This is a genomic window from Fulvivirga ligni (genome assembly GCF_021389935.1).
GTDB classification, from domain to species: domain Bacteria; phylum Bacteroidota; class Bacteroidia; order Cytophagales; family Cyclobacteriaceae; genus Fulvivirga; species Fulvivirga ligni.
The window spans coordinates 818,701-876,371 of record NZ_CP089979.1; the positions used below are offsets into that span (position 1 = coordinate 818,701).

At 37.3% G+C, this 57,671-nt stretch carries 55 protein-coding genes (1 of these 55 running past the window's edge); 9 read left to right on the plus strand and 46 right to left on the minus strand.

From position 1 onward, the window contains the following. Window positions 1-1,723 carry the 3' portion of a carbohydrate-binding protein gene (locus tag LVD16_RS03625; RefSeq protein ID WP_233772225.1) on the plus strand. Its footprint begins 1,076 nt before the window's first position, so the window shows 1,723 of its 2,799 coding nt (coding positions 1,077-2,799); its start codon lies off the left edge, out of view; the stop codon is at window positions 1,721-1,723. Window positions 1,724-1,766: 43 nt separating this feature from the next. Here the strand turns inward: LVD16_RS03625 and LVD16_RS03630 are convergent, their stop codons facing one another. From LVD16_RS03630 to LVD16_RS03695, 14 genes are all read right to left on the minus strand, one after another. Then, window positions 1,767-2,249, minus strand: coding sequence for a hypothetical protein (locus LVD16_RS03630; protein ID WP_233772226.1), 483 nt, complete (start codon window positions 2,247-2,249; stop codon window positions 1,767-1,769). A gap of 24 nt (window positions 2,250-2,273) precedes the next feature. Beyond that, a complete protein-coding gene (locus LVD16_RS03635) occupies window positions 2,274-2,942 on the minus strand; it encodes a hypothetical protein (protein WP_233772227.1) in 669 nt (222 codons plus the stop codon). A 31-nt stretch (window positions 2,943-2,973) separates the two neighbouring features. Next, window positions 2,974-3,171 carry a hypothetical protein gene (locus LVD16_RS03640; protein ID WP_233772228.1) on the minus strand — a complete coding sequence of 66 codons (198 nt, stop codon included), beginning with the start codon at window positions 3,169-3,171 and terminating at the stop codon, window positions 2,974-2,976. 48 nt (window positions 3,172-3,219) lie between these two features. Continuing rightward, window positions 3,220-3,696: a hypothetical protein gene (locus tag LVD16_RS03645; RefSeq protein ID WP_233772229.1), complete on the minus strand. Its 477-nt coding sequence runs from the start codon at window positions 3,694-3,696 to the stop codon at window positions 3,220-3,222. A gap of 95 nt (window positions 3,697-3,791) precedes the next feature. Then, window positions 3,792-4,589, minus strand: a complete 798-nt coding sequence (locus tag LVD16_RS03650) for a hypothetical protein (protein WP_233772230.1) — start codon at window positions 4,587-4,589, stop codon at window positions 3,792-3,794. 20 nt (window positions 4,590-4,609) lie between these two features. Further along, window positions 4,610-5,434 (minus strand): hypothetical protein, encoded by an 825-nt coding sequence (locus tag LVD16_RS03655; RefSeq protein WP_233772231.1) that lies wholly within the window; start codon window positions 5,432-5,434, stop codon window positions 4,610-4,612. Window positions 5,435-6,117: 683 nt separating this feature from the next. Next, the gene (locus LVD16_RS03660; protein WP_233772232.1) at window positions 6,118-6,636 is read right to left on the minus strand and encodes a hypothetical protein; all 519 of its coding nucleotides are present in this window, start codon (window positions 6,634-6,636) and stop codon (window positions 6,118-6,120) included. A gap of 110 nt (window positions 6,637-6,746) precedes the next feature. Further along, window positions 6,747-7,058 carry a hypothetical protein gene (locus LVD16_RS03665; protein WP_233772233.1) on the minus strand — a complete coding sequence of 104 codons (312 nt, stop codon included), beginning with the start codon at window positions 7,056-7,058 and terminating at the stop codon, window positions 6,747-6,749. Window positions 7,059-7,183: 125 nt separating this feature from the next. After that, window positions 7,184-9,328, minus strand: a complete 2,145-nt coding sequence (locus LVD16_RS03670) for a protein-disulfide reductase DsbD family protein (RefSeq protein WP_233772234.1) — start codon at window positions 9,326-9,328, stop codon at window positions 7,184-7,186. Between the two features lie 18 nt (window positions 9,329-9,346). Further along, window positions 9,347-10,582 carry a DUF3570 domain-containing protein gene (locus tag LVD16_RS03675; RefSeq protein WP_233772235.1) on the minus strand — a complete coding sequence of 412 codons (1,236 nt, stop codon included), beginning with the start codon at window positions 10,580-10,582 and terminating at the stop codon, window positions 9,347-9,349. Next, window positions 10,573-10,767, minus strand: coding sequence for a DUF4266 domain-containing protein (locus tag LVD16_RS03680; RefSeq protein WP_305039002.1), 195 nt, complete (start codon window positions 10,765-10,767; stop codon window positions 10,573-10,575). Before LVD16_RS03680 ends, LVD16_RS03675 begins: the two co-directional genes overlap by 10 nt. 19 nt (window positions 10,768-10,786) lie before the next feature. Further along, window positions 10,787-11,833, minus strand: coding sequence for an FAD:protein FMN transferase (locus LVD16_RS03685; RefSeq protein WP_233772237.1), 1,047 nt, complete (start codon window positions 11,831-11,833; stop codon window positions 10,787-10,789). Then, window positions 11,834-12,295, minus strand: a complete 462-nt coding sequence (locus tag LVD16_RS03690) for a thioredoxin family protein (RefSeq protein ID WP_233772238.1) — start codon at window positions 12,293-12,295, stop codon at window positions 11,834-11,836. A 155-nt stretch (window positions 12,296-12,450) separates the two neighbouring features. Further along, entirely contained in the window at window positions 12,451-12,639 is a 189-nt protein-coding gene (locus LVD16_RS03695; protein WP_233772239.1) for a CPXCG motif-containing cysteine-rich protein, read from the minus strand. A gap of 61 nt (window positions 12,640-12,700) precedes the next feature. Here LVD16_RS03695 and LVD16_RS03700 point away from each other — a divergent pair, with 61 nt between their 5' ends. Then, the gene (locus tag LVD16_RS03700; RefSeq protein ID WP_233772240.1) at window positions 12,701-13,639 is read left to right on the plus strand and encodes a D-2-hydroxyacid dehydrogenase; all 939 of its coding nucleotides are present in this window, start codon (window positions 12,701-12,703) and stop codon (window positions 13,637-13,639) included. On the opposite strand, the gene LVD16_RS03705 is transcribed toward LVD16_RS03700, so the two are convergent. From LVD16_RS03705 to LVD16_RS03765, 13 genes are all read right to left on the minus strand, one after another. Beyond that, window positions 13,640-14,155, minus strand: a complete 516-nt coding sequence (locus LVD16_RS03705) for a L,D-transpeptidase family protein (RefSeq protein ID WP_233772241.1) — start codon at window positions 14,153-14,155, stop codon at window positions 13,640-13,642. It abuts the gene before it with no gap. Window positions 14,156-14,168: 13 nt separating this feature from the next. Continuing rightward, on the minus strand, window positions 14,169-15,278 hold the full coding sequence (locus LVD16_RS03710; RefSeq protein ID WP_233772242.1) for a Fic family protein: 1,110 nt from the start codon (window positions 15,276-15,278) through the stop codon (window positions 14,169-14,171). Between the two features lie 82 nt (window positions 15,279-15,360). After that, on the minus strand, window positions 15,361-15,840 hold the full coding sequence (locus LVD16_RS03715) for a nucleoside/nucleotide kinase family protein (protein WP_233772243.1): 480 nt from the start codon (window positions 15,838-15,840) through the stop codon (window positions 15,361-15,363). A 3-nt stretch (window positions 15,841-15,843) separates the two neighbouring features. After that, on the minus strand, window positions 15,844-17,595 hold the full coding sequence (locus tag LVD16_RS03720; RefSeq protein WP_233772244.1) for an AMP-dependent synthetase/ligase: 1,752 nt from the start codon (window positions 17,593-17,595) through the stop codon (window positions 15,844-15,846). Window positions 17,596-17,649: 54 nt separating this feature from the next. Further along, window positions 17,650-19,479: a tetratricopeptide repeat protein gene (locus LVD16_RS03725; protein WP_233772245.1), complete on the minus strand. Its 1,830-nt coding sequence runs from the start codon at window positions 19,477-19,479 to the stop codon at window positions 17,650-17,652. A gap of 384 nt (window positions 19,480-19,863) precedes the next feature. Further along, window positions 19,864-21,588, minus strand: coding sequence for an Ig-like domain-containing protein (locus LVD16_RS03730; RefSeq protein WP_233772246.1), 1,725 nt, complete (start codon window positions 21,586-21,588; stop codon window positions 19,864-19,866). Next, window positions 21,588-22,472, minus strand: coding sequence for a class I SAM-dependent methyltransferase (locus LVD16_RS03735; RefSeq protein WP_233772247.1), 885 nt, complete (start codon window positions 22,470-22,472; stop codon window positions 21,588-21,590). The genes LVD16_RS03730 and LVD16_RS03735 overlap by 1 nt, the downstream gene beginning before the upstream one ends. Before the next feature lie 2 nt (window positions 22,473-22,474). Further along, complete coding sequence (gene mnmG, locus LVD16_RS03740) at window positions 22,475-24,340, minus strand: tRNA uridine-5-carboxymethylaminomethyl(34) synthesis enzyme MnmG (RefSeq protein ID WP_233772248.1); 1,866 nt, start codon at window positions 24,338-24,340, stop codon at window positions 22,475-22,477. 136 nt (window positions 24,341-24,476) lie between these two features. Next, window positions 24,477-24,890 (minus strand): rRNA maturation RNase YbeY, encoded by a 414-nt coding sequence (gene ybeY / locus LVD16_RS03745; RefSeq protein WP_233772249.1) that lies wholly within the window; start codon window positions 24,888-24,890, stop codon window positions 24,477-24,479. Then, the gene (locus LVD16_RS03750; RefSeq protein ID WP_233772250.1) at window positions 24,890-25,291 is read right to left on the minus strand and encodes an ATP-binding protein; all 402 of its coding nucleotides are present in this window, start codon (window positions 25,289-25,291) and stop codon (window positions 24,890-24,892) included. Before LVD16_RS03750 ends, ybeY begins: the two co-directional genes overlap by 1 nt. 5 nt (window positions 25,292-25,296) lie before the next feature. After that, entirely contained in the window at window positions 25,297-28,590 is a 3,294-nt protein-coding gene (locus LVD16_RS03755) for a DUF4175 family protein (RefSeq protein WP_233772251.1), read from the minus strand. Window positions 28,591-28,728: 138 nt separating this feature from the next. Then, window positions 28,729-29,088, minus strand: coding sequence for a hypothetical protein (locus LVD16_RS03760; protein ID WP_233772252.1), 360 nt, complete (start codon window positions 29,086-29,088; stop codon window positions 28,729-28,731). Between the two features lie 3 nt (window positions 29,089-29,091). After that, window positions 29,092-29,433, minus strand: coding sequence for a carboxymuconolactone decarboxylase family protein (locus tag LVD16_RS03765; RefSeq protein ID WP_233772253.1), 342 nt, complete (start codon window positions 29,431-29,433; stop codon window positions 29,092-29,094). 46 nt (window positions 29,434-29,479) lie between these two features. Here LVD16_RS03765 and LVD16_RS03770 point away from each other — a divergent pair, with 46 nt between their 5' ends. Continuing rightward, window positions 29,480-30,160 (plus strand): ComF family protein, encoded by a 681-nt coding sequence (locus LVD16_RS03770; protein WP_233772254.1) that lies wholly within the window; start codon window positions 29,480-29,482, stop codon window positions 30,158-30,160. 1 nt (window position 30,161) lies between these two features. On the opposite strand, the gene LVD16_RS03775 is transcribed toward LVD16_RS03770, so the two are convergent. From LVD16_RS03775 to LVD16_RS03790, 4 genes are read right to left on the minus strand one after another with little or no spacing between them, the layout of a single operon-like run. After that, a complete protein-coding gene (locus tag LVD16_RS03775; protein WP_233772255.1) occupies window positions 30,162-31,739 on the minus strand; it encodes an ArnT family glycosyltransferase in 1,578 nt (525 codons plus the stop codon). After that, window positions 31,739-32,368 carry a lipid-A-disaccharide synthase N-terminal domain-containing protein gene (locus LVD16_RS03780; protein ID WP_233772256.1) on the minus strand — a complete coding sequence of 210 codons (630 nt, stop codon included), beginning with the start codon at window positions 32,366-32,368 and terminating at the stop codon, window positions 31,739-31,741. Before LVD16_RS03780 ends, LVD16_RS03775 begins: the two co-directional genes overlap by 1 nt. Next, the gene (locus LVD16_RS03785) at window positions 32,361-33,089 is read right to left on the minus strand and encodes a glycosyltransferase (RefSeq protein ID WP_233772257.1); all 729 of its coding nucleotides are present in this window, start codon (window positions 33,087-33,089) and stop codon (window positions 32,361-32,363) included. The genes LVD16_RS03780 and LVD16_RS03785 overlap by 8 nt, the downstream gene beginning before the upstream one ends. A gap of 2 nt (window positions 33,090-33,091) precedes the next feature. After that, complete coding sequence (locus LVD16_RS03790; RefSeq protein ID WP_233772258.1) at window positions 33,092-33,685, minus strand: HD domain-containing protein; 594 nt, start codon at window positions 33,683-33,685, stop codon at window positions 33,092-33,094. Between the two features lie 126 nt (window positions 33,686-33,811). Between LVD16_RS03790 and LVD16_RS03795 the strand changes: the two genes are divergently transcribed. The 4 genes from LVD16_RS03795 to LVD16_RS03810 all read left to right on the plus strand — a co-directional run bounded on the left by LVD16_RS03795 (window position 33,812) and on the right by LVD16_RS03810 (window position 37,526). Further along, window positions 33,812-34,369 (plus strand): RNA polymerase sigma factor, encoded by a 558-nt coding sequence (locus tag LVD16_RS03795; RefSeq protein ID WP_233772259.1) that lies wholly within the window; start codon window positions 33,812-33,814, stop codon window positions 34,367-34,369. Then, window positions 34,362-35,699, plus strand: coding sequence for a PilN family protein (locus tag LVD16_RS03800; RefSeq protein WP_233772260.1), 1,338 nt, complete (start codon window positions 34,362-34,364; stop codon window positions 35,697-35,699). Before LVD16_RS03795 ends, LVD16_RS03800 begins: the two co-directional genes overlap by 8 nt. 68 nt (window positions 35,700-35,767) lie before the next feature. Next, window positions 35,768-36,757, plus strand: coding sequence for a DUF6268 family outer membrane beta-barrel protein (locus tag LVD16_RS03805; protein ID WP_233772261.1), 990 nt, complete (start codon window positions 35,768-35,770; stop codon window positions 36,755-36,757). Window positions 36,758-36,977: 220 nt separating this feature from the next. After that, window positions 36,978-37,526, plus strand: a complete 549-nt coding sequence (locus LVD16_RS03810; protein WP_233772262.1) for a hypothetical protein — start codon at window positions 36,978-36,980, stop codon at window positions 37,524-37,526. Window positions 37,527-37,573: 47 nt separating this feature from the next. Here LVD16_RS03810 and msrA read toward each other — a convergent pair whose 3' ends face one another. The 4 genes from msrA to LVD16_RS03830 form a co-directional block, all read right to left on the minus strand. Further along, the gene (gene msrA / locus LVD16_RS03815; RefSeq protein ID WP_233772263.1) at window positions 37,574-38,119 is read right to left on the minus strand and encodes a peptide-methionine (S)-S-oxide reductase MsrA; all 546 of its coding nucleotides are present in this window, start codon (window positions 38,117-38,119) and stop codon (window positions 37,574-37,576) included. Between the two features lie 46 nt (window positions 38,120-38,165). Further along, window positions 38,166-40,517, minus strand: a complete 2,352-nt coding sequence (locus LVD16_RS03820; protein ID WP_233772264.1) for a 7TM diverse intracellular signaling domain-containing protein — start codon at window positions 40,515-40,517, stop codon at window positions 38,166-38,168. A 19-nt stretch (window positions 40,518-40,536) separates the two neighbouring features. Then, on the minus strand, window positions 40,537-41,634 hold the full coding sequence (locus tag LVD16_RS03825) for a 6-phosphofructokinase (protein WP_233772265.1): 1,098 nt from the start codon (window positions 41,632-41,634) through the stop codon (window positions 40,537-40,539). An 84-nt stretch (window positions 41,635-41,718) separates the two neighbouring features. After that, window positions 41,719-42,108, minus strand: coding sequence for an acyl-CoA thioesterase (locus tag LVD16_RS03830; protein ID WP_233772266.1), 390 nt, complete (start codon window positions 42,106-42,108; stop codon window positions 41,719-41,721). Window positions 42,109-42,254: 146 nt separating this feature from the next. On the opposite strand from LVD16_RS03830, the gene LVD16_RS03835 reads away from it, so the two are divergent. After that, entirely contained in the window at window positions 42,255-44,129 is a 1,875-nt protein-coding gene (locus LVD16_RS03835; protein WP_233772267.1) for a M61 family metallopeptidase, read from the plus strand. 36 nt (window positions 44,130-44,165) lie between these two features. Here LVD16_RS03835 and LVD16_RS03840 read toward each other — a convergent pair whose 3' ends face one another. From LVD16_RS03840 to lipB, 6 genes are all read right to left on the minus strand, one after another. After that, window positions 44,166-46,304 (minus strand): alpha/beta fold hydrolase, encoded by a 2,139-nt coding sequence (locus LVD16_RS03840; protein WP_233772268.1) that lies wholly within the window; start codon window positions 46,302-46,304, stop codon window positions 44,166-44,168. Window positions 46,305-46,374: 70 nt separating this feature from the next. After that, the gene (locus LVD16_RS03845; protein ID WP_233772269.1) at window positions 46,375-47,349 is read right to left on the minus strand and encodes a polyprenyl synthetase family protein; all 975 of its coding nucleotides are present in this window, start codon (window positions 47,347-47,349) and stop codon (window positions 46,375-46,377) included. Between the two features lie 27 nt (window positions 47,350-47,376). Continuing rightward, on the minus strand, window positions 47,377-49,527 hold the full coding sequence (gene rnr, locus LVD16_RS03850; RefSeq protein ID WP_233772270.1) for a ribonuclease R: 2,151 nt from the start codon (window positions 49,525-49,527) through the stop codon (window positions 47,377-47,379). A gap of 109 nt (window positions 49,528-49,636) precedes the next feature. Continuing rightward, window positions 49,637-50,353, minus strand: coding sequence for a 3'-5' exonuclease (locus LVD16_RS03855; RefSeq protein WP_233772271.1), 717 nt, complete (start codon window positions 50,351-50,353; stop codon window positions 49,637-49,639). After that, entirely contained in the window at window positions 50,354-50,758 is a 405-nt protein-coding gene (locus tag LVD16_RS03860) for a hypothetical protein (RefSeq protein WP_233772272.1), read from the minus strand. After that, the gene (lipB, locus tag LVD16_RS03865; RefSeq protein WP_233772273.1) at window positions 50,755-51,477 is read right to left on the minus strand and encodes a lipoyl(octanoyl) transferase LipB; all 723 of its coding nucleotides are present in this window, start codon (window positions 51,475-51,477) and stop codon (window positions 50,755-50,757) included. Before lipB ends, LVD16_RS03860 begins: the two co-directional genes overlap by 4 nt. A 36-nt stretch (window positions 51,478-51,513) precedes the next feature. Between lipB and LVD16_RS03870 the strand changes: the two genes are divergently transcribed. Beyond that, entirely contained in the window at window positions 51,514-51,861 is a 348-nt protein-coding gene (locus LVD16_RS03870) for a YraN family protein (RefSeq protein ID WP_233772274.1), read from the plus strand. On the opposite strand, the gene LVD16_RS03875 is transcribed toward LVD16_RS03870, so the two are convergent. From LVD16_RS03875 to LVD16_RS03895, 5 genes are all read right to left on the minus strand, one after another. Beyond that, window positions 51,842-52,600, minus strand: a complete 759-nt coding sequence (locus LVD16_RS03875; RefSeq protein WP_233772275.1) for a sensor histidine kinase — start codon at window positions 52,598-52,600, stop codon at window positions 51,842-51,844. The two genes, LVD16_RS03870 and LVD16_RS03875, sit on opposite strands and share 20 nt — an antisense overlap. A 185-nt stretch (window positions 52,601-52,785) precedes the next feature. Next, window positions 52,786-53,442, minus strand: a complete 657-nt coding sequence (locus tag LVD16_RS03880; protein ID WP_233772276.1) for a response regulator transcription factor — start codon at window positions 53,440-53,442, stop codon at window positions 52,786-52,788. Then, window positions 53,439-53,813, minus strand: coding sequence for a response regulator (locus LVD16_RS03885; protein WP_233772277.1), 375 nt, complete (start codon window positions 53,811-53,813; stop codon window positions 53,439-53,441). Before LVD16_RS03885 ends, LVD16_RS03880 begins: the two co-directional genes overlap by 4 nt. Beyond that, complete coding sequence (locus tag LVD16_RS03890; RefSeq protein ID WP_233772278.1) at window positions 53,803-56,124, minus strand: hybrid sensor histidine kinase/response regulator; 2,322 nt, start codon at window positions 56,122-56,124, stop codon at window positions 53,803-53,805. The genes LVD16_RS03885 and LVD16_RS03890 overlap by 11 nt, the downstream gene beginning before the upstream one ends. Next, window positions 56,117-57,559, minus strand: coding sequence for a sensor histidine kinase (locus LVD16_RS03895; RefSeq protein ID WP_233772279.1), 1,443 nt, complete (start codon window positions 57,557-57,559; stop codon window positions 56,117-56,119). The genes LVD16_RS03890 and LVD16_RS03895 overlap by 8 nt, the downstream gene beginning before the upstream one ends. Window positions 57,560-57,671 lie beyond the last annotated feature (112 nt).

Sequence of the window (57,671 nt, forward strand, 5' to 3'; positions counted from 1 at the left end):
GATTTTTAGAGATGTTGACTATGCTGGTTTTTATTCCACCGGCCTTCCGATAGGGAAATATACCACGGCAGATCTGGAATTCAGAGGTATGCCTGATAATCAAATAACATCGGTGAAGGTGAGAGACGGCTACAAAATCACCATGTATTTGAATGATAATTTTCAGGGCGACTCACTGGTAAGGACATCGAATAGTAATTATGTGGGGGCTACTTTCAATGATAATATTAGCTCTGTAAAAGTAGAAGTAGTTTCTCCCACGGCCGTATTTTATAAAGATTGCAACTTTAACGGACAGGCTGTGAATCTTACCGCTGGAGATTATTCTCTTACTGATTTGCAAGCCTTTGGTTTGAGGAATAAAGACATATCTTCCATCGCTCTGACCAGTGGTTATGAAGTAACGCTTTACAAAGGTGCTAACCTGAACGGCGAATCGATTACCATTACTGCCAATAACAGCTGCCTGGTAGGAAACAGCTGGAATGATAGCACCTCCTCGCTGAGCATTAACTGTAGCTCAACACCCATAACGCCATACCTTTCCATAAACGGAGGTAGCCTTCAGGCTACTGATGAGGCAGCGGTATCCGAAGGGGGATCAGTCACTCTATCACCACAGCCCAATGACGGCAGTTGGAGCTGGAACGGACCCAATTTTAGCAGCAGTCAGAGACAAGTGACGCTAAGCAATTTACAGCAAAGCCAAAGCGGTATTTATACGGCCACCAATACTTCTTCTACTGGCTGTATTAGATCTAAGGATTTCTCGATCACCGTTCAGCCAACTTATGCAGCCACCCTTTTTGCTGACTGTAATTACGGTGGTGCTTCCGCCGGACTTGCCGTGGGGGATTATGATATGTTCGCGCTTATCAACCTGGGCATGGCTAATGATGTGGCCTCCTCACTAAAAGTGGCTCCTGGCTATGAAATAGAAGTTTTCCAGGATTACAACTTCACTGGCGCCAGCTATACCTTCACTGCCGATGATAACTGCCTGGATAACAATGGCATTGATAACTGGATTTCTTCAGCAAAAGTAAGAGCTGCTACCAACAACTTTTCCACATTGATAGAAGCCGAGGACTACAGCAGCATGTCGGGCATCCAAACCGAAAACACCACTGATACCGGCGGGGGACTAAATGTTGGCTACATAGAAGCGGGCGACTGGATGGCGTATACTAATGTTAATATTCCCAGCTCGGGTAACTATCTGATAGAATACCGGGTGGCCAGTATGAGCGGTGGCGGCAGGCTTTCTCTGGATCTTGACGCCGGAGCAACTGTGCTGGGTGAGGTGGGCATTCCATCTACAGGTGGGTGGCAAAACTGGACCACAGTGTCTCAAACCGTGAGCATAAACGCTGGCACCTACAGTTTAGGAGTATACGCTCAAAATGGCGGTTGGAATATTAACTGGATACAAATAAGTTCGGCCTCAACCGTCACAGGTGCAAGGGAAGCAACTAAAGCCATGGCCAAAAGAGTAGCTGATGTTACCATATATCCAAACCCGGCAGAGAGCGAGATAACAATACAAGGTTTTAAAGAAGCCGAGAAGCTGGCAATAACAGTAATCAACAGCAAAGGACAGCCAGTGAAAACGGCGACCACCACCAACCACACGCTAGATATTTCTGACCTGCGACCAGGCATTTACCTGCTTCAGATCAGCGATAGTAAAACGACTTTAATGAAACGATTTGTGAAGGAGTGATTAGGATTAAAGGTTGCAGGGTGCTGCAGCCTTTTGTTTTTGATTAATTATCATCTTTAGCTAAAACATTATCCTTGATATAGTCTTTAACTACTTCATTTTGATTAACTGGTTCACCTTCCCACTCCGTGGCACGGAAATCCCAAAGTACAGCGTTATCATGAAACTTTTCAATTTCAATAAATGGTAAAAACTTAGGAATTTCTGTTATCCAAAAATTACCTTCTCCACCAGCATAAGCGCCGACAGGTCTGAAGTAAGCATTAAAGATTCTTCCATCAACCCTTTCGCTATAAAAACTTTCAACGCTAAAATTATTCCAGGCAAATGGGTTAACCAGATTGATAATAACCAAACCATAAACTACTAATGCATTTAAAACAGAGATTGAACGAATTGAAATTTTCACCCATTTAATCTCTATCCGCTTTTTAAAAGCAATATTTAAAGAAATTGAGGTGAAAAACACCATCAAAAGATATATCGAGGTAAAAGCTATAAGGATAGTCCGTTTTATTGGTTTCATCTGAGTTAATTTAATTTAAATAGTCTAGAATAACCTCTCTCTGATCCGACTTTCAGACAGTCTATCAAAATCAACTAAATTATTATTAATAACAAATTGATAGAGGTTCTTAAAAAGGTCTTGGCAGTGGATCAAATATGTTTCGTCTATTTCTTTTCTATCGTTGCTTTCTAAAAAATCAAGACTGCGCCTAACAAAGGCCATTGCCATCACATATTGTTTTCCCTGAGATAAAGCAATTACATGATTGACATAAGTGGTAAATTCATATTGCAAAATATTCCTTTTAAAATATCTCAGAGGAACGGTGCTATTTATCTGTTCAATATGATGGTTCATATTGAGAGTTAGTGGAGACCAATCAAATATTAAGAAATGATCTAGAGGCTCTCCATCCATATCGGTCCACACCTCATAATAACCAACGGGCAGGTCATAATTTGATCGATCAATCTTTGCGGAATAGATATCAATAATTGTTACAAGCTTACAATGATTCCCTTTATCAATACGGAATTCGAATCTACCAAACTCAAAAGTTAAATCTTCTTTATTATTACCTTCCAAAAAATCAATTCCTAACTCTTTGTCGGCCTCAATACTGGAATCTAGCACCTTAACAACCATAGCTAAAGCCTTCTCTTTGAGTGAATACCTGGTCGCCAATTCAATGAGTTCTTCATGGATTTTCATTCTCTTCTAATGCTTTTTATTTTTGAACACCTCATTTTAATTCCTCCCCAAATAATTCCGTACTATCCTTTACCAAACTATCTTTTTGCTGTTTTTCATATTGTTCCCTAAGATCTCTATCAGGCTCAGAAACCAGTTCTAGCCTATCATTTTTGGTGTCAGACTTTCCCTTTCCTCCATCACATGCTAATAGAATCAATAATGTGAATATGATTGTAGTAACTCGCATAATAATATTGATTTAAGTGATGTATAACATAAAGTATTACTGTCCACTTTACTCCTCCAGAATAAGCTTCCCTTCAGAATAAAAACCTTCTGCATCACATTGTATCATACCTTCACATTCACGCCTAAAAAAGTCCATTAACTCACCATTTATAGCATACCCATCATCATCATCAATATCTGAGGTTGGTAGCTGGTTGCATAAAATGAAACTGGTCTTGCTTAAATGCTTAAGAACTTTTTTCTTTTTAGAATCAAACCATCCTGGTTTACCAATTGCTTCTTTAAACTCCTCTATTTCTTCTTCAGCCAGTCCATCAGATGCTTCTATCTCGTTTACTTCAACTAAAATGGGGAGTTTACCTTCTTTATAAAATAACTCAAAATGGGTCCAATCATCAGACATTAACTCTGGCTCTGACAAATTTGAACTGGCATTGAAGCCATTTAATTTCAGGTTTTGTAGTATTTGACTTACTGTTGGTTTCTTTTTAGTAGTGCAAAACACTCTTGTATAATATCCCATACCTGATTTAATGATTAAAATAACAATTTATTGAATTAAGAATCTTAACACAAAATCAGGCCTGAAATCGCTTATCAATATTATGGACCGGATTATTAGTTAACCTCTCTCAAAGTCGGTTCCATCCGCACATTGATCACGTGGATATATTTGTCTTTCTCCTTTAAATCGGCCCAGGCTATTCTGAAAAGGTAGAAAACATGGTCCTGCTCGAAAAAATGGATGATGCGATTATCAGCAGAAAACAGGTTTTTAGAGCTCTCTCTACTATCAAAAATTACCTGATCACCATTTTTAATCATATAAAAAGTGCCTTTGTAATAATCTGATACCAGAAATTGAAAAGGCCCAAGGAAGGAGCCACTTTGTAACCATTCTCCTTTTCTTTCCTTCGTCCATTTAATGTAGGCATAGTTTTCAGTGGACGTGATTTCATTTTTGGCTGTTTTAAAGGAATTAAATAAACCGGTTTCACCTAAACTGATTTGACCGAGAATTTCGTCTTCACTGTTCTTTATGATCAAACCATTTTTCGTTCTCTGTCCATGCAGGTTCTTAAATGCGGAATATGAAGTATTTCCCAATTTCTGAGTCATCACTGTATCTCCAGTTTTCACCGTCAGCTCCGGCTGGATTAAAATGCCGTTCTCATCAAAGGCTGTCCAATTAGTTGGACTCACCGTAATTTTAGGCTCTGATAAAGTTTTGCTCACCACCATTTCTTGCTTAAAAAGGATGATAATTACTCCCACCACTTCCAGAATCAGCGCAATGAATATACGTTTTCGGTAATAATCAGGAATTTTTATCCAACCCGGTATAGCTGCTATCCCAATAATGGCGGTAGCAAAGAAAATAACAAGAAAACCGTATTTGAGTATTTCGATGAACATAGATAATTGCTGAATACTTTTTAATTCAATTTCTCATATTCATAATCGAGCGTAAGATCTTCACCATGCATTAGACCTGACTCATGTATTAAGCTATTCTCATCGTCATATTCCATCTTTTTGAATTGCAACAGCTTATCACTTAATGTTCTTACCTCTATACTTACATTGTTCCCATGATCATCATATCCATAGGTGATTTTATAGTGGTTGTTACTGTAAAAATCCTTTTTCAATTCAGAGATGAGTAGTCCATCTTTATATTCTGATTCTTCAGAAATAATGATCTGATCAGATTCACTTCTTTCCTGATAAAGAGTGACGTAGCCTTCATCATTATAGACGGTTTTTCTGTTGCTTAACAGTTTATCATCAGCATCCAGCACTTGAATACCCTCAGTATTAGAGGCTTTATCAAAAGTCAAAATGTGCTTTTCATCAAGAACTCCATTGTTAAAAAACTCTCTGACTGACTGGATACCATCTTTACTTTCTGCCATTCTTGAAATTTCTTCGCCATACTGAATGCTTCTTTCTGTCTTTCCCCCATCAAAAATGTCGACCACATGTTCTTCGAACAGTTCGCCTGATATGAAATGCTTATTATTAATGGCCGTGCCATCTTCATTATAAATCACTTCTGTTCTAGAGAGCTCAACACCATCCTGTTCTTCGACTTCCTTGATTATTTGACCCTTTTCATCATATTCCGTTGTAATATATGTTGGAGAATAATCTTCATAGTTGACAACAGATTGAACCAAGCCTTGATCATTTATAGTCTCTTCACGTATCAACTCCCTTTCATCATCTCCATTAATCTGATATACCTTTACTTTTATCATTTATAGTTGAATAGTTAAATTTTAAGCACAAGTATATACATCTATTTTTGAATAAGTAATTGACTGCTAATAATTAACCTATTAAAAAGACGGAGGGCCTGTGCATATTGAATCAGAACCGTTTTCATAAAACCGGTCTAGTCATCGAGAGCCTCAGACTGACCTAAGGTGGTTGTACGTGAAAATATTATTAAAAACTGTTTCATTAAGCCAAACTAGTTACTCTAGCAAAGTCCCCCTGAGGCACTCGAAGGGTAGACTTTCTGCAAAGCCTTGAAGGCGCAACAAGTTTACAAGAGCAGAATTATCGAAATGAATCCGTTTACATAAAACCGGTCTTAGTCTTCGAGTGCCTCAGACTGACCTAGGTTCGTTTTACTTGAGAGCAATAATAAAAACTGTTACTTAAGCCAAACTAGTTACTCTAACAAAGTCACCCTGAGGTACTCGAAGAGTAGACTTTCTTTAGAACCTTGAGTACGCAAGAACTTTAAAAGAGCAGAATCATCGAAATGAAGCCATTGCCATAAAACCGGTCTTAGTCTTCGAGGGCCTCAGACTGACCTGGGATGGTTTTACTTGAAAGCATTATTAGAAACCGTTTCATTAAGCCAAACTAGTTGCACTTACAAAGTCACCCTGAGGTACTCGAAGGGTAGGCTTTCTGCAAAAGACTGGAGAACTTAAAATTTGAGTTTCCGCCGAATGCTTTTCCATAAGTCGGTTGGAAATTTATACTTTTCATCAATAGTTAGCTTGCTACTAAATTGATAGCGTCGAATAAAATCTGCTCCATTTTCATATTCGGGTGGATCTACGTAGCTTATTACACCAATCTCCGAATGAAGCATATGTTTTATTTCCAGAAAGTATTTATGACAGATTTGCTTAGTTCCATTCAGCGTTAAACTCATTACCAATTTATCATCCGATAATATATTGGCTCCTACCATAATTTTATGCGGATTATCATTGTCTTGATTCCAATAAAACGTTTGGCTTAGATTTTTATGATCAATGAAATAACGAATCATCTCATCCTCACTTTTAAATTGATAATTTAAATTATCTGGAGGATTACAATAATCGAGGTTTATTTCCTTATGATTCGGAAGAAAGTGACATAATACCCTATCAATGATGTCTTTAGAACATTCATTAGCAATTACGCTACAAACAACATCTCTGATATATTCTTCCACTTTTAAATATTGGACTCTTATTTTTAAGAGTAAATTTCTTTTGCCATAAATAAAAACAGTCGATATAATCGGCTGTACAAATTCTGAGGTTGATAAAATAGCTCTTTTGACTATACAAAAATCTGAACCAAGAAAACAAGGGCCAGTACGCCAAATATGATTCCCCAGTACTGAAGCTTAATCCAAAATAAAGAATGATTTGGTTTAAGGTTTATTTCCTGACCTGTAGCCTTGTCAATCACTATTTGACCTTCTTGTTCGTTCCATTTTTTTCCCATGAACCAACTGAATGCGCCTGCGGCAAGACATGCCACCACAAATGCATAATTGCTCAGATCTTTAGGTAAAATAGAAACGCAAAGAGCAAAGGAGAGAAATAAAATGAGCACTGAGAGGAAACCTCTGCCAGACCAAACTATCATGTTAAAAAAGTTTTAATTAGTAATATATTTTGTTTTGACAAAAGACAACTATTATGTCTCGAACCTTCAATAATACTAATTAAAACTCTCTAAACAAAAAAGCCGATCAATGACCGGCCTTTTGATTATTTATACATTTCATTATACTTCCGTTTGCCGGTGTCTAGGAAATCTATGAAATTTTGAACATCCTTGTCGTAAGCTACCGGTTCTACTAACACTTTTTCATCTGCTCCGACTAGCACATAAAATGGTTGGGCGTTATTGTCAAGGTTAGTAATTTGTAAGTCGGCGTTTTGCTTACCAATGGTTTTCTTTACCTTATCATCGTATTTAGAAGTATACCATTCTTCTTCTGGAAGTTCTGTTTTATCATCTACATATAAAGCTACTACCACGTAATCTTCCTTCAATCTTTTCAGCACTTCGGGGTCTGACCAAACTACTGCTTCCATTTCACGACAGTTAGTACAGCCATGTCCCGTAAAATCTATAAAGAGCGGTTTATTCTGTGCTCTGGCACATGCCAAGGCCTGATCGTAATCGAAATATCCACTTATTCCGTGGGGTAAGTGAAGAAAATCAGCATATTTAGGTTCTTCACAATTTTCAATTTCACTCTCTGTTTCCACCACTGTTGTTACATTAAAATCATGAGTATGCATAGGTGGCAGATAACCAGCAAGGGCTTTCAAGGGAGCTCCCCACATCCCTGGTATCAGATAAATAACAAATGTGAAAGTGAGTATTGCTAGTATTAGACGTGGTACGGTAATTATTTCCAGCTTGCTGTCGTGAGGTAATCTGATTTTCCCTAATAGGTAAAATCCCATCATGGCTCCTACTACGATCCAGATAGCAATGTTAATTTCTCTATCCAAAATACCCCAGTGATAAGCCTGATCAGCGATGTTGAGGAATTTAAATGCCATGGCTAGTTCTATAAAACCAAGGATGACCTTAACCGAGTTTAACCAACCCCCTGATTTTGGCAGGTTATTCATCAAACCTGGAAAAATTGCAAAAACCGTAAACGGAATAGCGAAAGCCAATGAAAAGGCAAACATTCCCAACACCGGCTTAAGCACCTCACCACCTGCAGAGCTTACCAATAAACTTCCTACTATGGGGCCTGTGCAAGAAAATGAAACCAGCACCAAGGTAAAGGCCATGAAAAACACGCCTACCATGCCGCCCTTATCTGCCTTCTGATCTACAGAATTAACAAAGGAATTAGGTAAGGTGATATCAAACAGACCGAAAAACGACAATGCAAATACGATGAAGATTGTAAAGAAAATTACATTTGGAAGCCAATCTGTCGCCAGACTATTAGCAGTTTCCGGCCCCATAATTGGTGCCAGTGCTGATCCTATTAGCGTATAAATTACAATGATTGATAAACCATAAATTAATGCTTTACCCACACCATGTTTTTTGCTAGTGAAGTAGCTCACCGTCATCGGAATCATAGGAAAAACACATGGAGTTAGTAGGGCAGTAAGACCGGCAACGAAAGCCACTATCATAAACCAAAGTAAGGACTGATCCTTTTTTGAGTTCATCTTCATGGTCTCATCCATTATGGGACCTGTATTTTTTGCCGGATCATATTTTGGCTGAACTGAGGTATTTTCCTTCGATTGCTCATCTACCTCTGATGTGGCCGCTGCGCTATCTTTTGTTTCTGAAACCTTGGCCTTATCTTCCTGTGAAGGTGCCCCAGCTTCTTCGGCTTTAGTCGGCGCTACTTTTGGTTTTTCATCAACTGGTTTCGGAGTTATGCTTTCTATAGCTTCAGAAACCTTGAATTTAGAAAACTCAAAATCATAATCGAATGGAATACATTGGCCACTGATATCCGAACAAACTTGAAATTCATAATTTCCAGTAACCTTTAAATCAGGTGATAATACTTTGATTTTTTGCCTAAACTCACCATGCTTTTTGAATATCCTAACATTACATTCGAAGACATCATCAAATTTTTCAATGGGTTTAATCGCCTGGATATCACCAATTAATTCAAAACTCTCATTCCCATTAAAATGAAAAGTAGTAACCATAGGACCACAATCAGGATCAAAATCTGATGAGTATAGGTACCACTCTGGATCTATGGTGGCCTCGAAAATTAATTCTATTTCCTCTCCTACTTTTACCTCTTGCTTACTGGCAGATGTTTTCCAGGTAGAAGGTGTCTTTACCTGAGCCTGCACATGGAACAATAAAAAAAGCAGTGCTGCTATAAGAGTGGCGGTGCGCTTCATTTAAATTTCTAGTTTTCTTTAAAACACAAAAGTTAACTCAAAACTAACAGAATATGCGTCAAGATCGCCACCACCGCCAGGATTATCACCTGTACGGGTATAATCCGCAAAGCGAACGTCTACACTTTTAAAAGTTGTGATGCGTTTTGTTTTGCTTGAAAATGGTCCTTTAAACCTGGCCAATCCATATAATGGTGAATATTTTAGTCCCAAACCCATGGCTGTACTTGTGAGTGCCGAAAGGTCATAATCAGAAGAATAATATTCCTCTGTTTCCTCATGCTGGCCAAATGGTGCAAAATATTTAGAAGCCGTTTGCTGGTGATATCTAAAGAAAGGATAAACAGTGAAGAAGCTGGTCACCTTCACCGGCACTTCCAGGTTTACAGTGTGAGCATCTATGTCAAAATCATCATGATAGTAGCGGTAATAGCCTCGAAGAATAATGAGGTCATTCAGATAATAATTAACGCGCAAGCCAATTGGAATTTTAGTTCTTGAATCTGGCAGCTTTTCAACCATTACTGTCTTTGAGTTTAAATCATTGATTCCATCATTGAAATAAACTCTATGAAAAGGTGTAGACAAAAGCCCGGTCTGATAAACATATTCCAAAGACAAAGAGGCTTGTAATCGTTTAGTCAAAACCTGGGCAAGGTTGGCAGAAAAATTATACGATTGTCTCTTATCAGTATCTACTAATTGTGTACCATCTCTCAACTCAGTGGGATAAATCAATTTCCATTTATCAATGTATGCTAACCCACTAATGTTGATCTCTGTGTTGCTGTTATTAAACTCCTTTGCCCAGCCAAAGCCAAAAGAGGAAGAAGTGTAGTCAAATTCAGTACTAAAACCTGCCTTAATGCTATAAGTAGAATTGTTTGGCCTTTTTACGGAATAAGTAGCGTTAATATAGGAACGCGTATCAGCACTTGAAGCTGAAGAAACATTGGCTTTTCCTATCTGATCAGACGACGCTGATGAATAGTGGTCAAACCCAAAGTAAGCAGACAATGTTTTGGTGGTATCTAACGGAATGATAATCATTACTGCCGGTGCCACGTTCGTCAATTCTTCCGTACCCTTGCCTCCAGTAACTGCAGCATTATTTCCATCCTGCTCGTAGTAGTTAAACAAAAAGTTGACTTCCGTTTCGTTTAACTTCTTTCCTTCCTCACTTTGATCATCCTGAGCCAGTACTACTGATGAACATAGTAACAACCCAGCAAATAAACTTATTCTTAATTGCATCCGCATCCTCCCCCTGTTTTACCACCATTGGCGCCGGAGGCTCCTTCGCGGTACGCTTCAAAATTGGTTTCAAAAACCTCAACCTTTCTGGCATTCAGCTCCATATTTTCATCATTGAGGTAAACTTTCTGATATGCAGCTACTGAAACACAACTCTGCGTAACTCCCCCAAGACCTATTATCATCAGGGCCGCTAACCATAATTTAGTTCTTTTCATGTCCTACGTTATAAAGTGTGGTATCCTGCTCGGCTACCGTATTATTTTTATAATAATTTAATTTCAAATTATTGGAATAGCTTAGCTCATCGTGGTCATCAACTAAAAAACATTCTATTCCTTTTAGCTGGTTGATTAAAGCCAGACCTTTTTCTTTTCCGAGTACAAAAACAGACGTGGCTAGAGCATCTGAAAGCTCAGCATTTGGGCAAATGATTGTAACACTTTTTAAACCCTGCACCGGATATCCCGTTCGCGGGTCAATGATGTGGCTATATCTTTTGCCATTGATATCAATAAACTTTTCATAGTTGCCAGAAGTAACTACTGCCATCTCGCCTACATTTAGCCAGCCAAGCACATGAGTTTTATTTTTTGGATCTGCTATGCCTATGGTCCAGTCACTGCCATCAGCCTCTTTTCCCCAGGTAAGTAAATCTCCACTGGCATTTACAATTCCACTTTTTATACCCATGGAGCGCATAATCTCTCTACCTCTATTAGCGGCATAACCTTTTCCAATGGCTCCGAAACCAATTTTCATTCCGGCCTCCTTTAGAAAAACAGAATGATCATCATAGTTTAAGATTATATTTTGATAATTAATTTTTGAGACCGATTGAGCCACTTCTTCAGCTGTTGGCAAATCTTTTACAGAACCATCAAATTTCCAGATCTTATCCACAGATGCATACGAAATATCAAAAGCTCCATTCGTTAAGTCAGATATTTTTTTTGCTCTGGCAATAAGATCAAATAGCTCTTTATCCACAACCACAGGGGCAATGCCAGCATCTCTGTTGATTTTACTGGTTTGAGAATTTTCATCCCAAGAAGATATCACCTTTTCAATTCTTGTTACTTCTTCAATACAAGCATTTATGCTCTCCCAAGCTAAAGCCTCATCATCTGAAACTGCCGTGATCTCAAAACGAGAGCCCATGAGCTTCAGTACTTTTTTATGCGCCTGGTTTTGAGCCTGACTTGAAAGACTTGTAAACAGTAAAAGAAGAATGATAAAGGACTTATTCACTTAATTGTTGATAACTTTTTCTAAATAGTTAATAAAGTTTTCACTGCCACCAGCCTGATAACCTGTTTTAGCAATTACATTTTCATCTCCATCCACTAGCACCACCAAAGGAAATGCTCCGTCATTGTTATACTTTGCCGCCAGAGCTTCATTAGCTTTTACTTGCTCTTTCGGAATGGCATTTTTCTTTAGTCTGGGAAAATCTGCCAAAACTAATACTAAGTTTTCTTTCGCGTATTCTTGAAACTTTTGATCCTCAAACACCTCTCTGGTAAGTTTAATACATGGTTTGCACCAATCCGAGCCAGCAAAACTGATCAATACCGGTTTATTTTCGGCTTTCGCCTCTTTTATGGCTGCCTCAAAATCAGTGCGCCAAATGCTTTCACCATCCTGGGCAAATACCGACAAAGAAACTACACTAAGTAAAAATGCCAGCGTTATATATTTCATTTTTTTCATAATCAAATTCTTTTAGTCACAGCACGTAATAGCGTTAGAGAAGGTTGGGTGCTATTACATTTTTTAACAATAATTCTACAGAGAAAATCAGACCACTTTCTTAATTAACGAAAATTGCGGGGCTTACAGATGTCAAAAATAGGAATTGGTTGTAATTACTGCTCAATCGAGGCCGCCTCAAATGTCATCAAATCCTCATTTTCAAATTCATAGCTGATTTTGATAGGGTTGCAGCAAACTTCACAGTCTTCAATGTACTGTTGTTTTTTTACAGAGATATCAAGAAACATGGAAATGTTTTCTCCGCAGTAGGGACAGTTGAAATGATGTTCTAGTTCGAGCATGAATAATAAACAGTGACCATCCCGTTAGGTTAAAAATATTATCAATGAGTAACTTTCCACCATGAATATAGTAGTACTCGATAGCTTTACCATAAATGCTTTCCCAGAATATTGGGAGCCTTTCAGAAAATTAGGAAACTTAACTATCCATGAAAAATCTTCTCAGGCGGAAATTGTGGAGCGAGCCGCAGATGCGGACATTGTGATTTTAAATAAATGCAGAATGACTGCCGAAATCATAGTGCAGCTACCCAAGTTGAAACACATCGGACTTACCGGAACTGGTTTTGACCATGTAGATCTGGAAGTAGCCCGACAGCAAAATATTGTGGTGAGCAACGCTCCTGCTTATGGCGCAACTTCCATCGCCCAGCATGCTTTTGGTCTTTTACTACAACTGACCAACCGCATAGATCCGAAAAGCAAAAATCTGGAATGGGTGAGGGATACCAGGTTCAGCTATTACACCAATCCGATGGTAGAACTCAATGGGAAAACCATGGGCATTTTGGGCTGGGGAGCTACCGGCAAAGAAATGGCCAAAATTGCTGCTGGTTTTGGTATGAATGTGATCATTCATTCAAAGCATGCCACTGAAACCAGTGTGGGTAAGCTCTTGTCGATCGAAGATTTATTTTCTGAAAGTGATGTGATTTCTATTCATGTGGCACTAAAACCAGCAACTACTGGACTCGTTGATTCATCATTATTGAAACTTATGAAACCAACAGCCTTTCTTATCAACACTAGTCGCGGGGCAGTAATAAATGAGGCTGATCTGCTGCAGGTTTTAAACGAAAATAAAATTGCCGGAGCAGGTTTGGATGTGCTATGTCAGGAACCACCGGCTGAGAACGAACCTTTGCTACAAGCCAAAAATTGCATTGTTACCGCGCACATCAGCTGGATGACCAAAGAGGCGCAATTAAGATTACAAGAAATAGTGCTTAACAATGCACGAAATTTTATGGAGGGAAATCCTGTGAATGTAGTTTCCTGATCAAGGTAAAATCTCAATGGGCGTTCCTATAGGTACATGATCATAAAGTTCTTTCACCTCAGCGTTGGTTAGGGCCATGCATCCATTGGTCCAATCGCGCCAGCGCTGAAATTTTCCAATATAACCCTGACCATTTTTTAAGCCATGGATTTTAATATCTCCCCCAGGATTAAGTCCCTGCGCTTTGGCTTTTTTTCTCTGTTCTGCTGTAGGATAAGAAATTCCTAAATTTAAATGATATCCGCTATTCGGATTCTTATCATTGATGGTGTAAAATCCTTCTGGCGTTCTGCCATCTCCTTCTTTCTGTTTATCGCCCACGGGATGGTGTCCTAGTGAAATTTTATAGGTTTTTAAAATTTCCGATCCGGCTAAAACCTGAAGTTCTCGCTTTGATTTATAAACTACTAATCTGGTAATTTTAGAATTGGTTGGTAGCGGTGGCTCAGGCCAATAGTAATATACTATCAATGAAATGACGGCAATAGTTATCAACAATGATGTTTTCTTAATCATGTTTAGATTGACATCATTTTGATGTTTTCATACTCAAATTATAATGAACACTTCTGCCCGATCCGATTGAAACGAATATTCGCTTTAGTACCAAGTCTTGTAAGTCCCTGGTGGCAGTGGCTTTGGAAGATTTAGTTATGCTCATATATTTCTTCGCACTCATTCCTCCTTCAAATCCACCCACACCCCTGTCGAGCATTTTTAAGACGACTTTAAGCTGACGATCATTCAGCTGATCTCTATTCAAATCCAGGAATTTTGCTTTTTCCAATGTAAATCGAATTAACTGATCGGCATTTCGCTGGGCTTCTAAAATGGTATTACAGAAGTAGATAATCCAATCTGTAATTTCCAGTGAACGTTGAGCATTTTTTAAAGCATCATAATAGGCCTTTTTATTTTGCTCAATAGTCGTAGACAAACTCATCACCAGTGGTCTGTCCAAACTTTCCGAGAGACATTTCTCAGCAATAGCCCTACCGATTCGGCCATTTCCATCTTCAAAAGGATGAATTGTTTCGAAGTATAAATGGGCAATAGCAGTTTTTATAAGTGCAGCTTTGATATTTTTTGATTCAACTTTAAAGCCTTTATACCATTGGATAAATTGGTCCATCTCTCTGGGAACAATGTCCGATGCCGGGGCTTCAAAATGTATAGTCTCCTTTCCATAGCCTCCGGAAACTATAACCATTGCCTCTTTTCCGGTACGATAAATTCCAGGTTGAATTGTTTTAGATTTCAGGAACAATAATGAGTGCCAATCTTTGATTAGTTTTTCTGTAAATGCTGATGAGAAATGTTCTCGCACTTCTACCATAAGTTCGGCAATACCACGTACATTAATGTCTTTTATTTGACCAGCTCCAGAAATCCCCAAGCGATTTTTAATTGAGGACATCACATCCTGGCGACTATAGTATTCACCTTCGATCTCAGAAGTTTTTATGGCTTCATCAATCATAAACTGTAAAATAGTTTGCTGTTGAAAATCCGATGGTAAAGAATCTATAAGCCCTCTTACCTCTCCTGTTTTCTCAGCAAATTCAAATGCAATATGATCTATTACATCAGCTTCATATTCGAATTTGGGCCAGTTCTTAAATTGCCAATTATAGGTCATGAGCCGATTATTTAATCTAATTGGCTCAAATATAGTAAAATTATGAGCCGATTAGAAGAGTTAATCGGCTCACGGTTATTTTCTAAAGTTCTAGATCATCAAAAGCCAATTCCTGATTTTGCTTGATCAGAATGTATTCATCTAAGTTTTCTGGCCTGCCATATTTCCAATAACTGCCCCAAACATGCTGAATAAACCATTCTGGCTCATGTCCCCAGCGATTTTCCTGATGGCGGCGATCCAAAAAGGTAGGTTTATCGATTTCCAGCAAAATTTTCTTATCGAACAGGCTGCGCAGGTCTGAATTAAAGAACACGAGAATGCCTTCTACTATAACAATACCCGTGTCACTGTTTTTTATCGCCTGTATAAGGCCTTTAAAATTCATGGAAGCAGGATGTTCCCAGTCAATTCGATCATGAATTTTCGGAATTTCATCCTCAGGGTTCACAAAATCATCCTGATGCAGAATAGTGACCTTTTCCCTTCCATAATAATCTGCTAATTTCTCTGCCAGACTGGTTTTCCCTGCCCTGCTCAATCCTCCTATTCCGATGACCATTTTTTAACTATAAATGCTGTCTATTTCCGACTGATAGTTCTGTTTTATAATTTTTCTTTTCATGCTCAGTTTTGGCGTAATTTCACCTTTCTCGATGGTCCATGGTTGCGATAGCAACCAGAATTTTTTTATTTTTTCGTACTGAGCGAAAGAAGCGTTGAGGTTATCCACTTCTTTTTGAAATTTGTTGATAACCTCCGGGTTATCCACCATTTCTTTATCAGTAGTGTAGTTGATGTTATGAATTTGGCACCAGGACTTTAGTTTTTCAAAACTGGGCACAATTAGAGCAGCAGGAAATTTCTGTCCTTCGCCAATCACCATGATCTGTTCTATCAGCAGTGACTCGGCAAATTTATTTTCCAAGGCCTGCGGAGCTATGTATTTACCACCACTGGTTTTGAACATTTCCTTTTTCCTATCGGTAATTTTAAGAAAGTGGTTATCCACCATTTCACCAATATCACCGGTATGGAACCAACCCTCCTGATCAATGACTTCATCAGTTAAATCCTGCCTTTTGTAATAACCCATCATGATATTATCACCTTTTGCCAAAATCTCTCCATCCTCAGCAATTTTTACCTGCACACCTGTGAGTAACGGCCCTACACAGCCCACTTTCAGATCATCTATTTTACTAAAGCTTATTCCTGGAGAAGTTTCGGTAAGGCCATAGGCTTCCAGCACATGAATCTGTGCCGCCCAAAATATATTTACCAATCTTGGTTGAAGCGCCGCACCACCGGAAACTATGAATTGAACTTCCCCACCCAAGGCCTCTCGCCACTTGCTGAATATAATTTTATTGGCCAGCCCCAGCTGCATATTGAACCAGGCTCCCTGGTTTTCACCAAGACGATTATTTTTAGCTAATTCCAGCGCCCAAAAGAAAAGGTTTTTTTTAATGCCTGTGAGCTCATAACCTTTCATTAATATTTTTTCATAAATCTTCTCCAATAGCCGAGGAACTGTAGCAAAAAAGTGGGGCTTCACCTCTTTCATATTGTCGGCAATGGTGTCCATACTCTCGGCGTAGTAAATTGACACTCCCATCTGCATATAAACATACAGCGCTGTGCGCTCAAAGATATGGCTTAGAGGGAGTAAAGATAAAGTTCGATGCTCGGGCCCACCCACGGCAAAAACTTCGCTTACAGCGGCTGCATTTGAGAGAATGTTTTTATGAGACAACATTACCCCTTTCGGATTGCCTGTAGTTCCAGAAGTGTAGATGATAGTTGCTAGATCTTCGTATTGAATCGGCGCCCTTAGTTTTTCAATCTGATCGATATTTTCACCCTGCTCCAATAACTTTTGCCAATGTATGGTTTCATTCTCTTCATCAAAGCAAAAAAGGGTTAATGAATGATTCACTGATTTCTGAGCTTCTTCAAATTTTCGGTAGATTTCTATATCTCCGGCAAGGACCACTTTAATTTCCGCGTGCTCGATGATAAAAGCATAATCTTCAGAAGTGGAGTTAGGATACATCGGCACATTAATGGCACCGATTTGTGAAATAGCAAAATCTGCGAAAACCCATTCGGGCCGATTGAAAGAAGCCAGGCCAATTTTATCTCCTGGCTGAACTCCCAAGGATAAAAGACCGGTGCTCAATTGATTCACAATTTCCATCGTCTCCTTAGTGGAGTAGGATTTCCATTGATTATTAATTTTATGGGATAAACATATATCTTGCGGCCTGTCTTCAATTTGAAACAGGAGTACATCAAAAAGTCTTTTCACATCCATTCTAGTAGTAGCTTATTCTACTAAAAATACATAAAGAAATTCTTTTACCGAAAGCTATAGCTTTTCCTTGTTGTCAAAATCGCCACGTAATTGTCTAAATCTTTTTCTGGCTTCTGATACATAAACGCTTCCAGGGTACTTGGTGAGAAAGTCACGATAAATTTCCATGGCCTTTTCTTTATCATTTAGCTGTTTGTCATAAATAGAACCCATGGTGAAATAAGCGTCATCGCTTAAAATATCGTAATCATATTCTGAAACAATTTTTTGCAACAGCTGAATAGCCTGCTCAAATTCTCCACGCTTTTTATAAATATCCGCTTCCAACCAAAGTAATTCATCTGATAAATTATGACTTGGAAACTCTTCTCTTAATTTATCAATCGCTAGTAATGCACTGTCAGATTTATTTTGATAAAGCAAAAGTTCTATCTCCGCATATTTTCGCATAGCGGTTTCAGTGCTATCAAGGGCTACGTTATCTTTTATGAGAATACTCAGTGCCATAGCATCATTAGCTATTTCTCTGGTGGTGGCTTCTTTCAAAATATCCAGATGCTCCTGGGCTAGTTGAAATTCGCCCTTGTAATATGAAAGCTTTGCGTTTTTCAATTTAGCCTCATACCCAAGTGGTTCATTTTTATTATCTTTTTCTACCTGAGAATAAAGAAGTGTAGATTCCCAAGGCTCACCGGTAAGAATGTAAATATCACCAAGATCCAATTTTGACTGGGCCTTTAACTGTTCGTTAGATCGAGGATTTTCTATAACCTGCTTTAGAATAGTGATAGCAGAATCTTTTTCGTCCAAATAAAAAGCATGAAGTAAAGCTTTATTTCTGAGAGCTTCCAAAGTGTTTCGGGTAATGCCAGTTTCTGTGATGAAGAGATCATAATCGTGAATGAGATTCCTGATTTCTCTTTTTTCCACAGGATAAGTGGTTTTCACTCTTTTCTCATAAGACTTGATAAGATACATTCGGGCCAGCATATGATTATAAGTTTCCGGATAGGTTTTTACCACATATGAGAAAATCTTAATGGCATTATCATAATCATTATTTTCAAGCGCAATCAAACCAATATTTATACTTCTGCTTCCATCGGTTTTCAACCTTCTGTCAATAGCTCTGGCCTGAACGAAGGCTCCATAAAAATTCTTCTGCTGCAGATTTGCCCATATCAAGAGCTCACCGTAGATCTCGCTCTCCGGATCATCCTGAATTTTTTCATAAAGTAAATTTTCCAGGCTTTGCAGTTCTTCAGGCTTTACAAGCAAATTCTGCAATGTGTTTTTAACATAACTGAGATTGGCAGGATTCTGAGTAACATAATTCAAATACTCTTCTACCATTTTGTCCTTCTCATTAATTATCCGATAAATGTTGGCCATTTCAAGGGAATAGAGATATGGATTGTGCATTGCCTTTCGGGCCGTGGTAAAAGTTTCCACAGCAAAATTGGCCAGCTGTTTATTCACAAAATAATTCGCAACAGTCTGCACCAGGTAGTTATCCTCTTTTATGCGATTAATAATTTCGCGAAAAAATTTGTTTGATTTTTCTTCGTCACCTTCTTGCCTATAGAGAAAGCCGCCGTCGAGCTCGTAAAAAATATTGTTAGGAAATCTTTTAGTAAGGCCGGACAAATATTTTTTTGCTTCATCAAAACGATTTTGCTCCAGCAGCAAATGAAAGTAGTTATTATGAATTAAAGGAATGTTGTCTGTACGACGAGCAAGTTCCTCGTACATTTTCAATGCCTTTTCATATTCACCCTGTGAATAATATTCATTTGCTAACTGGATGTCATCAAATTTTTGAGCTTGCGAAAAACAAGGAACAAAAATTAAGACAAGCCAAATCAATTTTTTCAGATCTCTCATATTTATACACACTGTTCACACCTCTATATTATATTATATATATATTAATTAAATCTATTATTATCTATTAAGATGTGGATACGTGGATAAGTTTGGAATATTTAATTTGTTAATCCTATTTGTTTATTAATCAGAGAATTATTCAGAGGTTATCCACACTGTGTATCCGCTTAAATTATTATGTATCAGTCAGTTATAAATTATCCACAGGCAAATTATTGATTTGTGGATAATGAAATTTCTTTTTGTTGATTGTGGATTTCTCTTCGGATAAATGTGAGTTGTTCTGCTCCATCCACAGAGTTGGAGCACAAATTTGAAGATTTCGAGTTTTCCCACATGTTTCCGTTTTCTATCCACACTAGTTATCTACACTTATCCACATTAAAATGAGATCACTGTTGGTCCTACTTCCCAGTTGGCACGTAGGGTAACCGTCTCATTTCCTTCTGAAGATTTGTAGAATACAATGGGTTCAGGTTCATCATTCGTCATAATATTACCTAGTTCCCATATGCCGTTATTATTACTGTCTATAAGTACTCTTAGTTTATAATCACCTGGTTTAATATGGGTGAACTTAAATTCTTTCTCATTGGCACGCTCGGCAATAACTTCATTTTTGTTATTTACTAACTGAACAAAGAAACTCTCCTTTTCGGTCTGTATGCTTATTAACAATGTGGCCAGCTGGTCTGGTTTGTTAAACGAGAGGTTGCGTTCATATTGTTTGCTTGAATCACCTTCAATGGAAATGAACGATCCTTTGGAAGCATAGAAGAAGGGTTTCGGATCTGGTTGCTTCGGCTTAGCTTGTGCTGCAGTGTCGGTGGGCTCGGGTTTCTTTGCCGCTTTATTGTACCTTTCAGACGCTGTTATTTTTCTGTTATCTTCCCGAACAAAGAGACTTGGATCGATGTCGTACTGTACTTGCAGCTCGGTTCGATTGGTGTTCCACGTGAAGTTCTCATCAGCCATAAATACTATGTTGGCAGAATCTAGAAACAAGTAGATGCTGTCTTTATTCGAGTATTGTACTGGTTTATTAAAGTTGAAAAGGACATCTAACTTAGGAACAGTTGAGAGCACAGGCTTTATTTCACCTTTTGATTCAAAGGCTGATGGCTTCCTGGATGACTGTTCAAATTTTACATAAAGTTGTTCTGCAATAGTTGTTCCCGTAGTATCTGTTGCTTGAAGAATTACTTGTACACTATCTTCTGGAATGTTGTTGTATACTTTGATTGTGTTAGGATCATCCCTGGTGATGTTACTAAATATAACCTTGGAGCTATCAGTTCTGGAAATACTATAATTGTCAATGTATTTGTTGAATTTGATATTGAAAGTGGTACCTGATTGCCTTGAGCTTTGATATTCAAATGGTCTTACATCCATAGTGATCATCGGTATGTCAATGTCTACCAAGTTAGTATCCAGAGGTAAGATGGAAGAGCGAAAGCCGTATGCTTCTGTCTTGCTATCCAAAATCAAATTCTTGTTCTTATCACTGATGGCGTAAATCTTATAGTTACCAACTTTTAGGTTTTGAAACTGGTACTTACCCTCTGTGTCTGTTTTAGTGAGATAAATGGGAGGTGAATTAAATACATCTAGCGTATCTTCTGAATCATATAGTGAAACTGTTACATCCTCTGCCAGTTTGTTAGTAACAAGATAATTGACACTTCCGGCTATTGACATCGAGTCTAGATAAGGTCCTGTACTGAAAGCGAGAATTAAGTTTTCTGGAGCATTTCCTTCGGTGATATCTTTTATACCTTCTCTAAAGTTAATTGAATATGTGGTGCTGTCCTTTAGTGGTTCTTTAAAGGTTATGATTACACGATTCTTCTTGTATTTGAATGTATAGTCTTGTTCTATTCTTGGGGTAATTAGAATCTGCTCTTTAGGATTATTAGTTTTAACAAACTCATCAAATTCAAGAATGACCTTATCACCTTTAAAGTTGATTTCTCCTTGTGCAGGATCTGAAGAGACCAATTTAGGTGGATCTTCATCTTTAGGGCCGCCAGTAGGCGAACTCTGATTAGCACAAGAGTAGATGAACAGAGATATTAGTATAATAAATGAAGAAATTCTCAGCATCAGCTTTTAGTAATTATATAGATAAGACTAGAGTAATTATTTTTGTTTTTCTTGGCGTAACTATTTGATTTTAAACCATTTATAAGAGATTTGGCATATTTTGTTACTCCTGAACCTTTATAAGTCTCACTGAGAAGTGAAACGTAAAAAGAATCCAGTTTCATAGGCTTTACGGCATCAATCTTCATACCATATTTGGCCATTAGTGATTGCATGCTCTGCTGATCAAAATGATACAGATGCCGTGGCACATCATATGCTGCCCATTGTTCTTTATACATCTGAGCATCCATTGATTCGTGGTTCGGCACAGCTACTATGAAGCAGCCGTTTGATTTTAATAAGCGCTGTATGTGTTTCATAAACCCGTTGAGATTTGGAATGTGCTCAAGGACATGCCACATGCTAATGACATTAAAGGTTTCATCAGGCACTTGGTCAATGGATTCGTAGAGATGTTCAACTTTATTAATTGAATATTTTCTGGCAGTTTCATCAGGTTCTACTCCTGTTGTTTTCCACCCATCTGCTTCACATGTTTCCAGAAAATGTCCTGTGCCACAACCTATGTCTAATATATAACCTTTATTAGGTTGTAATGTGTTCACCAATTTCAATTTACCTTTTAATGTATATTGTCTGGCAATTTTATAAATGAAATTAATGGGGTTGTTGGATTGATTACTGTGAGAAATGTAATCTTCTGATTGATAGTATTCACCTAGATTCTGCTCGGCTGGTCTTGGATTAGTAAAGAGAAATTTACAGCTGTTACATCGAACGACTGTAAATTTCTCTTTTGAAACAGTATAATCTTTACAAGTGAACTGGTCAGTAAAAGTAGTCCCTTCACATATAGGACACTGACTTAATGTTTCTAACATGTTTATTTACTTAGATATACCATAAGGATTGAAATGTCTGCTGGTGACACTCCACTTATCCTGGAAGCTTGTCCTATGGTAGCTGGTTGTATTTGTTTTAGTTTCTCTCTTGCTTCAGAAGACAGTGCTTTTACCTCATCATAGTTAAAGTTGCTTCTGATCTTCTTGTCTTCAAGTTGTTCCATTTTATTGGCCAACTCTTTTTCCTTCTCTATGTAGCTATCATATTTAATTTGTATTTCAGCCTGTTCTAGAACATGGTTGCTGTATTTATTTAAATATGATTTAATCTGGGGATCTAGTTCCTTTAATTGAAAGATATTTAGCTCAGGTCTCTTAAGTAAACTTATTACAGGTCCTCTTTGCTTCAGAGGTGCAGAGTTAAATGACTCAAGTTCTGCGTTAGCCAGTTCTGGTTCTACCCTCTTCTGCTTAAGATCATTAATAACCCTGGAGACATCATTCTTCTTATCTAGCATGGTTTCTAAACGGGCATCTGAAGCTAGACCTAAAGCATGACCCTTCTCAGTTAATCTTAGATCTGCATTATCTTGTCGAAGCAGAATACGGAATTCTGCACGTGAAGTGAACATTCTATAAGGTTCTTTGGTCCCCTTGTTTATGAGGTCATCTATTAGTACACCAATGTATGCCTCTGATCTTTTTATGATGAATTCTTCTTTCTCACTGGTTTTATTGTGTGCATTGATGCCAGCAATAAGCCCTTGACATGCAGCTTCCTCATATCCTGTTGTGCCATTAATTTGGCCAGCAAAATATAGGTTCTCTACCTGCTTGGTTTCTAGTGTAAGATTAAGCTGTGTTGGTGGAAAGTAATCATATTCTATCGCATAACCTGGTCTAAACATCTTGGCATTTTCAAACCCGGGGATTAGACGCATGGCTTCATACTGTACATCTTCTGGTAAAGAGGTTGAGAATCCATTAACATATATCTCTACTGTATCCCAGCCTTCTGGCTCCACAAATATCTGATGCCTCTCTCTATCGGCAAAACGATTTATCTTGTCTTCAATGGATGGACAATACCTTGGGCCAACACCCTGTATTCTGCCATTAAACATTGGTGATTTTTCGAAGCCTGTCTGTAATGTCTCATGTACCTGATTATTAGTATATGTGATGTAGCAGCTTCTTTGATGTTCTAATGGCTTGGTGGCATCGATATATGAAAACTTTTCAGGGTTCTCATCACCTTTCTGCTCCTCCATTTTGGTATAATCAAGGCTTCGTCCATCAACTCTTGGAGGTGTACCGGTTTTCATTCTACCGGATTCAAAGCCTAAGCTTACCAATTGTTCTGTAATTCCCTTAGCTGCTCGTTCACCAGTTCTGCCACCACCGAATTGTTTTTCACCAATATGAATGAGTCCGTTTAAGAACGTGCCATTAGTTAGCACTACTGCTTTAGCCTTTATAGTTAGCCCTAAGCTGGTGGTAACGCCGGTTACTTTATTGTTCTCAACCGTTATGCCTGTAATCATCTCTTGCCAGAAATCAACATTCGGTGTTCCTTCTAGAGCCATTCTCCATTCCTCTGCAAAGCGCATTCTGTCATTTTGAGTTCGAGGGCTCCACATTGCTGGTCCTTTAGACTTATTCAACATCCTGAACTGGATCATACTCTTGTCTGATATGATACCTGACATACCACCAAGAGCATCTATTTCCCGCACTATTTGGCCTTTAGCTACTCCACCCATTGCAGGGTTACAACTCATTTGAGCTATGGTGTTCATATTCATGGTAGCTAATAATACCTTAGAACCCATTGATGCCGCAGCATGTGCTGCTTCACAACCCGCATGCCCTGCTCCTACTACTATTACATCATACTCTGGAAACATACTATTTGTATTTATAATGTTCCACGTGGAACACTGATCACTAGTCTTTTTAAATGATAAAGGATGTTCCACGTGGAACACCCATCCTATAATTCTTTTTACTTATGAAACGTTCCACGTGGAACAGTTGCATTTTTTATAATTTAGAAAGATATGTATCTTCTTTTTCTCTCATTAACTTCTTTTCCTCAGCTTCCTTGTCGCCATAACCACACAGATGAAGTACTCCGTGAATGAGCACTCTATGTAGCTCGTTATCAAATGATGTGTTCTGATCACTAGCATTTTCCTTTACTCTATCAATACTGATGAAAATGTCGCCTTCTATGGTGTCCTCTTCTGAGTTGTCAAACGTGATAATGTCAGTTAGGGTATCATGATCTAAATATTCTACATTCATTTGATGTAGGTATTCGTCAGAGCAGAATATAAAGTTTAATTCTTCCAGAGAATATCCCTCTGCCTTTATGGAATTCTCAATCCATAGAATGGTATGCTCTGAGTCCGGAAGCTTATAGTTAACTTCTTCTTCAAAAAAATGAATGGCCATTAATTAATATAGAAATTCAGTTCAACAACTTTACCCTCTTCCTTAAATGTCACTTCATCCGAAAGATGTCTCATGAGGAATATACCTCTACCACCTGGTTTCTCAATGTTCTCTGGTGACGTAGGATCTGGAAGATTGCTGTAGTCAAAACCAGGGCCCTCGTCCTTAATGGTAAATTTGATAAGACTATCATGCAGAGATAAACTGAGTGCTACATTCTTCGCTTTATCTTGCTGATTACCGTGCTTAATAGCATTGTTCACAGCTTCTGTCACTGCTATCATAATATTGCCATAGATGTCATCGTCTAGTTTAAACTTCTCTTTGGCATTATCAATGAAGCTTTCGATCATTCGGATATTCTCTGACAAGGAAGGGATCTGAATTTTAATGGTGTTCATTTGATTCAATTATTAGGTTCGTTACCTATTCTTTTAAAATATTCGTTAACTTCTTTTTTGTAATAAGGATAAAGTTTAGGTGGAACTGTTTTTAAAAGTTCTATCTCCTTTTCTTTCAGCTTAAAGTATTCTCCAAAAGCTTTTGGTAGGGCTTTCTCATAGTCTTTACCGCTTTCTGCTTTTCTTTCTTCGTCCTGCTCTCTTTCTCTCATTGCATCTTCAGACTCAAGTAATCGGGTAAGGATGTCTTTCTGCCTGTTAATGGTCTCTTGAGTGATATTTTTATTTACCAGGTCTTTCTCGGTCTCTTCCATCTTCTCTGGTATTCCGTCTCCGGGCTTCTTGCCGCCTTCACCACCAAATTTTTCTTGCATTTCCTGCATCTGGCGTCTTATTTGTTCTTGCTGTGCTGCTAGTTTGGCTAGCTCTTCAGACATTTGTCTTCCTGTTTTGCCACTCTTCTTCAGTTCGCTTATTTTGTTGTTGAGCTCTTTCTGCAGTTCACTCAGTGATGGGCTTTTCTGTTTGCCTTTTTGTTTTGACTGTCCTGTACCCATTGCGTCCTGCATAGCATCCATCATTTGTTGAAGGACATCATCAAGCAAGAGGGCCAGATTATTCATAGAAGTCATGGCAAACTGCTGCTCTGAAACCGCTACGGGCTTCTTTCTTTCTCTAATGGCATCTACACTTCTGTCCATGTGAGCGTTCATCTCTCCCAGCTCTCTGGTAACAAATGTGGCTATTTGAAATACTCTCTGAGACAGTGCGAGCAAACTGTCCTGTACAATCTGTGCATCATCCTTCAGTTTGAGCTCTATTTGTCCTAATTCAACAAAACGAGGATCGCTTTGTTTCACCTCTCTAAACTCATTCATCAGGTTCTCCTGATCGAAAGATAGTTTTAGAAGGTTATGAATAATATCTCTTAAGTCATCCAAATTCTCTTGCATCATAGTCATCTCCATGCTACTCTGCATCTGCTGCATCTTTTGCTGCATCTTTTGCATCTGCTGTTTGGCATTCTGCTGAGATTGGCTTGCTTTTTTTCTTTTATTCTTTTCTAATGACTCCTTGGCCTTTTCTTGTTCTTCCTTAATCTGTTGCTCTTCTTCCTGTGTATCTGGTAGAGATTCTGGGTTCTTCAACTCCTGATTCATTTCTTCCAGTTCTTCTTTCTCTTTCTGGAATTCTTCGAACTCTTTCTGTAGCTCTTCTTGCTGCTTAGCCAAATCTTCTTCATTAGAATCCTTATCTGAAGTTTGCTCCTCTAGCTCCTCTTGTTTCTTAATTTGCTCTTCAAGGTTATTAAGAGCATCATCCATTTTTTGATCAAACTTCATTCGCTTGAAAAGCTCAAGGGTTCGTTCTAGCTCTTGTTCAAGATTATTTTCCTTGTTATCTATCTGATCCAGAGTACTTTGTATGTCTTCAACATTCTTTTTATCTTCTAAAAGCTTTTTTAATTCCTCATACAGTTTCTTAGTCTCCTCGTCCAGAAGCTCATCCATTAACTTTTGTAGCTGCTCTGTTTTCTCTGCTATTTTTTGATCCTGTTCTGTGAATCGATTTCTCTTATCCTGATTGTCCTTGTTTTGCTTCTTGAGCTCCTCCAGTGATTTATTTAGCTCGTCTCTTTTCTTAATAATGTCCTTTAGAAGATTTTCCTCTTGCCAATTAAGATCCTTCTTGCCCTTCAACCTGTTTTCAGCTTCTGAAATCTTCTTCTTAAGATCTTTGGCATCCTTAATTGTTTTATCGATGTCCTGTTCGGTCTTTGCGTTGGTTTTTTCTATCTGATCTTTGATTTCAGCTTTAGTGGGGAGTTTAAAGGAATAAGTTCCGGTTTTAGATGCTTTTCTTCCATTGACACCATCATTATCCCACACTTGTAGATAATAATTAATGCTGTTGCCTTCTTTGATGCCTAGAGAATCAAGAAACCATTGGTAATAATAGCGTTGATTATCCTGCTGCTTAGAAATTGGGATTCTAATGGATTTATAATCAGACTTACTAGAATTTCCGGGCGTACTAATTTGATAAAATAATCGCAATTCACTGAGGCCATAATCATCTGAAATGTTTCCTCCTAAGGCAATATAATTATAAAGGGTAGTATCTTGATAAGTGTTAAGATCTATCTCTGGATATTGATCTTTAATAACCTCTATTTTATACAATATTTTCTCCTTGTTAGAGCTATACTTATTCTTGAGATTCAAGCTATATACTTGTGTGTTGAAAAATTGATTTTCATATTCAAATATCTGATTATCAGTGCTTTTAATGTTTTGAATGCTGTCTTCACCATCAAAGCCAATGGTGAGTACTTCTGACTGGATAGTTTTAAATTGCCACTTTACGTTGGTGCCTTCAGGAATCTGTAAGTTACCAGTATTATTAAGTCTATCATTCTGTTTTCTCAAATACTGAGGATACTCAAGGTAGACATTAAAACTTTTAATATTGGGTCTCTCCACTACCTGAATTTCATAAGTCTTAGAATGAAATCCGGCAGCCTGAAAACGGAAAGTTTTGGTGTCTTGAATTTTACTGAAAGTGTATTCAAAATCTCCATTTTTTTGCTCAAGTTTTACTAATCTGTCATTTATCTCTAAAAATGCGCTGCTGGGTAGAACTTCACCCTCTAATTTTAGGTTGAGAGTAAAGTTTTCATTTTTAAAGGCTATTAAAGGATTATTTTGAACTTTAAAAAGAAATGGAGCTTCTGGTATAAATTCTTGGTTAAACTTTATAATCCGATTAGAGCTTGTGGTGATTAGTGAAGGCCTTATAATTAACGCAGAAAGAAGAAGCACGAGGGGAAGGGCTAAATACTTCACGTATGAGCGGTTCTTTTTTACGTCTACGGCCTCGGTAAAATTGTAAGTACTAATGGTTTGAGCTTTTTGAGAAATGCTCGCCTGAACCAGAGCACCTTCAAATCCGTGAAGCTGAATAATGTTAAGAAGCTTGTCACTAATTTCAGGAAAGTGTTTTCCTATTTGTCGAGCAGCTTCTTCGTTACTCATAGCCTGCTCATCTCTTATCATTTTGATAAGAGGAATAATTACAAATTTGGTAAGGGCCCATGTACCAATACCCAGAAATATAAAAAGCAAGAAGGCCCTAATGATAGAGCCAAAGTGAAAGGAATATTCCAGTGTATTAAAAACTAGAAAAATAGCGAGCGTTAATCCTAACGAAATGAGTAGACCTCTTACAGCAAGAGTAAGATAATATTTTCTCCTGTACAGTTGTATCTTGCTGTATATGTTCTGTTCTACATTATTCATATATGAATCTCTCCGCTAAAGATTTATATGTCACCAACGCGTGATTATTATACGTATTAAGGTGACTCATAGTTCATTTAGAATTTTACCTAATTTTTAAATATACGTCTATATGCATTCCCCACCAAAACGATGTAATTACAATACTATATTAAGCTCTTTTTCAAAGTATTCTATTACATGCATTTTGAGCATTTTCTCCTGCTCCAGAAGATCAAAATGAGGAAGTTTCTTTTTCATTTTCCAATGTGGCCATCCTTGTTCATCTAAGCCCTCCAGTTCATAAAAACCTGAATAGCTCAGCACTTTACATATGGCAATGTGCATAAGATCTTGCTTTTCCTCTTTATCAAATACTTTTTTGCCTTGGCCTAATTCCTGCACACCTATTAAGAATAGAACACTATTGAGATCTTTAGGCTTTTTACCTATCATATCTTTAAGCTCTAATCTTAACTTTTGCCAGGTTCTTTCTAATTCAAGATCTTTCTTAATCATGCCTTATTGGCTTTCTAATTCTTCCCAAAATTCTACGGCCCTTCTCAGGTGAGGAATTACTATGGTTCCTCCTACCAAGTTAGCAATAGCGAATGCTTCGAATATTTGTTCTTTCGTCACTCCCAGCTCAAAACATTTCTGCACGTGATATTTAATACAGTCATCACACCTCAATACCATAGATGCTACCATGCCCATTAATTCCTTAGTTTTTACATCTAAAGCACCTTCGCTGTAAGCATTTGTATCCAGGTTAAATATCCTTTTCAGCACTTTGTTATCAGCATTCAAGATCTTTTCATTCATCTTGCTGCGATAAGCATTAAATTCCTCGACTTTATTCATTAAATTATATATTAAATATTCCTGCAAATATATCCATAAACATAGAATGCTTAATGATTTCCTATCATTGATCTTTCCTAATTACTGCCTGGCCTGTAATAGAGGTCTGGCCAAAGGAGAAGAATTGCTCTGTTTGAAATGTGAATATAGTTTGCCGCAAACTAAATCACACCTGGAACCAGATAACTTCATTGCTCATAAATTCTATGGTCGTGTTCCGTTGGCCCATGTTTTCGCCAATTATAAGTTTAATAAAAGCGGAAAAGTTCAACGATTATTGCACCGCCTTAAATATGATAATAAACCTGAGCTTGGTGTTTTATTGGGTAAGAAATATGGTGTTGAATTGGCAAAGGATGGCTTTCAAGACAAATTCGATATCATAGTGCCGGTTCCGCTTCATGCTAAAAGATTGAGGAGACGTGGGTATAACCAAAGTGAAATGTTTGCCGATGGACTTTCCGAAGCCTTGGGTGTTCCACGTGAAGCGGATGCCCTGATCAGAAGAAGAAATACTTTTACTCAAACCAAAAAGTCTCGCTTATCCAGATGGAAAAATGTGTCTGAAATCTTCCAGCTCAATGACAGTATCTCAATTGAGGATAAACATATATTATTAGTAGATGATGTCATTACTACCGGAGCTACCATTGAAGCCTGTGTTCATCCTTTGATTGATGGAGGTTCAAAATCAGTATCAGTGGCAGCCATTGCGGCGGCTAAATAGTTTAATTCAAAACGTAGAAATAAAGTAGATCTTCCTTCTTACCAGGATTATAATGAAAAGTATATTTTTTCACTTTATATAGTTGTAGTGGTTCATCGCTAATGATTATCACATTACTATCTGGTAATTGAGCTTCTTCTGGTAAAATATTGATATGCCTTCCGATCTCCCACATTCTTTCAGGAGATATTTCCGCTTTTGTATATAAAGGAAAATGCTGTAGTTCCACAATGTCTCTCACAACCCTTAGGTCTTGAAAATTTGGATTTTTGCAGCCGATGTTTGGAATTATGGGCCAGCAGGTTAACACGAAAACCATCATGATAGATGCACTGATAGGATATATTAAAGTCCTTTTTTTCCTGGCAAGAACGTAGATCTGTGTGATTAATAGAATGCCTAGAACTAAGCTGTAAAATGTTAATTGTGTTGTGCTAATATCACCTCTTTCTGATCCGAATTTGTAAAGAAGAATAGGTAGACTTACCAGAGCTAATGTATTGATAATACCTTGAACTAAAACAAAGGTTTTGTCTACGGTTAATAGTTGTTTGCCATGAATACTTCTTAGCACAAAAAACACATAATTTCCAACCCAAACGGCCAAAGGAAGAAGTGCAGGCAGGAAGTATCTTTCTTTCTTCTCGGGCACTACTGATAAAAGTATGAAAGTGATGATGAACCAGAATAGAACAAATTTTACCTTTTTTAAATCATAGGCTGCAAATACTTTTTTGTATCGGATAAATGAAAAAAGTGTGGTTAATGCCCAAATACCTGTAAAAAGCATAAAGTGAAGATAAAACCATGGCGGTCTATTATGTCTATTAATCCATGCATCGCTCTCCTCATTGGCTATGGCCTTAGCTACTTCCGGAATCTTGAAGTAAAGATATAGAGGCCATGCAGATGACATGATAATTGTGATTAAGCCACAGACTATCAGGCCCTTGGTTTTATTGCTTCTTATTTTATGTCCTGAAAGAAAATAGGCAGCAACAAAAGGTAGTAAAATGGTATAAAATGATACAGGCCCTTTGCTTAGGAAAGATGCTCCCAAAAGCAGGCCACTCAGCACAAAATATTTAAAGGACCGTTCGGACTGAAATCCTTTATACAGCATCCATACCCCACCTAGCATAAATGTGTTACAAAATATATCCCATGACCCGGTATGGCTCTCTTGCACGATCATATAAAAGGAGCCGAGAATAATTGAAGCATATAAGGCTAGATGTTCGTTATCAAAAACATCTTTTACCAGTCCATAGAGGAAGAACAGCATAATTATACCTGCTAGAGCTGCAGGTAGCCTCAGTGCTGTCAGGTCATTTTCATCACCCGCTATTTTGATTGAAATCGCACTAAGCCAGGTAGGTAAGGGTGGCTTTCGGATTCTGGTCTTTTCGTTCAGCGTAGGGATGAGCCATTCGTTGGAGGCCACCATCTCTCTGCCAGAAATAAAATTCCTGGCTTCCATAATAGTGGGTGGTGACCAACTATTGAGATGTGAAAAAAACAATATACCACCAAGAATAAAGAGTAATAGAGGATGATACTTCTTTTTCACCGTTAACATCACTGAGTTTTTTTCTTTTTGAAGATGAGAAATAAGTTACGAGAATATATAATGGACCCAAAAAGCTGTCCTATGATTATCACAATATCAGATCGAAAAACACCATAACTAATGATCATTAATGAGCCCACGAGACTAATAACCCAAAATCCTGCTGGTAAAACAGACTGTTGTTGTCTTTCAGAATAGATCCATTGATAAATAAATCTGAAGGTAAAAATGATTTGTCCTATGGAACCCCACACCATCAATGAATAAGAAATGTCATCATTTTCTAACAGTTGATGAAAATGAAATTGCTTATTCAGTATTAAATAGGCCAGTGAAATGATTGGCGCAAAGATAGTAGCCATTCGGAACCATATAGGTAAGAACCTCCATGCTCTTTTGAATCTCAGGTTTCTGATATATATGAAATAGGAGATAAGTTGGCCCCCTATTACCACAATATCATTTCGTAGCACACCATAAACCACTAATAGAAATGATGCTACAAGACTAAGCTGCCAGAATATAGTGGGTGAAAGTACTCTACCCGCTTTTTCTGATTTAAACCATTGTACAATAAGCCTTGCTGAGAAAAGTGCCTGCGCCAGAAATCCTATTGCAGTAATCCAGAAATTATTCATGCGGAAGATTCATTTCGGCTACCTTGTATGTAATATATCTCTTGCGCATCCATAAGAACACAAAGGTATCTACAAAAGGACCAGTAAGGCGGTTAAAAAGATGATACTTAGCTGTGCCAGCATATCTAGGAAAATGCCTGATAGCCAGCTGCTTAACCTTTCCGCCTTGCAATTGAATTAATGCCGGTATAAATCTGTGCATACCTTTAAAGAAAGGAATTTTTTTAGCGTATTGACTGTCGATTATTTTTAACGGACAACAGGTGTCTTGAATACCATCGTTGATCATGACTCTTCTAAAACCATTGGCAATTTTAGATGACATTTTCTTTACCACGCTATCTGATCTTCTAGCTCTTATCCCATTTACCATAGAATATTCCCCTAGAAAATCGAAGTAAGTAATAAAATCTTCAGGAGAGGTCTGTAAATCAGAATCTATATAACCGAAATATTTGGTATCACAGAGGTCAATGCCTGTTTTAATAGCAGCACTTAAGCCGCAGTTTTTTTCCAATGAAGCATAGAAATAATGTTGATTATCGGTGCATATGTCCTTAATCAACTGTAAACTGCCATCTTTAGAACCGTCATTGATGAAAAGAATTTTAGTAGCTAATGTGGTTTTAGACAAATATTTATCCATCTCTTCTTTAAAAGTAGGCAGGCTTTCTATTTCATTATATACCGGCACTACTATCGTCAACTCATATTTCGTCATCCTCAATTGCGTCCCTCCATTTTTTTAATGTTTTTATTAATATTTAGCTGTTTTTTCTTTTCTAAAACACGTTGTCCGTAAGCGGTGCAAAAACTGTGATTTTTCAAAAATAATAGATTTTTATAATACCACTGTTGATCAGTGAGACAGGTGTTCAGTTTGTGCTCCCATTCGGACCTTAACCTCGCCAGCCAGTCGAAATACTGGTTGCTGGCCAAATGGTAAACATCAGCATCTCTTATTATTTTTTCAGCCAGGCTCTTTGGCTCATAACCAAACCTTGTAGCATTAATACAATTGAGCACCTCATTTATCTTCCGTACATCGTAGTTCTCCTTAATTAAGAAGTCCAATGCTATAATTTTGCTTTCTTCTTCATGATTATAATAATCGCATAGGTATCCAATATCATGGAACCAGGCCGCTATTAAAACAACCCCTTCTACTTCCTCAGAAGCTTCTACTTTACAACAAACCTCTTTAGCGGCTTTAACCACCATTTCAGTATGTTTGATATTATGAAAATACATATTTTTAGGTAGATCCTTTAACTTTCTCTTAACATAGTCTTCTACCTTTTCAACCAATATTGTCATAGCATTCTTTTTATCTGGAGTCATCACGAACAAAAGCGATAAACCGTTGGTTGCAAATGATGAATAAGAGAAAATATTTTAGCGCAACCAACCATATTTGCACAAAGCGCGTGTAGAGAATTAACAGTGGAAGAGAATAAGGATTTTTATGAACTCCTGAAAAGGTGTAAAAAAGGACACCGACAGTCGCAAGATAGATTATATCTGGCCTTTTATAGCTATGCCATAAGTATAGCGCTCAGATACTCACGAGATAGAGAAGAGGCCATTGAAATTGTAAATGACGCTTTTGTAAAGGTGTTTACTAATTTGGGTAAATACACACCAGGACTTTCTTTCAAAGGATGGCTTAGGCGCATTGTGATTAACGCTGCTATCGATTATTACCGAAGAAATGAAAAGCATTACCACAACGTAGATATTTCCTATGCACGTTATGAGCTGGATGAAGAAGACATTTTGGATAAAATTTCTGGAGAGGAAATCATAGCATTAATTCAGGAGTTACCGCCATCGTATCGCATAGTATTCAACCTTTATGCTATTGAGGGTTTTAAGCACAGCGAAATTGCCAATAAGTTGGGCATAAGTGAAGGTACTTCAAAGTCTAACCTCTCTGTAGCTCGAACTAAACTTCAAGCTGCCATTAGTAAATTAAGAAACATTCGTAAGAGCCATGGATGACAAAAGTTTTGACAAGTATATAAAAGAAAAGGTATCGTCCTTTAATGATACTCATGTAGATGAAAATGCTTTGGCTTCGTTTCATGCAAGAATGCAAGGCATAGAATACATTCCGTGGTATGTGAAATACCGCGAATTTATGAGAATAGCAGCGGCGGTAATTATTGTCTCTCTGCTAAACTTTGGAGCATATTCATACTTCTATAATGGTGAAAATGAAGAATTGAAGGCAGCTCTGACCGAACTTCAGGCCAAGGAAAATGATCATAATGCGCTTAAAGCACAATTAGCTTTTTGGAAGAATGAGGCTACTGAAAAAACAGGTTCTGATACTGTTTATATAGAGAAGAAAATAGTTACTCAGGTGCCGGTATATCTTACAAGCAATCATACCTATCGTCAAAACGATGATAATGATATCTACTTGGGTGCCAGCAAAGATATTTCAAAGGAAATTAAAACTTTTCTGACGGAATATGACTTGGCCAGCATGGATAGTGAAGGGAATGTTTATCTTAAAAATAATAATCAGGAGCTAGCCTGGTTGAAAGGAAAAGGAATTAATTTCTCTAATCACTACGTGTTTAATCCAAGAATAGAAAAGGTAGAACTGCCGGTTTTAGATCCTGTGGTGGAAAAGAAAGCTACTAAACTATCTGTGGCGGTACTGCGAGATATGGAAAAGCGTAAGATGAATGGCGTTGGTTTCCAGTATGGTCCTGAATTAGGCTTCAATAGAACTTTCACCAAAGTTGGTGAGGGCCATCCTGGTGTGGCTGCTGGTCTAGGGGCCGAATTTATACTTTCACCAGCGCTTAGGGTGGAAACAGGTATCAATTATGCCTTTACCAGTTATTCTGTGAATGATGTGGATAAATTGGGCGATGATGTTAATAAATACCCTTCTATTGATAATAGCATTGGTGAATTACACAGTATTGATGCCAGAGCTCACACTGTTGCCGTTCCGGTTCATTTAAAATACAACCACCCGATTTCCCATGACCGATATTTATTCGTAAGCTCAGGTATTTCACCTCGAGCTTACCTGAGTCAAAGGTATAATTACAGCTATACTTTTGATTATAATGGGGATTCTAAAGATGAGGAACATTTTGCTGTAGATATTCAGGCGTCAAAGATTAATGATGAGCCTCATTTTTATCTGGGTACTGCAGATGTGAGTTTGGGTCTTGAGAAAAAGCTTGAAAACAACTCTCACTTGCTATTGGCGCTATTCTATCAAAAAGGAATAACAGCTATGGGCTCAGAAGAGCAGCAACTCGAGATGGTGGGAGTTAAATCAGCACTTAGATTCCGCGTTAAATAAAATTAACTTTCATTATTGAACTTTATTGAATCTTAGCAAGTTTATTCAGGACTTTCATGCTAAAAACTATGATGAGATACCTGCTAGTCTTATTTGCATTTACACATATGAATTGTGGATGGCTATTAGCCCAGGATGTGCAAAACGATAATGTAGAATTAGAATCTAATATCATTCCTTATCGGCCACGAATAGCCGAAATTACCCTTAACAACCTTTATGATTATAATATAAGCTCTAATTCTGATGCATATGGAAATGCCAATTCAGAAATGGAAAGAGATACTCAAATGAAGATTCGTTTGGGTGTGCCTATAATCATGAAGGGTGAAACTATGTTCGGCGTTCAGTTTAAATATGATCGGCATAATTTTGTTATGGATAAAGATTATGACCTCAGTCATTACGAGCTTTATGATCACATAGAAAGTCATAAATTCACAAGCCTCGGAGGTAGATTTCTTTTTCAGCAAGGCTTTGATAAAAATAAGCAAATTACTGTGGTAGCCGGGGCGGAGATGAAAAGTGATTTGTTTAAATGGCAGGCAAATACGACCAAATATTATGCACTTACCTCATATGAGGTCACCTTGAATAAGAATACAAAAATCGGAACAGGACTTTCCCTGGGCTACACTTTAACGGCCTTCCAGATTTATCCATTTCTAAGTTATGAGCATAAGTTGAGTCCTAAGTTTACTATGGATTTGTACTTACCAAAATCTGCAGCCTTGAGATATAAAGTGAATCATAAATTTTATATCACTGGCTCTGCCGAGGTGAAAGGTTGGAGATATGCAGTGAGCAATAATGAACTTGCGCCCAACGAAATTCTGACGCTCAGAAAATCTGACCTATATCTTGGACTGAGTTTTGAACATGAAATTTACGATTGGCTTTGGTTTGGTTTTGACCCAGGCTATGCCATTAATCTGAGAAGTTATCTGGCCAGGCCTGGAGACCGACGCAGAGACGCGCTTATTGAGCTCAATGCTGACAATGCTCCGTACGCTCGATTCAGTCTTTTCATAGTGCCGCCAAAGAAGTTTTATAAGTAGCTTACTTACTAAATAGTAAGTTGAAAATAAAATTAATTAAATGATTGATTACAAGTGATTTGTGAGGACGAATTATGCTATCAGATGAAGAAATAATAGGCTGTTAAAACCTACTTTTCCATACTTTAAAGGGGTAAATACTAATTGTAAATTCATTACGTTTTAAGCCTGAATCTGATATATATTTTTATAACTTAGTTATTTAAACTATTCATTAAATATGACACTTAAGAATTTACTTTGCGCTGTTTTATTTTTGGCTTTTATTAAAACTTCACAGGCACAAGTGGTTGGTAAGCAGTTTCCTGATTTGGAAGCAGAAACGGTTACAGACTCCATAGTGGTATTACCCGAAGGAACTAAGGGGAAGTTTACACTCCTGGGTTTAGCATATTCGAAGAAATCAGAAAAGGACCTTAATACTTGGTTCAGCCCAGTTTATAATAAGTTTCTTAGAGAAGGCGGTGGCGGTTTGTTTTCTTCTTTTGGCTATGACGTAAATGTATATTTTGTACCGATGTTCACTGGTATTAACGCTGCTGCTACAGGAACGGCTAAAAATAAGGCAGCTAAGAACATAGACCCAAAGCTTTTACCCAATATCCTTTTCTACAAAGGAAAGTTGAAGCCTTACAAAGATGCACTAGCTTTTGATAAAAAGGATGTTCCTTATTTCTTTGTTTTAGATAAAGACGGAAAAGTTATCTACGCCACAACGGGAGCCTATTCTGATAAGAAGATGTCAGAAATAGAAGCTCTTTTAGAATAAGGACTTTGAAAACATTAAAAAACCCGACCAGAATTGGCCGGGTTTTTTTATTTAAGTTTCTCGCTAAAAACGGCCTTTACTTTTTCTACCTTCGGTTTTACCACGAATTGGCAATACGGCTGTGAAGGATTATCGTTGAAATAGTTTTGATGATAATCTTCTGCCTCATAGAAAACATCCAGCGGGGTGATTTCAGTAACTATGGGATCATCAAAAATTCCTGCCTGATCTAGCTTGGTTTTATATTCTTCGGCTATTTGCTTTTGCTCATCATTATGATAGAATACTGCAGATCTATATTGAGTGCCTACATCAGCACCTTGTTTATTTAAAGTAGTAGGGTCATGTGTTTTCCAAAAAACCTCTAATAGATCCTTGAAAGAAATTTGGTTGGGATCAAAGGTAATTTGTGCTACCTCAGCATGGCCTGTACGGCCATAGCAAATTTCTCTATAATTAGGATCTTTTACTTTTCCCCCGGTATATCCTGAAACAACTTTGTAAACACCTTTAAGATTTTGAAATACAGCTTCCACACACCAAAAGCAACCTGCACCTAATGTAGCCTGTTCTAAATATTGTTCTCCGTCCATTTTATCATTCTAATTTATTAACTAACAAAGCACTTTCCAGTGCTGTTTAGTCTATGTACGGAATTTGGATAATAAAGGTCGATCCTTTTCCAGCTTCAGATTCCATATCAATCTTTCCTTCCAGTTTATCCACTGTTTCTTTAACAATATATAAACCTAAGCCTGTTCCTGCCGAGCTTTCATTGGCCCTGTAGAACATATCAAAAATGCGTTGATGGAATGACTTGTCTATGCCAGGCCCGTAATCTTTGATCGAAAGCTGAATCATGTTATGGTCATTTCGGAAAATGTTTATCTCTATCCGCTTGTCGTCACCTTCCAGGCAACCGTAATGAATGGCATTGCTGATAAGATTTCGCAATATTACCCTGATTCTGGTAGGATCGGTTTTCACTACCAGATCTGGTTGAATATCTACACATCGTATAATTTGATCCGCTCCTTCGATATATTGAAGGTCATCAAAAATGTTGTTGATCATTTCATCAAGATCAACTTCTTCGTATTCAATTTCAAGACGAGCGTTTCTGCTAAAGTCAATAATGTCTTTAATAGACTGGTTGAGCCTGGAGATAGAATTAGACATCATATCATAGTACGCTTGTCGTCTGTCTATTTCTTCCTCGTATTTTACAAGGTTAATTAAGCCCATGACAGATGCCAGAGGAGCCTTCAAATCATGAGAAGCACTGTAAACAAAGCTGTCTAATTCCTTATTTACTTTTTTAAGCATTTCGTTTTGGGAAACCAGCTGATTTTCAGAGTTTACCCTTTCTGTAATGTCCTTTAGGAAAAAGGATGCACCAGTTACTCTTCCTCTTTCTTCAATCGGGTAAGCATAGATTTCAAAATGGCTTTGCTGATCTTCGGCATCATCATCTCCAATATCCCTGTATACTGCACGCTGACCTGATAATACATCATCAAATCGCTTTTGCCAAACCTCTTTCATTCCTGAATTTATAGGATAGAGCTCCAGCAAATTGCTGCCTCTGCTCACAATATTTCCGAATGATATTTCCCATGATTGAGCGAAAACGGTATTGAAGTCAATCAGTCTGTATTTCTTATCAATGAGCCAAATAGAGTTATCAGAATTATCTAATATGGAGCGTAGGTTAAGCTCTTTGTGTGCAATATCTGCAGTTCTTTCTTTTACCTTTTCTTCGAGCTCCTTATTCTTTTGCTCTACCAGAACCTGCTTATTTTTCTCTTCTCTTATCAGACTTTGATAGATATCATAAATCCTAACACCTAATCCGTAAGATAAAATCAGAGTACTTACGAAGAAGCCTATATGAACAGAGTACTTTATTATGTAGCTGTATTCTAATACATTAAGGGCATATAGATTAAGCAGAAATATAAAGAAGCCGAAAAAGATGTATGCAGTGAAGAAATATATGGCCTGCGGCACGTTGCTTTTAACTGCCATCCAACCAATAACAACCATAAAAATCATTACCAGAAATGATAAAAAGGCGTTTGCTACATAACCTGCTGCTGGATAAATAATAAAGCAAGCAGCAATAACCAGAACGATGGCTATAATTTGCCACTTAATAAATTTACTAGTTTTATGAGACCATGAAGGTATATTCAGGAAGTCATCCATAAATAATAAACCGACGATCAAGGTCATGCTGGTGGTGATGATATTTAAGTTACCATCAGTCCATTCCATTAATTTAAAGGCATATTGCGAGGTAAACCCATCCGCATTTCCTGCCAATAATGACACGAATAATATGTAGATAGCATAATACCCAAAAAAATTAAAACGTGTAGTAAAGAATAATAGCAAGTTATAAAGAATGAGGATAGTTAAAGCTCCGTAGAATAGACCTAAAACTGTTCTTTCAGCCGTATTATCGGAAAGTGCCTCTGCATCATGCTCCATGGTAGCGGAAATACTGATGTAGTTTGGCGAAGTAATTTTGAAATAATATTCGGTGGACTGTAAGATGTCTATGGTTACAAGAAAATCATTATGATTACCCGCAATACTTTTTTCATCCGGGGCCACATTGGATCCTGTAATGGAATAACTTGTTCTACCTGACTGTCTTATCTCATATAATTCAATCTTATGTATCGATTGGTCAAAGAAATCAATAACTACTTGTTCAGGGTCATAGGTAAGAAGAGATGCTGTTAACTTCAGCCATAGTGTTGACTCACCTGTACCCACACGCAGACCTTTTTCACCAACGTCTCCCCATGCTGTAGTATCAAGCTTCATCACCTCATCTATACCAAGTGCACCGGATTCATCAAGATAATAATCAAAGTAGGGGTTGATATTAATCTCATGTTCCAGCTCCTGTATATTCAGGATGTCTTGAGAACTTCCCAGAAATGGGAAGGACAGAAAAAGTAGCAAAAAAATATATTTCAAGCGCATTCAATTATAGACCTTAATCTCCAAAAGAGATACCAATACCTTTGGCTGCTTTTACTAAAAAAGAATCTTTATCAATATAGTTATAATCTTTGATTGCATCTATTAAAGGCACTGAAGTTATTTGATTATTAATAAATGCCGCCATACGTCCATATTGCTCAGAAAGTATCATTTCAAAAGCCTGTACTCCTAAAAGCGTAGCTAGTACTCTATCAAAAGCTACTGGTGTGCCACCTCTTTGTGTGTGACCAAGTACGGCCTCTCTAATATCCGCTTTAAGACCAGCGTTTTTGAGCTGAGCAGAGAGCTGATATGCTACTCCACCTAACCTCACGTTTTCATAGCCTACTTCTTTGCTTTCAAATTCAGTGGCAGTGCCGTCCTTTGCTTTGGCACCTTCGGCGATTACTATATTAGCGAAGCCTTTACCTTTTTCATAACGTTTATTGAGCCTTTTTACCACCTTCTTAATATCATAAGGTATTTCTGGAATGAGGCAAACTTCAGCTCCACCTGATAATGCTGTATGTAAGGCTATCCAACCGGCATCTCTACCCATCACTTCCATGATCATCACTCTGTGGTGGCTTTCGGCTGTCGTCACTAACTTATCAAAGCTGTCACTGGCTACCTGCACAGCTGTGCTAAAACCAAAAGTAAGGTCCGTAGCAGAAAGGTCATTATCAATGGTCTTAGGAACGCCAATGATATTCAGGCCCTTTTCATAAAGAGCTTGAGATATTCTTTGAGAACCATCTCCACCAATATTAATGACAGCTTCAAAGCCTAGCTCCTTTATTTTATTAATAAGTTCTTCGGTTCTATCGATCGTTGACCAGGTCCCATCAGCACTCATAACGGGAAATTTCAATGGATCTCCCTTACTCGTAGTTTTGAGAATTGTGCCTCCTTTAACATGGATACCTGCGGTTCTTTTACTGCTAAGACGAACAAGCTCTGTTGGCTCTCTCAAAACTCCGTTGAAAGCACCCATACTACCCCATACTTCCCAGCCTTTCTCCTTTTTAGCTCTCTTGGCTATTGCCCTTATTACTGCATTCAGGCCGGGACAATCTCCACCGCCAGTTAAAACCAACACTTTCTTATTCATAATAGAATCTCTTAAAAAATCTTATACTTGCTTAAGTTACAAGTAATTGCTAAAACAGGTTAGCAATCATTAATGCATGTCATACTAACTTTGTAAACGATCTTTTACATAAGTTATTTCTGTTTTTCCGTGTGGTAACGGATTTCCATCTTTATCTAACGCTACGAATACAATTTTATCGATGGCTAGTATAGTTTTATGAGTAAGCTTATTCCTTACCTCACATTCTAATGTTATAGAAGTTCTTCCAAAATTGGTGGCCTTCATACCTAGTTCAATAATGTCTCCTTGTTTAGCTGAGCTAACAAAGTTAATTTCAGACATATACTTAGTAACACACCGTTGATTCTCCAATTGTATAATGGCGTAAATAGCTGCTTCTTCATCTATCCAGCTCAGAAGGCTGCCACCGAAAAGAGTTCCGTTAGGATTTAAATCTTCTGGCTTCACCCATTTTCTTGTGTGGAAATTCATATCTTCTTAAGGTAAAAGGTTATAACAGTGTAGTTATTTAAAAGTTATATGTACAGGCCAAGTGAGTTAAACTCCTTTTATCAAAAGTTTTTAACTATTTAGCTTTTCACTACGTTTGTTCAATCAAATATATTTTAACTAATAGTATGAAGAAAATCTTAATAGTAAACATAGTATTATTTCTATGTGGTTTTGCTGCGTTTGCAAATGACGGTTACAAGTACACATTGGATCTAACCAAGGTGGATGATGATAAAGTATATGTAGAGCTTGAAACGCCAACCATAAAAGACAAAGAGATTAAATTTAATTTTGCCAAAATGATTCCTGGTACTTATGCCATAGAAGATTATGGAAGGTTCGTATCAGATTTTAAGGCCTTAGATAAAAAAGGAAAAGAACTAGAAGTAGAGCATCAGGAAGATAATGTTTGGTTGATAAAAAAGGCTAACAAATTAGTAAAAATCACCTACTGGATTGAGGATAGCTATGATACACAGCTTGAAGGTCCGGATATTTTTCAGCCAGCTGGAACTAACATCGAAGATGGAAAGAACTTTGTTATCAATAGCAGTGGATATTTCGGATATTTTGATGGAAAGAAAGACCTGTCTTATGAGTTAAAGGTGATAAGACCTGACGGTTTTTATGGTGCTACTGGCCTTATTCCGAATGCAACAAATGAAACGAAAGATCAATTTAAGTTAGACAAATTTGCTACTTCTAGCTATGATGAATTAGTTGACTCTCCTATTATGTATAGCAAGGCAGATACTGCTTTTGTTAAAGTGGGAAACACAGATGTGTTAATTGGATCTTATTCTCCAAATAATAAAGTATCAGCCAAAGAAATTGCTGCAAGTATCAAAGAAGTGCTTATGGCGCAGAAGGAATACCTAGGAGGTAAACTTCCTGTGGATAAGTATGCTTTTATATTCTATTTCACAGATCAGCCAGTTACATCATATGGTGCGTTGGAGCATTCTTACAGCTCTTTTTACTATATGCCTGAAATGAGCATCAATCAAATGGCTCAGCAATTGAGAGATTTTGCAGCGCATGAATTCTTTCATATTGTAACCCCTTTAACCATTCATAGCCATGAGATTGGTGAATTTAACTTCACCAACCCTGAAATGTCTAAACATTTGTGGATGTATGAAGGAGTAACCGAGTATTTTGCTGGGAATATGCAGGTGAAATATGGCCTGATATCGCCAGATGAATATTTACAGGTACTCAGAGAAAAAATGATTACAGCGTCTCAATTTATTGATACTGTTGCATTTACAACAATCAGTAAAGGTACACTTGATAAATATGAGGATCAGTATTACAATGTATACCAAAAAGGTGCATTAATTGGAATGGCATTAGACATTCAGCTGAGAGAATTATCTGAAGGTAAATATGGTATGCAAAACCTGATGATTGATCTTTCTAAGAAATTTGGAAAGGACAAATCATTTGATGATGATGAATTATTCTCAATAATAACAGAACTTACCTACCCTGAAATTGGAGAGTTTTTAGATACATATGTTGGGGGAAATGAATCATTACCATTTGAAGAATTATTCAACAAAGTAGGTATTGACTTTGCATTTGAAAAAGTTGTGGAGACTGTGAGCTTGGGCTTGCAGCAAGCTAACATTGCTGTTGCTCCTTATAATGGTGCGCAACATTTAGCGATACAAAACGCTGAAAACTTAAATCCGATGGGAGATTCACTGGGTTTTGAAAATGGAGATGTATTAGTAGCCATTAATGGTAAGGACATCCCACCATTAGGACCGGAATTGGGAAGCTTTATAGGTGGTATTCAAGAGTCTCTTAAAGTAGGAGAAACACTTTCTTACTCGGTAATGAGAAAAGATGAAGCTGGTGAATGGACTAAAGCAGAGCTTGCTGCGAAAATATTCCCGATAGAACAACCACAGATTTATGTTCTTGAGTTTGCAGAAGATGCTACTGACGAGCAATTACAATTAAGAAAATGGTGGTTACAACCACAAGAATAGATAAGGAAGGCTGTCTGAGAAGACAGCCTTTTTTGTTTATCGTTTAAAATCCATATCTAATTCGTTAAATAAAAACATATATTGGCTGGAAGCTATATCATAATAGCCATCTAGGGTTTCAAATTTCGAGTGACCCGTGTTCTCTTTAATTTTCAAAATAGCTGTTGTTTCAGGGTACATTTCCTGAATGCGGGCTAGAAATTTGTATGAGTGTAACGGAGGAACTCTATCATCATGATCTCCAGTGATCAACATAATTGAAGGAAATTTGCCCTTTTTTAAATTATGGTAAGGAGAATAACTATATAAGTTTGCAAACTCCACAGAATCTGTCACAGTTCCGTATTCTCTTCTATTGATAGCGGCACCGGAAACCGTAAAATTTTCAGCCCTCAACATGTCATATACTCCTGCAGATGCTACCACTGCTTTAAACTTTTCAGGATGCTGAACAGCTACAGCGGCAACCAACATGCCCCCATGAGATCCACCGATGATGGCTATTTTGTTAGGATTGGTAATTCCACTTTCCATTAAGTAGTCAGCACAGGCGGTAAAATCATCAAAGGCATTTTGTTTAAGCAATTTTCTTCCTGCTTTTGCCCAGTCACCGCCTTGTGCTCCACCTCCTCTAATATTTGGAGTGACCAATATGCCACCATTCATTAACCAAATTATATTTTCCCAATTATATGATGGTTCTATAGTATGACCATAACCGCCATAGCCCAATATTAAACAAGGATTATCGCCATTACTTAAATCTAACCTCTTATCATAAGTTATATAGGCTTGTATAGCGGTAGAATCTTTCGAGATGTACTCGACATATTTGGTTACAAAGTTTTCATGATTAAATGGTAGCGTGGTTACACCCATTGGTTCAGCACTCAGGTCGCTTAGTTTTATCCTAAATTTTATGCTAGGATGATAGAATGACGAGACATAGTAGTAAGCGTAATCTTGATCTTCATCTGCATAAAAACCTGAAACCTTTTTACCTTCAGCAAAACTGTATCTTTTTAAAATTTTGCCATTGAGATCGAATACTAATACAGTGTATTTACCATTCAGTGAATAGATACCTGCAATCTTGTCCTTTCCTAGGCGATTTACGGTAACAAGGTTATCCATGTATTCAGGTACTATTTCAAAAATTTTATTCACCTCATTTTTAAGCGCAATTACAATTTTATGCTTAGGAGCATTCATATCGGTTTTCATCACTACACTATCGCCGAAGATGCATTCTATATCAAATGAGGTATTGCTTGGTAAAATGAAGAAAGGTTTAGGTAAAAAGCTTTCACCTTCCATATTAACTGTGGAAAATGTTCTTTTCCATAGTCCTCTATATTTTATAGGATGTGAAAGAATCACTTCATTTTCACCTGACTTAAAGTAGTGTAGGGAATTGACTCCACTAATATCTGGATTAGTGTAAACTACTTGATCTTCGTCCTGAGTGGTACCCATTCTATGAAAGCATATTCTTTGACCTGTTCTTCTATCTAGTAGTTCTCTTCCTTCCTTTGGTTTATCATATCGTATATAATAAAAACCGTTGCTTTTCCAGATAAGGCCTGCCCCACGGGTATATTTTATGATGTCATTAGTTGCTTCTTTGGTCTCAAGATTATAAACATGTTGTTCCTGCCAATCACTGCCGGAGTGGGATACAGAAACAATGACAAATTTTTCATCCGGATCTACTTCCCAGTCTGTGATGATGACATCATCATTTTTATCAGCTCTTAGTTTTTTGGCATATACAAGCCGTACGTAATCACCATCTTTACCAATTTTATAATACAGATCAGCAGGGCTATCAGAATCACTAAATTGGGTTTTGAAGTAATACTTTTTATCGGTGTTATTAGCTGTAAGGTTAAAGTCATCATAACGAGTTCTACCTACTCTACTTATTTGATCCTGAAACACAAAGCTGTTAACCCTTCGGTTTTCATATTTACGGGTGAGCCCTTTTTGGTCTACGAGCCAGGATTCTAATCGTGGATCAGATGGATTTTCCATCCATTGATAAGGGTCAACGACTTTTTCACCGAAATAAGCATTGGTAATATTCTCCTTAGGAGCTTCAGGATATTTCAAATTCTGTGCAATTCCGGAGTAACACAGAAGACTAGCCAGCAATAGATATAGTACTTTACTCAATTTTATTATGTTTTTAAAAACAATAATAATGTATTTGAGTAAGCATTAAAAGAAAATATGTTTGCTGATTCTACTTTTCTCTATCAATCAGGCTTTCTGCAAAGCCTCTCAAAATTGCCTTCTTATGAAGTGGGGCATTAACCTTTCTAAGAGACTGAAAACCTTTCTGGAAATATTCGTTCATCTTATTCTCGGTGAGAGATCGAATATCTAATTCATCATAGATTTTGGTTACAGCTTTTACTTTCTCCGCTGGTTCAAAATCCGTTTTGCCTATCCAGCCGTCGAGCGCTGCACGTTGTTTTTTGTTCGCTAACTTAAGGGCTGATATAAGCAGGAAAGTTTTTTTATTAGCGATGATATCACCTCCTACCTGTTTACCAAATTTGCTGGCGTCAGCGTATACATCAAGAAGATCATCTTTTAACTGGAAGCCTAAACCTATATTAATTCCGAAATCACGAAGAGCCTTACAGTTTTCCGAATCGGATTCTGCTAGCATTGCCCCCATCTCCAGACTGAAACCTAAGAGCACAGCGGTCTTTAGGCGAATCATTTCAAGATAACTTTCTTCAGTTACCTCAGCCTGATTTTCAAAGTCCATGTCAAACTGCTGTCCTTCACAAACCTCACTAGCGCACTGATTAAATGCTTTTAATATCTTGATAGCAGCAGGGTGTTCATTTTCAATCAGCATTTCATAAGCTTTCACGAGCATCACATCACCAGAAAGAATGGCCGTGTTGCTATTCCATTTCTCATGAACAGTTGGCTTAGTTCTTCTCAGCGGTGCTTCATCCATTATGTCATCATGCATAAGTGTGAAATTATGAAACACTTCCACTGCAATGGCTTGAGGAAGAATAGACGCCACATCATCCTTGAATAAGGAATATGACATGGTAGCTAAAAGAGGCCTTAGTCTTTTACCGCCTAAGGCCATGATATATCTTATAGGTTCATAGAGCTCATGCGGTTCCGCACCATATTTTTGCTGATCAATCTCTTTGGAGATAAGCTCTAAAAGTTGTTCTGTACTTTTCATCCTCTTAAAAAAGTGGCTAAGCTAAGTTTAATCTGTTTCTTCAACAAATATCAGATCAATAGTTCTTCTATCTATATCCGTAGCTTTAACCTGAACCTGAACTTTATCACCAAGGGCGTATATCTTCTTATTTCTTTGCCCTATAACTCGGAAATTCTTTTCGTCAAAGTCATAAAAATCATCTCTAAGGTCAACCATGCGTACCATGCCCTCACACTTGGTTTCGGTAATTTCAACAAATATGCCCCATTCGGCTACACCGCTGATTATGCCGTCAAAGACTTTATCCTCAACACCTTGCATGAATTCCACCTGCTTATATTTAATGGAAGCTCGTTCAGCATCGGCAGCTCTTTTTTCCCTCTCTGATGAATGAATACATTTTTCTTCGTAATCATCTTTACTAACGGATTTACCACCATCTAAATAATGCTGAAGAAGACGGTGAACCATCATATCTGGATATCTTCGAATAGGTGATGTAAAATGAGTGTAATGAGGAAATGCCAAGCCAAAATGTATATCTGCCGCTGTGGTGTATTTTGCTTTGGCCATTGCTCGGATAGCCAGTTGCTGAAGTACGTTTTCTTCGGGCTTGCCCTCTATCTCATCTAAAAGGCTGTTCAGCGATTTTGAAACTGCGGTTTCATCCGTTTTTAAACTATGCCCAAACCTTTTGGCAAACATTGAGAATGAATTCAGCTTTTCAGGATCTGGATAGTCGTGAGTTCTATATACAAAGGTATTTTTGTCTTTACCTTTTTGCATGTCATAGATGAATGTAGCTACTTTCTTGTTAGCCAGGAGCATAAATTCTTCAATGAGCTTGTGTGCGTCTTTACGAATTTTTGGAATTACACCCAAAGGCCTACCTTTTTCATCAAGCTTGAATTTAACCTCAGTACTCTCGAAGTTAACAGCACCATGTTTGAATCTATCCTTACGAATTTTCTTTGCTAGACCATTTATATGCTGCAATTCTGTAGCTAAATCTCCAACACCAGTTTCAATGCTTGCCTGAGCCTCTTCATAAGTAAAGCGCCTGTCTGAATGGATGATAGTCCTTCCAAACCATTCTTTATGGACCTTCGCATCATCATCGATTTCAAAAACCGCTGAGAATGTAAGCTTATCTTCCCTGGGCCTTAATGAACAAAGTCCATTTGAAAGCCTTTCTGGCAACATAGGAATAGTGCGATCCACAAGATAAACTGAAGTTGCCCTGTCATATGCTTCTTTCTCCAGTAGAGTGTTTGGATTCACATAATGCGTAACATCCGCAATGTGGATGCCTATTTCATAATTACCATTTTCTAACTTTTGATACGAAAGAGCATCATCAAAATCCTTTGCATCCTCAGGATCAATGGTGAAGGTGAGTATATCTCTAAAATCCTTTCTTTTCTTTATCTCGGCCTTGCTGATTTTATCAGAGATGCTATTGGCCTCTTCATCTATTTCCTTAGGAAATTCAAAAGGCAGATCAAACTCTGCCATGATAGAGTGTATCTCAGCATTATTATCACCAGCCTTACCCAATACCATCTTTATCTCACCCTCTGGGCTTCTATCATGACCAGGCCATTGGGTAATTTTTACGATTACTTTATCATTATGTGCCGCGCTACTGGTCTTATCTAGCGGCACGAAAATATCTTGATGAATCTTTCTATTATCAGCTATAACAAAGGCAAACCTCGGAGAGAATTCGATTTTACCCACAAATTGGGTCCGACTTCTCTCTACAACTTCTACTACCTTTCCCTCTGGCTTTTTTCCTGATGGTACCGGAAGTAGCATAACTCGCACGGTGTCTCCATCCATAGCAAAGTTCATATCACGAGCTTTGATATAGATGTCGTCTTCATCTTCGGGGGTTAGCAAGTATGCAAACCTGGGATTTACGTGATCAATCCGACCTGTTATCAGATCAGGGTTTTTAGTGCTTCTGTAGCGGCCGTTGCTTTGCATTATTTGGCCGTCTTTCTCTAAAATTGATAAAACAAATGGGATGGCTTTGTTATAGTCTTTTCTTCTAAAGCCTAATTTCTTGGTAATATCTTTTGTCGAAAATTCTTTATTAAAGTTTTGATGAAGCAGAGAAATTATTTTTGCTTTCAGTTTTCCCTGAATGCCATCACTTTTTCCTCTCTTTTGTTGTTTTCTCTTCTTACTCATAAATAAGTGTTGAATCTGTACAAAGATGCAACTATTGGTATCTTAAATTATTGATTATCTGTTATCTAATGGTTATTCTTAACAAGTAGAATCCAACATAGGTTTTTACCTAATAGCTAGTTGCATCTATAATTTCGAATTCTTCTATTGGAATACTTTTTAATTTAAGAAATAATTTGGCAGTAACTACTACATCTCTCAGGCAATATTCTGCTATTCTTTTCAGGTCATGGGTTTCGTAATATACCTGATTTACCTCACTGCCGTTAATATCTGATTTACTTGATGTTATATTAAAAATAGTGGCGAGAAGATCTAAGGAGGTGTAATGCTTCCAATCGCCAAACTTCCACATATCCATAGTATCGATATGCTGAATTTCCCATGGTTTCTTTCCCATTAAGTTAAGTACTTCTGGCAGCTGAAAACCATTGATGAGTAACCTTCTACTTAAGTATGGGAAGTCAAACTCTCTACCGTTGTGGGCACACAATGATAAGTTATTTTTCGAAAATTTATTCAATGTCTCAACAAACTCTTCCAGAATAAGGTTTTCGTCATCGTTAAAAATGGCCTTTGTTCTAAAGATAGGCGTATCATCCTCAAACGAGAAAAAACCGAGACCAATAGTGACTATCTTTCCAAATTCGGCGAAAATGCCAGCCTTTTCTTTGAATAACTCTTCATCTGAAAGATCTGAATCTTTTTTAAGAAATGAAGCCTTTCTAGACCATTGGGTTTTTAACCTTTCTGGCAGCGAGTGATAATCATCTGTACTGCCAACGGTTTCTATGTCAAGAAAAAGTATATTTTTAAGTTGCTTCATTTAAGAGTGTAAGACGCCTTTTAAACCCAGTTCTTTTATAAAAACCAGGTTATCTTCTGTAATGGAATCAGGAACAAAAATAAATTTCTTGTCATAAATTTTTGACCCAATGTAATAACTTACCCAGTATTCATTATTTAGATGAAAAACATCAGGATTTATTGGCTCCACCAGAGCTGTACTTTTACCAGCAACCGTTTCTAAAAAATGTCTTAAAGTGGAGGTTTTTTGTTCTTCTCCATCTTTGTTGCCATATCCTGTAGATGTAATCAGCGTGTTTTCAATATCAAAGTTGTTATTGTTAATCAAATGAACGCTCCATTCATCCACATTCATTTCGTTCACTTTTTTGGCAATGGCCAGAGTTACATTTTCAACTTTTGGTCTTTGTATATCTTCTTTCATGTAGTTTCTAGTTCCATTTCGAAAAGCTTAGCGATATGTTTTATCAGCTTGCTTTTCACCTCATCAATATTTTGTTTTTCTCCCAGCTCTTTTTCCAGGCTAGTTACAGCTTTGTCATCAATACCACAAGGTACGATGTTAGAAAAATAGTCCAGATCGGCGTTTACATTAAAGGCAAAACCATGCATGGTGACCCATCTGCTGGATTTTACGCCAAGCGCACATATCTTGCGAGGATTCTTCTTTTCTATATAGTCGATCCAAACTCCTGTTAAACCCTCAATTCGCCCTGCTTCAATATTATATTCAGCTAGTGTTTTAATTACTGCTTCTTCTAAGAACCTTAGGTATTTATGAATATCAGTAAAGAAGTTATCAAGGTCTAGAATAGGATAACCTACAATTTGACCTGGACCGTGATAGGTAATATCACCACCTCTATTAATTTTATAAAAAGTTGCGTTTTTTTCCTCTAATTGCTGTTCATTTATAAGTAGATGATCAGGGCTGCCGCTTTTACCAAGAGTATAAACATGAGGATGTTCACACAGCAATAGGTAGTTAGAAGTAATTTTCTGCTCCTCCTCACCTAGTTTCCTATTCTCTATTTTTAGATTGACTATTTCATCAAAAATCTGCGTTTGATAATCCCATGCTTTTTGATAGTCAATAGTGCCTAAATCTAGCAGCTTTACCTTTTTATTTAGAATATTATTCACAATCACCTAACTTTAATTACAAAGTTATGGAATAATATGAAGACTAAAGCTCAAACTGGTAGAGAAGGAGAAGATGCCGCGGTAGCCTTTCTTCTAAATGCCGGCTATAATATATTGGAGAGGAATTATAGGTACAAACGAGCTGAAGTGGATATTATAGCAGAGAAGGATGACATCTTAGTTTTTGTGGAAGTAAAAACGAAATCCTATACAACCTTTGGTTTTCCAGAAGAATCCGTTAACCACACGAAGGTAGCAAAAGTATCCGAGGCCGCAGAGTATTATACATATGCCAATAATTGGCACAAGGATATACGCTTCGACATCATTGCAGTAAATAAGGCTATAGACAAGATCGATCATTTCATGGATGCGTTTCATTAAGTTGCCTTTGATTGCTGATTTTTTTTAAGGTTGAATTTGGTATTTTAAGTATGAAATTACTTCCTACACCCCTGGAAGAAACTACCTGTATGGAGCCTCCCAGCTTTTTCAAGGTTTCTTTTACCAGGTAAAGACCTAATCCAGAACCTTTTGAATGCTCTGATGAGCGAAAGAACATTTTAAATATATCGTGAATGTTATCTTTGCTTATACCCTCACCATTATCACACACTTCTACAAAAGCTGCTTCATTGTTGATCTTGATTTCTATGTCAAGGAAATTCTCTACTTTACCATTTTTTTGGTAGCAAATGGCATTGTCAATCAGGTGCTGTAATATCAGGGTTAATCTTCTCTTATCTGAAATAAAGTATTCTTCGTCTTCTTGCTTCACCCGGGTATTTACAGAGACTTTCTTCTGCTTAATTTTAGGGCTCATAGGAATGATAATAGCATCAATTATTTCCTTAAAATTGATCCTATCCTTTGCTATGGGATATTTGGCATTTACAAGATAGTGCTCCATAGATTGAACAAAGCGATCCATCCTTTCGGTACTTTCGTTTATCAGTTTTAAATATTGATCGCGATATTCTTTGTCAGGAGTGACTTCTGCAAGATGAATAAGCCCTTTAATGGATGTTAAAGGTCCTTTTAAATCATGTGAACAGCTATAAATAAAATTTTCTAATAACGTATTAGCCTCCACTAGCTCCTTACTCATTCTTCTTTGTGCCATAACTTTATTCTCCTCATAACAAATATGGTGAGAATTACGCATGATCCTTTAGGGGGAAAACCTGAATTTGAAAATCAGTGTTTTAAAGGCATAAATTGCTTAAATACAGTTATTTATGAATGGTTTGTAATGATTATGTGCAAAAAGTAGAACTACGCATAAAGATGCCTAGGGGTAATCCCCTATTACAGCTCTATAATATTATTCTTAATGGCATACTTTACTAGTTCGGCAGTATTCTTCAAACCAAGTTTTGATAAAATATTGGTTTTATGGGTTTCAACGGTTTTAACGCTTATAAAAAGAGCATCAGCTACTTCTTTATTGGATTTCCCTAATGCTACTTGTTCCAGAACTTCCATTTCACGGTTAGACAAATCGGTATTTTTCTTTGATGGCTTTTTGTTTGTCGATTCCTGTTCATAGAAGTTTTCAAATACTATTTCCATGATAGATGGACTAAAGTACTTTTCTCCAGCATTTACCTTACGAATGGCTTCAACCAGACCTTCTTTATTAACATTTTTTGGTAAATATCCATTGATACCCGCCTTTGCTCCCAATGTAATATAATCTTTACTTACCTCGCTGGAAAGTAAAATAATCTTGATATCAGGGTTCTGTTCTTTTATCCATCTGGTAGCTTCAATCCCTGTCATCCCTTTCATAACAATATCCATAAGGATAATATCCGGTTGCAATTCTTCTGCCGCGTTTATGGCTTCCTCACCACTTTCCACCTTACCAACAATCTGTACAAACTCAATATGCTGTAGGATAGAAGCTATACCTTCCCTCATTAATGTGTGATCATCTACCAATAGTACTTTTACAGAGCTCATGTTTTTTGATTTAAGAGGCTTTCAATTGAAAAAATTAGTTCATCTGCAGAGCAGGGTTTTTTCAAGAACAGGTTCGCACTAATTTCTTTGGCTTTGTTCATATTCTCCTTGGAGGCCTGGGCAGAAAGTATGATAATGGGAATGTCTTTATGCTTATCTATTGATTTCAATTTCTCAACTAGCTGAAAGCCATTTATTTCGGGCATTAGCACATCCGTGATGATTAGATCGGGTGATGTGGTTGCTACTTTCTGCATGCCTCCATAGGCGTCATTAGCCGTTTCTACGTCGTAACCTTCCATTTTAAGGATATCAGTAATCTCCTCTAAAAGTGGAATGGTGTCATCGATAATTAATATCTTATATTTCATTAACTGGTATTTCAACTTTAATGGTTGTACCTATATTTAGCTCACTTTCTACTTCAATAGTACCGTTCTGCATATCAACGGCTTTTTTAACAATGGATAAGCCGAGACCCGTACCTTGAATGGCGTGTGCCTGATTAGATCTGTGAAAAGCTTCAAAAATTTTCTCTTTATCTTCCTCGCCTATTCCTATTCCACTGTCTTTTACAGAGATAGACAGGAGATTATTCCTTAAAATCACATCCAGAAAAACCTTATTCTTTCCTGGAGAAAATTTTATGGAATTAGTAAGCAGGTTGATTACGATGTTCCTTAAAAGCTTCTCATCTATGGTTACTATTTTTTCTTCCAAGCCTAGAAAACATGATATTTCATGCGTGTTCTGGGTGCTGTTGGAGACTTCTTCTTTTATTTTCAGGAAAAACTCTTCAATGTTTAATCTGCTAGGATTAATCTTTATCCTTCCCGCTTCAGACTTACCTATTAGTAAGACATCGTCAAGTAGATAAGTCATGTGCTGTACTTGCTCCATAATTTTATTGAGTTTTTGTACAGCATCTTCTTGCTTTATCTTCTCACCGTACTTTGTCAGATAATTAGCAGCAAAGTTTATGGTGGACAATGGAGTTCTAAATTCATGAGAGGCCATTGATACAAATTTGGACTTTAATGCCACCAATTCTTTTTCTTTATTCAATGCTTCTTTAAGCTCCTTGGTTCTTTCTGTCACTTTTTGCTCCAGCCTTTCACGATACTCAATAAGTTCAGTGATATCCTGTCCCACGCCAAGCAACCCTACAATTTCGTTTTTTACGTTTCTTCTAGGAGTTGCATTGAATAAAATGGTTACAACCTTTCCAGTTCTGGTGTAAATTGGCAGCTCATAATTAGTCACAGATTTTCCTCTTAAAGCTGACTTGAGAAGATTGGTAACCGCCACTTTGTAACCATCTAAAATGAATTCATCAATGAGCTTCTTTCCAATGATTTCTTCCTTGGAATACCCAGTCACCTTTGATGCTACCTGATTCCACTCATTAATTTTTCCATACCAGTCTAAACCAAAAATAGGAGCGTTGGCGGTATCTATTAAGTTAGTTAATTCTTCGGCAACTGAGGTTACTCTTTCCTCATATAATTTTTGTTTTGTAACATCAGAAATAGAGATTACCACGCCTGTTTTTCCATTAGGCTGTAGATATAGCGAGGAGTTAATTGATAACCACATTATCCCTAAGCCTTTGTTCAGTCCTAATATAACATTAGAACATGGTTTACCTGTGGCCAAGGTAATGTTTTGGGGAAGTTCTTCCGGTTTGAAAACACTTTTATCAGGTTTTATTAGATCGAATTTTTCTTCTAGTTTCTGAAATTTTTGAGTTTCATCACTTGGCAAGCCAAGGATTTGTGCGGCACTTTTATTATAATTTATTATTGTTCCATTTTCATCATATAAAATAACCCCTTCAGCGATTGATTCTACTACACTTTGATATTGTGATTCACTTTCTATTAGTAGATCATAGGCCAATTTCTGCTCAGTGATGTCTCGTGAGGTGGTAACTATATGTTTCAGATTGTCATTTTCATAAACTGGTTGAGCGATGGTTTCCAGATAAATCACCATGCCCTCTTTGCGCTTAACTTTATATCCAACTCTTATGGAATTCGTTCTTTTTTCGTTTCGGAAACGACTCCATAGCTCACCTTCTAACCTATCTTTATCATTGTTTACCAAAACCTCTTCAGGTGATAGGCCCACTAGTTCATGATCCTCATATCCTATTATTTTTTTTGACGATGGACTTACCCATATATAAGTACCATACGGATCATGAAGGCAAACTAAATCGTGTATATTTTCGGCCAGTAATTTATATTCTTCGTGGCGTTTTTCAAGGGCCTTTTCAGCTTCATATTGACGTTTTCGGTTTGCACTATCCTTTATCTCCCTCTCAATAGCAGGCACTAATCGAGCAAGATTCTCTTTCGAAAGGTAATCATTAGCGCCTTCCCGCATGGCTTGTACTGCCTCACCATCATTGATGGTTCCTGACACGATAATGAATGGAACTAATAGATTTTTTTGTCTTGTAATTTTTAAGGCCGTGGAGGCATTGAAATGAGGAAGTTTATTATCACTTAATATAATATCCCACTGTCCATTCTCCAGAGCATTACAAAGTTCATCAGCAGATTGAACCCTCATGCTCAGTGCGTTATAGCCTTCTTTTCTAAATTTATTAAGCATTAACTCAAAATCATCTTCTGAGTCTTCTATGAATAAAACCTTGATTTCTTTTACCTCATGCATTATCAATTAAATCAGGAATTTTTACGGTGAAAGTTGATCCTTTATTTTTATCACTGTTGAGTGTGATAGCTCCATTTATTTTATCAAGCGCACTTTTAACAATGTATAGTCCCAGCCCAGAGCCTTGGGAGGTTTCATTGGCTCTATAAAACATTTCAAAAATGTGCTTCTGAAATTTCTTTGGAATACCCTGGCCATTATCTTCAATTTGAATAATGGTGGTATTATTTTCATGTAATAGACTAATATGAATATATCCATTATCTACATCGCGACGTCTGTATTTAACGGCATTTTCTAGCAGGTTTTGCAATACAGATCGCATCAAGCGTCGGTCAGTGATCACTCTTACGTTAGGTTCGATTTCCATCTCTATTTTGATATTATCAAAACCTTCGGAATACTTTAAACCTGTAAGAACATCGTTAATGAGATCATTAATTATAAAAGGATCCGGATTTACCTGTCCTTGTTTTATTCTGGTAATGTTAAGAAGCTCATTCAATGTATTGTTCAGCATCTGGGTGCTATTGTCTAACATTTTCATGAGTAGTTGAACCTCAACTTTTTCTTCGAAATCCTTCATGCCAATATTAATCAGACCTTTAATGGAGGCAACAGGTCCTTTTAAATCATGAGAAATTCGATACATCAATGTCTCTAACTCATTATTTATCTTTAGTAGATTTTCTTTTACTTGTTTCTGTTCCGTAACGTTTTTTGCAATTATTGAAATGCCATCCTCAGTAGGATAAATGCTTCCTTCAAAGTATTTGCTATCGTTATATTCAAATGCTATATGTTCAGATTTACCTTGTGTTAAAACTTGCTCTATCGTTTCTCTTACCTCATTAGTTTCCCAAGATGGAAATACCTGGTAGATAGGAGAACCAATTATATCTAAGGAGCGATTAAATTCTTTTTCGGCATATTCATTCCAAAACAGAATATTCAAATTGTGGTCTAAAGCAATAAATACATCCTGGATACTGCCAGAGAGAAATTGATACATTTTCTCACTCTGCTCCAGCTTTTTCTCGATGTTAATTCGTTTCTGAGTGTTTTGAGACTCTCTAATCTCTCGTTCAATGGCCGGTAGCAGTCTATTTAAATTGCCTTTTAAAATATAGTCATTGGCACCTGCGCGCATCGCATTTACGGCTGCTTCTTCGCCAATCGTTCCAGATACGATTAAAAAGGGCACATTTTGATTCTTTTTACGAGTCAGTTTTAAGGCTTCAGGAGCATTAAACTGAGGTAATGAATTATCGCTAATGATTAAATCCCAATGATTTTCGAGCGAAGAAACGAGCTCATTACGAGTTTCTATTCTTTTGGGATCAATGGTAATACCAGCTCTGCTGATATGTCTTACCAGCAAGTCATAATCATCTTCAGAATCTTCTATTATTAATACTTTAAAGCTCTCAACCATTCTCTTTCCTCCTTTAGTAGTTACTAATTATACAAACAAAGTTGACAACGAAATTTGTGTAAAATGTGAAGTTTGATTCTTCTATATGTAAGTGCTTTATATACGTAAGCGA

Excerpts from the sequence above, each read along its gene's own strand:
- LVD16_RS03630 (WP_233772226.1), bottom strand. The coding sequence starts at position 2,249 with ATGAAACCAATAAAACGGACTATCCTTATAGCTTTTACCTCGATATAT.
- LVD16_RS03635 (WP_233772227.1), bottom strand. The coding sequence starts at position 2,942 with ATGAAAATCCATGAAGAACTCATTGAATTGGCGACCAGGTATTCACTC.
- LVD16_RS03640 (WP_233772228.1), bottom strand. The coding sequence starts at position 3,171 with ATGCGAGTTACTACAATCATATTCACATTATTGATTCTATTAGCATGT.
- LVD16_RS03645 (WP_233772229.1), bottom strand. The coding sequence starts at position 3,696 with ATGGGATATTATACAAGAGTGTTTTGCACTACTAAAAAGAAACCAACA.
- LVD16_RS03650 (WP_233772230.1), bottom strand. The coding sequence starts at position 4,589 with ATGTTCATCGAAATACTCAAATACGGTTTTCTTGTTATTTTCTTTGCT.
- LVD16_RS03655 (WP_233772231.1), bottom strand. The coding sequence starts at position 5,434 with ATGATAAAAGTAAAGGTATATCAGATTAATGGAGATGATGAAAGGGAG.
- LVD16_RS03665 (WP_233772233.1), bottom strand. The coding sequence starts at position 7,058 with ATGATAGTTTGGTCTGGCAGAGGTTTCCTCTCAGTGCTCATTTTATTT.
- LVD16_RS03670 (WP_233772234.1), bottom strand. The coding sequence starts at position 9,328 with ATGAAGCGCACCGCCACTCTTATAGCAGCACTGCTTTTTTTATTGTTC.
- LVD16_RS03675 (WP_233772235.1), bottom strand. The coding sequence starts at position 10,582 with ATGCAATTAAGAATAAGTTTATTTGCTGGGTTGTTACTATGTTCATCA.
- LVD16_RS03680 (WP_305039002.1), bottom strand. The coding sequence starts at position 10,767 with ATGATAATAGGTCTTGGGGGAGTTACGCAGAGTTGTGTTTCAGTAGCT.
- LVD16_RS03690 (WP_233772238.1), bottom strand. The coding sequence starts at position 12,295 with ATGAAAAAAATGAAATATATAACGCTGGCATTTTTACTTAGTGTAGTT.
- LVD16_RS03695 (WP_233772239.1), bottom strand. The coding sequence starts at position 12,639 with ATGCTCGAACTAGAACATCATTTCAACTGTCCCTACTGCGGAGAAAAC.
- LVD16_RS03700 (WP_233772240.1), top strand. The coding sequence starts at position 12,701 with ATGAATATAGTAGTACTCGATAGCTTTACCATAAATGCTTTCCCAGAA.
- LVD16_RS03705 (WP_233772241.1), bottom strand. The coding sequence starts at position 14,155 with ATGATTAAGAAAACATCATTGTTGATAACTATTGCCGTCATTTCATTG.
- LVD16_RS03710 (WP_233772242.1), bottom strand. The coding sequence starts at position 15,278 with ATGACCTATAATTGGCAATTTAAGAACTGGCCCAAATTCGAATATGAA.
- LVD16_RS03715 (WP_233772243.1), bottom strand. The coding sequence starts at position 15,840 with ATGGTCATCGGAATAGGAGGATTGAGCAGGGCAGGGAAAACCAGTCTG.
- LVD16_RS03720 (WP_233772244.1), bottom strand. The coding sequence starts at position 17,595 with ATGGATGTGAAAAGACTTTTTGATGTACTCCTGTTTCAAATTGAAGAC.
- LVD16_RS03725 (WP_233772245.1), bottom strand. The coding sequence starts at position 19,479 with ATGAGAGATCTGAAAAAATTGATTTGGCTTGTCTTAATTTTTGTTCCT.
- LVD16_RS03730 (WP_233772246.1), bottom strand. The coding sequence starts at position 21,588 with ATGCTGAGAATTTCTTCATTTATTATACTAATATCTCTGTTCATCTAC.
- LVD16_RS03735 (WP_233772247.1), bottom strand. The coding sequence starts at position 22,472 with ATGTTAGAAACATTAAGTCAGTGTCCTATATGTGAAGGGACTACTTTT.
- mnmG (WP_233772248.1), bottom strand. The coding sequence starts at position 24,340 with ATGTTTCCAGAGTATGATGTAATAGTAGTAGGAGCAGGGCATGCGGGT.
- ybeY (WP_233772249.1), bottom strand. The coding sequence starts at position 24,890 with ATGGCCATTCATTTTTTTGAAGAAGAAGTTAACTATAAGCTTCCGGAC.
- LVD16_RS03750 (WP_233772250.1), bottom strand. The coding sequence starts at position 25,291 with ATGAACACCATTAAAATTCAGATCCCTTCCTTGTCAGAGAATATCCGA.
- LVD16_RS03755 (WP_233772251.1), bottom strand. The coding sequence starts at position 28,590 with ATGAATAATGTAGAACAGAACATATACAGCAAGATACAACTGTACAGG.
- LVD16_RS03760 (WP_233772252.1), bottom strand. The coding sequence starts at position 29,088 with ATGATTAAGAAAGATCTTGAATTAGAAAGAACCTGGCAAAAGTTAAGA.
- LVD16_RS03765 (WP_233772253.1), bottom strand. The coding sequence starts at position 29,433 with ATGAATAAAGTCGAGGAATTTAATGCTTATCGCAGCAAGATGAATGAA.
- LVD16_RS03770 (WP_233772254.1), top strand. The coding sequence starts at position 29,480 with ATGCTTAATGATTTCCTATCATTGATCTTTCCTAATTACTGCCTGGCC.
- LVD16_RS03775 (WP_233772255.1), bottom strand. The coding sequence starts at position 31,739 with ATGTTAACGGTGAAAAAGAAGTATCATCCTCTATTACTCTTTATTCTT.
- LVD16_RS03780 (WP_233772256.1), bottom strand. The coding sequence starts at position 32,368 with ATGAATAATTTCTGGATTACTGCAATAGGATTTCTGGCGCAGGCACTT.
- LVD16_RS03785 (WP_233772257.1), bottom strand. The coding sequence starts at position 33,089 with ATGACGAAATATGAGTTGACGATAGTAGTGCCGGTATATAATGAAATA.
- LVD16_RS03790 (WP_233772258.1), bottom strand. The coding sequence starts at position 33,685 with ATGACAATATTGGTTGAAAAGGTAGAAGACTATGTTAAGAGAAAGTTA.
- LVD16_RS03800 (WP_233772260.1), top strand. The coding sequence starts at position 34,362 with ATGGATGACAAAAGTTTTGACAAGTATATAAAAGAAAAGGTATCGTCC.
- LVD16_RS03805 (WP_233772261.1), top strand. The coding sequence starts at position 35,768 with ATGATGAGATACCTGCTAGTCTTATTTGCATTTACACATATGAATTGT.
- LVD16_RS03810 (WP_233772262.1), top strand. The coding sequence starts at position 36,978 with ATGACACTTAAGAATTTACTTTGCGCTGTTTTATTTTTGGCTTTTATT.
- msrA (WP_233772263.1), bottom strand. The coding sequence starts at position 38,119 with ATGGACGGAGAACAATATTTAGAACAGGCTACATTAGGTGCAGGTTGC.
- LVD16_RS03825 (WP_233772265.1), bottom strand. The coding sequence starts at position 41,634 with ATGAATAAGAAAGTGTTGGTTTTAACTGGCGGTGGAGATTGTCCCGGC.
- LVD16_RS03830 (WP_233772266.1), bottom strand. The coding sequence starts at position 42,108 with ATGAATTTCCACACAAGAAAATGGGTGAAGCCAGAAGATTTAAATCCT.
- LVD16_RS03835 (WP_233772267.1), top strand. The coding sequence starts at position 42,255 with ATGAAGAAAATCTTAATAGTAAACATAGTATTATTTCTATGTGGTTTT.
- LVD16_RS03845 (WP_233772269.1), bottom strand. The coding sequence starts at position 47,349 with ATGAAAAGTACAGAACAACTTTTAGAGCTTATCTCCAAAGAGATTGAT.
- rnr (WP_233772270.1), bottom strand. The coding sequence starts at position 49,527 with ATGAGTAAGAAGAGAAAACAACAAAAGAGAGGAAAAAGTGATGGCATT.
- LVD16_RS03855 (WP_233772271.1), bottom strand. The coding sequence starts at position 50,353 with ATGAAGCAACTTAAAAATATACTTTTTCTTGACATAGAAACCGTTGGC.
- LVD16_RS03860 (WP_233772272.1), bottom strand. The coding sequence starts at position 50,758 with ATGAAAGAAGATATACAAAGACCAAAAGTTGAAAATGTAACTCTGGCC.
- LVD16_RS03870 (WP_233772274.1), top strand. The coding sequence starts at position 51,514 with ATGAAGACTAAAGCTCAAACTGGTAGAGAAGGAGAAGATGCCGCGGTA.
- LVD16_RS03875 (WP_233772275.1), bottom strand. The coding sequence starts at position 52,600 with ATGGCACAAAGAAGAATGAGTAAGGAGCTAGTGGAGGCTAATACGTTA.
- LVD16_RS03880 (WP_233772276.1), bottom strand. The coding sequence starts at position 53,442 with ATGAGCTCTGTAAAAGTACTATTGGTAGATGATCACACATTAATGAGG.
- LVD16_RS03885 (WP_233772277.1), bottom strand. The coding sequence starts at position 53,813 with ATGAAATATAAGATATTAATTATCGATGACACCATTCCACTTTTAGAG.
- LVD16_RS03890 (WP_233772278.1), bottom strand. The coding sequence starts at position 56,124 with ATGCATGAGGTAAAAGAAATCAAGGTTTTATTCATAGAAGACTCAGAA.
- LVD16_RS03895 (WP_233772279.1), bottom strand. The coding sequence starts at position 57,559 with ATGGTTGAGAGCTTTAAAGTATTAATAATAGAAGATTCTGAAGATGAT.